This is a genomic window from Sulfurimonas gotlandica GD1, assembly GCF_000242915.1.
In the GTDB taxonomy this organism is placed as follows: domain Bacteria; phylum Campylobacterota; class Campylobacteria; order Campylobacterales; family Sulfurimonadaceae; genus Sulfurimonas; species Sulfurimonas gotlandica.
On the sequence record NZ_AFRZ01000001.1, the window covers coordinates 1,210,421 to 1,268,091 of the forward strand.

54 protein-coding genes, 1 tRNA gene and 3 rRNA genes (2 of these 58 running past the window's edge) are annotated in these 57,671 nt (G+C 35.0%); 29 read left to right on the forward strand and 29 right to left on the reverse strand.

Annotation, left to right across the window (positions count from 1 at the left end):
- The 4 genes in view from SMGD1_RS05985 to glmM are tightly spaced (at most 40 nt apart) and all read right to left on the reverse strand, a layout consistent with a single transcriptional unit that may run on beyond the window.
- A protein-coding gene (locus SMGD1_RS05985) for a CHAT domain-containing protein (RefSeq protein WP_008335384.1) crosses the window boundary here: on the reverse strand, positions 1 to 706 show its beginning. The gene continues 1,682 nt to the left of window position 1, outside the view; the window shows 706 of its 2,388 coding nt (coding positions 1–706); its start codon is at positions 704 to 706; the stop codon falls past the left edge of the window.
- The gene (locus tag SMGD1_RS05990) at positions 703 to 1,191 is read right to left on the reverse strand and encodes a hypothetical protein (protein WP_008340906.1); all 489 of its coding nucleotides are present in this window, start codon (positions 1,189 to 1,191) and stop codon (positions 703 to 705) included. The genes SMGD1_RS05985 and SMGD1_RS05990 overlap by 4 nt, the downstream gene beginning before the upstream one ends.
- A gap of 40 nt (positions 1,192 to 1,231) precedes the next feature.
- Positions 1,232 to 1,687 (reverse strand): signal peptidase II, encoded by a 456-nt coding sequence (gene lspA, locus SMGD1_RS05995; protein WP_008335301.1) that lies wholly within the window; start codon positions 1,685 to 1,687, stop codon positions 1,232 to 1,234.
- Complete coding sequence (glmM, locus tag SMGD1_RS06000) at positions 1,680 to 3,020, reverse strand: phosphoglucosamine mutase (protein WP_008335569.1); 1,341 nt, start codon at positions 3,018 to 3,020, stop codon at positions 1,680 to 1,682. The genes lspA and glmM overlap by 8 nt, the downstream gene beginning before the upstream one ends.
- A 135-nt stretch (positions 3,021 to 3,155) precedes the next feature.
- Between glmM and rpsT the strand changes: the two genes are divergently transcribed.
- A complete protein-coding gene (gene rpsT, locus SMGD1_RS06005) occupies positions 3,156 to 3,416 on the forward strand; it encodes a 30S ribosomal protein S20 (RefSeq protein ID WP_008336517.1) in 261 nt (86 codons plus the stop codon).
- Positions 3,417 to 3,431: 15 nt separating this feature from the next.
- Complete coding sequence (gene prfA / locus SMGD1_RS06010) at positions 3,432 to 4,499, forward strand: peptide chain release factor 1 (RefSeq protein ID WP_008335690.1); 1,068 nt, start codon at positions 3,432 to 3,434, stop codon at positions 4,497 to 4,499.
- On the opposite strand, the gene dapF is transcribed toward prfA, so the two are convergent.
- Genes dapF through SMGD1_RS06025 form a run of 3 tightly spaced genes read right to left on the reverse strand, consistent with a single transcriptional unit; the run spans position 4,494 to position 6,388 of the window.
- Positions 4,494 to 5,237, reverse strand: coding sequence for a diaminopimelate epimerase (gene dapF / locus SMGD1_RS06015; RefSeq protein WP_008340910.1), 744 nt, complete (start codon positions 5,235 to 5,237; stop codon positions 4,494 to 4,496). The two genes, prfA and dapF, sit on opposite strands and share 6 nt — an antisense overlap.
- Positions 5,234 to 5,827, reverse strand: a complete 594-nt coding sequence (gene coaE, locus SMGD1_RS06020; RefSeq protein ID WP_008335780.1) for a dephospho-CoA kinase — start codon at positions 5,825 to 5,827, stop codon at positions 5,234 to 5,236. Before coaE ends, dapF begins: the two co-directional genes overlap by 4 nt.
- Before the next feature lie 15 nt (positions 5,828 to 5,842).
- Positions 5,843 to 6,388, reverse strand: coding sequence for a spermine/spermidine synthase domain-containing protein (locus tag SMGD1_RS06025; protein ID WP_008335607.1), 546 nt, complete (start codon positions 6,386 to 6,388; stop codon positions 5,843 to 5,845).
- Between the two features lie 94 nt (positions 6,389 to 6,482).
- Here SMGD1_RS06025 and SMGD1_RS06030 point away from each other — a divergent pair, with 94 nt between their 5' ends.
- Both SMGD1_RS06030 and purM read left to right on the forward strand, forming a co-directional pair.
- Positions 6,483 to 6,680, forward strand: a complete 198-nt coding sequence (locus SMGD1_RS06030; protein WP_008340913.1) for a YgaP family membrane protein — start codon at positions 6,483 to 6,485, stop codon at positions 6,678 to 6,680.
- Positions 6,681 to 7,676, forward strand: coding sequence for a phosphoribosylformylglycinamidine cyclo-ligase (gene purM / locus SMGD1_RS06035; protein ID WP_008336346.1), 996 nt, complete (start codon positions 6,681 to 6,683; stop codon positions 7,674 to 7,676).
- A gap of 31 nt (positions 7,677 to 7,707) precedes the next feature.
- Here purM and SMGD1_RS06040 read toward each other — a convergent pair whose 3' ends face one another.
- From SMGD1_RS06040 to SMGD1_RS06075, 8 genes are all read right to left on the reverse strand, one after another.
- The gene (locus SMGD1_RS06040) at positions 7,708 to 8,526 is read right to left on the reverse strand and encodes a hypothetical protein (RefSeq protein WP_008335140.1); all 819 of its coding nucleotides are present in this window, start codon (positions 8,524 to 8,526) and stop codon (positions 7,708 to 7,710) included.
- Between the two features lie 17 nt (positions 8,527 to 8,543).
- Positions 8,544 to 9,392, reverse strand: a complete 849-nt coding sequence (locus SMGD1_RS06045; protein WP_008336889.1) for a hypothetical protein — start codon at positions 9,390 to 9,392, stop codon at positions 8,544 to 8,546.
- Complete coding sequence (locus SMGD1_RS06050; protein WP_008340917.1) at positions 9,389 to 10,390, reverse strand: DUF302 domain-containing protein; 1,002 nt, start codon at positions 10,388 to 10,390, stop codon at positions 9,389 to 9,391. Before SMGD1_RS06050 ends, SMGD1_RS06045 begins: the two co-directional genes overlap by 4 nt.
- A gap of 197 nt (positions 10,391 to 10,587) precedes the next feature.
- Positions 10,588 to 11,766, reverse strand: a complete 1,179-nt coding sequence (locus SMGD1_RS06055) for an OmpP1/FadL family transporter (RefSeq protein ID WP_008335421.1) — start codon at positions 11,764 to 11,766, stop codon at positions 10,588 to 10,590.
- A gap of 504 nt (positions 11,767 to 12,270) precedes the next feature.
- Positions 12,271 to 12,386 (reverse strand): 5S ribosomal RNA (gene rrf, locus SMGD1_RS06060).
- A 193-nt stretch (positions 12,387 to 12,579) separates the two neighbouring features.
- Positions 12,580 to 15,475 (reverse strand): 23S ribosomal RNA (locus SMGD1_RS06065).
- Positions 15,476 to 15,693: 218 nt separating this feature from the next.
- Positions 15,694 to 15,770, reverse strand: a tRNA-Ile gene (locus SMGD1_RS06070).
- Between the two features lie 125 nt (positions 15,771 to 15,895).
- Positions 15,896 to 17,411 (reverse strand): 16S ribosomal RNA (locus tag SMGD1_RS06075).
- The 16S, 23S and 5S rRNA genes sit together here with 1 tRNA gene alongside, the layout of an rRNA operon.
- A 535-nt stretch (positions 17,412 to 17,946) precedes the next feature.
- Here SMGD1_RS06075 and SMGD1_RS06080 point away from each other — a divergent pair.
- Complete coding sequence (locus tag SMGD1_RS06080) at positions 17,947 to 18,645, forward strand: Bax inhibitor-1/YccA family protein (protein ID WP_008335626.1); 699 nt, start codon at positions 17,947 to 17,949, stop codon at positions 18,643 to 18,645.
- The gene (locus tag SMGD1_RS06085) at positions 18,635 to 19,051 is read left to right on the forward strand and encodes a thiamine-phosphate pyrophosphorylase (protein ID WP_171801004.1); all 417 of its coding nucleotides are present in this window, start codon (positions 18,635 to 18,637) and stop codon (positions 19,049 to 19,051) included. The genes SMGD1_RS06080 and SMGD1_RS06085 overlap by 11 nt, the downstream gene beginning before the upstream one ends.
- Here SMGD1_RS06085 and SMGD1_RS06090 read toward each other — a convergent pair.
- From SMGD1_RS06090 to SMGD1_RS06105, 4 genes are read right to left on the reverse strand one after another with little or no spacing between them, the layout of a single operon-like run.
- A complete protein-coding gene (locus SMGD1_RS06090; protein WP_008335252.1) occupies positions 19,035 to 19,721 on the reverse strand; it encodes a methyltransferase domain-containing protein in 687 nt (228 codons plus the stop codon). The genes SMGD1_RS06085 and SMGD1_RS06090 overlap by 17 nt on opposite strands.
- Positions 19,718 to 20,515 (reverse strand): metal ABC transporter permease, encoded by a 798-nt coding sequence (locus tag SMGD1_RS06095; RefSeq protein WP_008335075.1) that lies wholly within the window; start codon positions 20,513 to 20,515, stop codon positions 19,718 to 19,720. The genes SMGD1_RS06090 and SMGD1_RS06095 overlap by 4 nt, the downstream gene beginning before the upstream one ends.
- Before the next feature lie 8 nt (positions 20,516 to 20,523).
- Positions 20,524 to 21,288 (reverse strand): metal ABC transporter ATP-binding protein, encoded by a 765-nt coding sequence (locus SMGD1_RS06100; RefSeq protein WP_008336766.1) that lies wholly within the window; start codon positions 21,286 to 21,288, stop codon positions 20,524 to 20,526.
- A complete protein-coding gene (locus SMGD1_RS06105) occupies positions 21,285 to 22,217 on the reverse strand; it encodes a metal ABC transporter substrate-binding protein (RefSeq protein ID WP_008335619.1) in 933 nt (310 codons plus the stop codon). The genes SMGD1_RS06100 and SMGD1_RS06105 overlap by 4 nt, the downstream gene beginning before the upstream one ends.
- A gap of 92 nt (positions 22,218 to 22,309) precedes the next feature.
- Here SMGD1_RS06105 and secG point away from each other — a divergent pair, with 92 nt between their 5' ends.
- The 3 genes from secG to pyrE all read left to right on the forward strand — a co-directional run bounded on the left by secG (position 22,310) and on the right by pyrE (position 23,946).
- A complete protein-coding gene (gene secG / locus SMGD1_RS06110) occupies positions 22,310 to 22,648 on the forward strand; it encodes a preprotein translocase subunit SecG (protein ID WP_008336154.1) in 339 nt (112 codons plus the stop codon).
- A gap of 119 nt (positions 22,649 to 22,767) precedes the next feature.
- Positions 22,768 to 23,325, forward strand: a complete 558-nt coding sequence (gene frr, locus SMGD1_RS06115) for a ribosome recycling factor (protein ID WP_008336567.1) — start codon at positions 22,768 to 22,770, stop codon at positions 23,323 to 23,325.
- Positions 23,326 to 23,337: 12 nt separating this feature from the next.
- Positions 23,338 to 23,946 carry an orotate phosphoribosyltransferase gene (gene pyrE / locus SMGD1_RS06120; protein ID WP_008335468.1) on the forward strand — a complete coding sequence of 203 codons (609 nt, stop codon included), beginning with the start codon at positions 23,338 to 23,340 and terminating at the stop codon, positions 23,944 to 23,946.
- Between the two features lie 22 nt (positions 23,947 to 23,968).
- Here the strand turns inward: pyrE and SMGD1_RS06125 are convergent, their stop codons facing one another.
- Positions 23,969 to 25,591, reverse strand: a complete 1,623-nt coding sequence (locus SMGD1_RS06125) for a cation:proton antiporter domain-containing protein (RefSeq protein ID WP_008336073.1) — start codon at positions 25,589 to 25,591, stop codon at positions 23,969 to 23,971.
- A 122-nt stretch (positions 25,592 to 25,713) separates the two neighbouring features.
- On the opposite strand from SMGD1_RS06125, the gene pyrG reads away from it, so the two are divergent.
- The 6 genes from pyrG (at position 25,714) to SMGD1_RS06155 (ending at position 34,959) form a co-directional block, all read left to right on the forward strand.
- Entirely contained in the window at positions 25,714 to 27,333 is a 1,620-nt protein-coding gene (gene pyrG, locus SMGD1_RS06130; RefSeq protein WP_008336931.1) for a CTP synthase, read from the forward strand.
- A complete protein-coding gene (gene recJ / locus SMGD1_RS06135; RefSeq protein WP_008335660.1) occupies positions 27,323 to 28,912 on the forward strand; it encodes a single-stranded-DNA-specific exonuclease RecJ in 1,590 nt (529 codons plus the stop codon). Before pyrG ends, recJ begins: the two co-directional genes overlap by 11 nt.
- Before the next feature lie 87 nt (positions 28,913 to 28,999).
- Positions 29,000 to 30,481: a DUF3373 family protein gene (locus SMGD1_RS06140; RefSeq protein ID WP_008336898.1), complete on the forward strand. Its 1,482-nt coding sequence runs from the start codon at positions 29,000 to 29,002 to the stop codon at positions 30,479 to 30,481.
- A gap of 294 nt (positions 30,482 to 30,775) precedes the next feature.
- Positions 30,776 to 32,266 carry an NAD(P)/FAD-dependent oxidoreductase gene (locus tag SMGD1_RS06145; RefSeq protein WP_008336692.1) on the forward strand — a complete coding sequence of 497 codons (1,491 nt, stop codon included), beginning with the start codon at positions 30,776 to 30,778 and terminating at the stop codon, positions 32,264 to 32,266.
- 166 nt (positions 32,267 to 32,432) lie between these two features.
- Positions 32,433 to 32,756: a hypothetical protein gene (locus tag SMGD1_RS06150; RefSeq protein ID WP_008335647.1), complete on the forward strand. Its 324-nt coding sequence runs from the start codon at positions 32,433 to 32,435 to the stop codon at positions 32,754 to 32,756.
- 79 nt (positions 32,757 to 32,835) lie between these two features.
- Positions 32,836 to 34,959 carry a WD40 repeat domain-containing protein gene (locus tag SMGD1_RS06155; RefSeq protein WP_008337012.1) on the forward strand — a complete coding sequence of 708 codons (2,124 nt, stop codon included), beginning with the start codon at positions 32,836 to 32,838 and terminating at the stop codon, positions 34,957 to 34,959.
- Here the strand turns inward: SMGD1_RS06155 and fliI are convergent.
- The 5 genes from fliI to SMGD1_RS06180 all read right to left on the reverse strand — a co-directional run bounded on the left by fliI (position 34,946) and on the right by SMGD1_RS06180 (position 40,161).
- On the reverse strand, positions 34,946 to 36,262 hold the full coding sequence (fliI, locus tag SMGD1_RS06160; RefSeq protein ID WP_008336592.1) for a flagellar protein export ATPase FliI: 1,317 nt from the start codon (positions 36,260 to 36,262) through the stop codon (positions 34,946 to 34,948). The genes SMGD1_RS06155 and fliI overlap by 14 nt on opposite strands.
- A 6-nt stretch (positions 36,263 to 36,268) precedes the next feature.
- On the reverse strand, positions 36,269 to 36,853 hold the full coding sequence (gene folE, locus SMGD1_RS06165) for a GTP cyclohydrolase I FolE (RefSeq protein WP_008335682.1): 585 nt from the start codon (positions 36,851 to 36,853) through the stop codon (positions 36,269 to 36,271).
- A 23-nt stretch (positions 36,854 to 36,876) separates the two neighbouring features.
- Positions 36,877 to 38,829, reverse strand: a complete 1,953-nt coding sequence (locus tag SMGD1_RS06170) for a ribonuclease J (protein ID WP_008336714.1) — start codon at positions 38,827 to 38,829, stop codon at positions 36,877 to 36,879.
- A gap of 15 nt (positions 38,830 to 38,844) precedes the next feature.
- Positions 38,845 to 39,621, reverse strand: a complete 777-nt coding sequence (rsmA, locus tag SMGD1_RS06175; RefSeq protein ID WP_008335132.1) for a 16S rRNA (adenine(1518)-N(6)/adenine(1519)-N(6))-dimethyltransferase RsmA — start codon at positions 39,619 to 39,621, stop codon at positions 38,845 to 38,847.
- 75 nt (positions 39,622 to 39,696) lie between these two features.
- Positions 39,697 to 40,161 (reverse strand): CZB domain-containing protein, encoded by a 465-nt coding sequence (locus SMGD1_RS06180; protein ID WP_008336836.1) that lies wholly within the window; start codon positions 40,159 to 40,161, stop codon positions 39,697 to 39,699.
- A gap of 220 nt (positions 40,162 to 40,381) precedes the next feature.
- Here SMGD1_RS06180 and hisF point away from each other — a divergent pair, with 220 nt between their 5' ends.
- The 4 genes from hisF to SMGD1_RS06200 all read left to right on the forward strand — a co-directional run bounded on the left by hisF (position 40,382) and on the right by SMGD1_RS06200 (position 43,331).
- Positions 40,382 to 41,140 (forward strand): imidazole glycerol phosphate synthase subunit HisF, encoded by a 759-nt coding sequence (gene hisF, locus SMGD1_RS06185; RefSeq protein WP_008335387.1) that lies wholly within the window; start codon positions 40,382 to 40,384, stop codon positions 41,138 to 41,140.
- A gap of 13 nt (positions 41,141 to 41,153) precedes the next feature.
- A complete protein-coding gene (locus SMGD1_RS06190) occupies positions 41,154 to 41,696 on the forward strand; it encodes a phosphorylase family protein (protein ID WP_008335321.1) in 543 nt (180 codons plus the stop codon).
- Positions 41,696 to 42,775, forward strand: a complete 1,080-nt coding sequence (gene rlmN / locus SMGD1_RS06195) for a dual-specificity RNA methyltransferase RlmN (protein ID WP_008335825.1) — start codon at positions 41,696 to 41,698, stop codon at positions 42,773 to 42,775. Before SMGD1_RS06190 ends, rlmN begins: the two co-directional genes overlap by 1 nt.
- 316 nt (positions 42,776 to 43,091) lie before the next feature.
- On the forward strand, positions 43,092 to 43,331 hold the full coding sequence (locus SMGD1_RS06200; protein ID WP_008336856.1) for a hypothetical protein: 240 nt from the start codon (positions 43,092 to 43,094) through the stop codon (positions 43,329 to 43,331).
- 448 nt (positions 43,332 to 43,779) lie between these two features.
- Here SMGD1_RS06200 and SMGD1_RS06205 read toward each other — a convergent pair whose 3' ends face one another.
- Positions 43,780 to 44,706 (reverse strand): RluA family pseudouridine synthase, encoded by a 927-nt coding sequence (locus SMGD1_RS06205; RefSeq protein WP_008336953.1) that lies wholly within the window; start codon positions 44,704 to 44,706, stop codon positions 43,780 to 43,782.
- 168 nt (positions 44,707 to 44,874) lie between these two features.
- On the opposite strand from SMGD1_RS06205, the gene purB reads away from it, so the two are divergent.
- The 7 genes from purB to SMGD1_RS06240 all read left to right on the forward strand — a co-directional run bounded on the left by purB (position 44,875) and on the right by SMGD1_RS06240 (position 52,779).
- Positions 44,875 to 46,206, forward strand: a complete 1,332-nt coding sequence (gene purB / locus SMGD1_RS06210; protein WP_008335835.1) for an adenylosuccinate lyase — start codon at positions 44,875 to 44,877, stop codon at positions 46,204 to 46,206.
- A gap of 218 nt (positions 46,207 to 46,424) precedes the next feature.
- Positions 46,425 to 48,791 carry a ribonucleoside-diphosphate reductase subunit alpha gene (locus tag SMGD1_RS06215; RefSeq protein ID WP_008336738.1) on the forward strand — a complete coding sequence of 789 codons (2,367 nt, stop codon included), beginning with the start codon at positions 46,425 to 46,427 and terminating at the stop codon, positions 48,789 to 48,791.
- Between the two features lie 34 nt (positions 48,792 to 48,825).
- A complete protein-coding gene (locus SMGD1_RS06220) occupies positions 48,826 to 49,191 on the forward strand; it encodes a hypothetical protein (protein ID WP_008335559.1) in 366 nt (121 codons plus the stop codon).
- Positions 49,192 to 49,201: 10 nt separating this feature from the next.
- On the forward strand, positions 49,202 to 49,588 hold the full coding sequence (fliW, locus tag SMGD1_RS06225; RefSeq protein WP_008337031.1) for a flagellar assembly protein FliW: 387 nt from the start codon (positions 49,202 to 49,204) through the stop codon (positions 49,586 to 49,588).
- Between the two features lie 83 nt (positions 49,589 to 49,671).
- Positions 49,672 to 51,027 (forward strand): trypsin-like peptidase domain-containing protein, encoded by a 1,356-nt coding sequence (locus SMGD1_RS06230; RefSeq protein ID WP_241761448.1) that lies wholly within the window; start codon positions 49,672 to 49,674, stop codon positions 51,025 to 51,027.
- Positions 51,028 to 51,040: 13 nt separating this feature from the next.
- The gene (gene trxC / locus SMGD1_RS06235; RefSeq protein WP_008335909.1) at positions 51,041 to 51,463 is read left to right on the forward strand and encodes a thioredoxin TrxC; all 423 of its coding nucleotides are present in this window, start codon (positions 51,041 to 51,043) and stop codon (positions 51,461 to 51,463) included.
- 35 nt (positions 51,464 to 51,498) lie between these two features.
- Entirely contained in the window at positions 51,499 to 52,779 is a 1,281-nt protein-coding gene (locus tag SMGD1_RS06240) for a citrate synthase (protein ID WP_008336970.1), read from the forward strand.
- A 30-nt stretch (positions 52,780 to 52,809) separates the two neighbouring features.
- Here SMGD1_RS06240 and ppnP read toward each other — a convergent pair whose 3' ends face one another.
- From ppnP to ruvC, 3 genes are all read right to left on the reverse strand, one after another.
- Complete coding sequence (ppnP, locus tag SMGD1_RS06245) at positions 52,810 to 53,124, reverse strand: pyrimidine/purine nucleoside phosphorylase (protein ID WP_008336162.1); 315 nt, start codon at positions 53,122 to 53,124, stop codon at positions 52,810 to 52,812.
- A 45-nt stretch (positions 53,125 to 53,169) separates the two neighbouring features.
- Positions 53,170 to 54,126, reverse strand: a complete 957-nt coding sequence (locus SMGD1_RS06250) for a DUF438 domain-containing protein (protein ID WP_008335270.1) — start codon at positions 54,124 to 54,126, stop codon at positions 53,170 to 53,172.
- Between the two features lie 119 nt (positions 54,127 to 54,245).
- Positions 54,246 to 54,722, reverse strand: a complete 477-nt coding sequence (gene ruvC, locus SMGD1_RS06255; RefSeq protein ID WP_008335394.1) for a crossover junction endodeoxyribonuclease RuvC — start codon at positions 54,720 to 54,722, stop codon at positions 54,246 to 54,248.
- Between the two features lie 168 nt (positions 54,723 to 54,890).
- On the opposite strand from ruvC, the gene dnaA reads away from it, so the two are divergent.
- The 3 genes from dnaA to gyrB form a co-directional block, all read left to right on the forward strand.
- A complete protein-coding gene (gene dnaA, locus SMGD1_RS06260; protein ID WP_008336544.1) occupies positions 54,891 to 56,198 on the forward strand; it encodes a chromosomal replication initiator protein DnaA in 1,308 nt (435 codons plus the stop codon).
- Positions 56,199 to 56,376: 178 nt separating this feature from the next.
- Entirely contained in the window at positions 56,377 to 57,444 is a 1,068-nt protein-coding gene (gene dnaN / locus SMGD1_RS06265; protein WP_008335002.1) for a DNA polymerase III subunit beta, read from the forward strand.
- Positions 57,445 to 57,585: 141 nt separating this feature from the next.
- Positions 57,586 to 57,671, forward strand: the 5' portion of a protein-coding gene (gyrB, locus tag SMGD1_RS06270) for a DNA topoisomerase (ATP-hydrolyzing) subunit B (protein WP_008336979.1). It continues 2,224 nt past the right edge of the window; 86 of the gene's 2,310 nt are visible here — the first part of the coding sequence; it begins with the start codon at positions 57,586 to 57,588; its stop codon lies off the right edge, out of view.

The following is a 57,671-nucleotide window of genomic DNA, read 5'->3' on the forward strand; positions in this document are numbered from 1 at the left end:
CGTAATCTTTTAATGCCATATACATTGATGATTGCATCCATATGTAATTGGACATAAGCATGCGACTGCCCATGCCTCTTTTTTTCATTGCTGCTTTATCAGATGCCTGATTTTTCATGACTACTTCTAGAAGCTCTCTTGCTTTAGCCTCTTGATTATTATGTGCATAAGCAATTACTAAAGGGGCATCTGCTGGATTATCTTTTAAGAAATTAGAAGCTGCTGGTAGTTTAAACTCATTTCTCGCTCTCTTAAGCTCTAATATTGCTTTATCAAATGATGACAACTCTAGGTATGCTTGTGAACGTATATATGAAATCAGAAAAGCGCCATCCATAACTACAATAGTTGTATCACCACTATCATATTTTGTTTGCATCTTATCGACACAGGAAAATGTTTTATTATAATTTTTTACTTTTAAATAAGACTGGCAAAGATTACTAAGTTCAGTTAAATTAATTTGATTAGTAGGCTTCTTATTACTTTCATAATGGTTGATTATTTCATAATATTTACTTTCGTTGTAAAGTTTTGTAATATGCTGAGGAGCTATAGACATTTTTCTAATGCTAGGAGTATAATCAGGTCTATCAGGCACTGTATAATTTGCAAACGCTGGCTTTCTTGTGCCTTGGCAAGCAGTTAAAAAAATCAAACTGCTAAAAAGAGTCAAAAAAAGCATCATTGATTTTAATATTTTCATCTTCTAATAGCTTTAAATAATGGCTTAGAATCTATTATTTTACATCCTTCTCCATCTTTATAATTACCAGAGAGATAGTCTACATGATTCCCTAGACCATGAGGTCTAGAAGAGGTCATTAGATGATACTCTGAAGCAAAACTACCATCTGGTCTTATTAAAATATAATACCACTCAGCAGGCTCTACTATACCCATAAGTAAACCTATTGTATCTTTTTGTAGTGTGGTACCTGATTTAAAACCAGATCCATCAGTTTTTAAATTAGAAAAATCTTTAGGGAGTAGTCTTTGCCCCTTACGCAGAGTAAATATTCTTTTTTCAATGTCAACTTGAAGTGAGCATTCAGTGTCATACTCTACTTCATATAAAAGTGAATGTGCCTGATAATGACGAGGATTAACAACCTTAGCTTCTCTTTTCATTGTACAGCCAGACACTAAAAGAGCCAATACACCAATTGATATAACTACCCAATATTTCATAACCTTTTCCACCTTTATAGTTTTAAAAGATTATAGCATATTACTTTTTGCAGAGCTTCGGCTTAAAATTCAAAACCAAAAACCATACAACCGCCACATCTATCATCACATCAGCGAAGTTAAACACTGCAAAGTCAAATCCACAGTGCCAGTAAACCATATCTACTACTCCACCATGAACAAATCTGTCATACACATTTGAGAAAGCTCCGCCAAGCATCAAGCCTGCAGGAAAAGCGAAACATATCTTCTTTAGATTTATAATGTAGCCCAAAATGCCTATAACAAGCACTAACTGAATGTACTTTAACCACTCATCTAAAAAAGCCAGCATAGAAAATGCCACGCCTTTGTTATAAACCAAGATCAGATCGATACAATCAGTGTAGTAGCGAAAACCATCTACAAAGAGCATCTTTATATTTTGGTCAATTATAAAAATCCCTGCCAATGTAAAAAAAAGTATGGCACTAAGTTTTAATGTAGTGTTAGGCATTTAAAGCTTTTTGAAAAAATTCTACCATGTCATCCATATTTGAGTTCATCTCTTTTGCATCTTTACACTCAAGCAGAACCCGAAGTTTATTTTCTGTTCCAGAATATCTTATGAGGTGGCGAATATTTTTTGCATCTAATTCTTTAAGTTTTGCATCTAATCCATCAATCTTATTTAATGGCATTTTAGTCTTAATGTTAATATTTACAAGCTTTTGAGGGTACAAACTAAATGGTCGGAGAGCTTCAGATGCTTTGCTCTTTGTGTTTATAAGTAATGCAAGAGTTTGAAGAGCACTTACAAGCCCATCGCCAGTTTTTGCAAAATCATTTACAATTACATGCCCACTCTGCTCGCCACCAAAGTTAATGCCCTCTTTTTTCATAATCTCTAAAACATTTTTGTCACCTACATCTGAGCGAAATAGTTTCAGTCCTTTAGAGCCCATAAAATCTTCTAGAGCTTTATTGCTCATTACAGTAGAAACAATTCCGCCGCCTTTTAATACACCTCTATCGTTCATGTAAGAACCAAGTGCACCTAAAAGCTGATCTCCATCTATAATCTCTCCATTCTCATCCACCACAACAAGTCTGTCAGCATCTCCATCAAGTGCTATTCCCAAATCAGCCCTAAACTTGACAACACTCTCACACAAATCTTTTGTATGCAGTGCTCCACAGTTTTCATTGATATTAAATCCATCAGGTTTATTGTGCAGTACAACTACATCAGCGCCAAGCTCTTCCAATACAGTTGGTCCTACTATATAACCAGCTCCATTTGCAGCGTCAAGAACTATTCTCATACCACTTAAAGAGAGTTCTCTTGGAAAAGAATTTTTAAGAGCAACTATATATCGCCCTATTACATCATCTATTCTTTTTGCTTTACCAATATTTTTTGCAGTAACTTGAGCTTCTTGTATTCTCTCATCATCACCGTAGATAGCTTCAATCTCTGCTTCGACTTCATGAGATAGTTTATCTCCATGTCTATCAAAAAATTTAATTCCATTATCTTCATATGAATTGTGAGATGCACTAATCATAATACCAGCATCACATCTCATATTTTCTGTAATAAAAGCGATAGCCGGGGTAGGCATTGGCCCTATTTCAATAACATCGTAACCAATTGCTGTTAAACCGCTAACAATTGCATTCTCTATCATATATCCACTTCTACGAGTGTCTTTACCAATTAAAATTCTGTTTGTCGTTGAGTGGGCTTTAAAGTATATCCCTGCTGCCATTGCAATTCTCATCGCTAAAGTAGCACTTAAAAAAGAGCCAGCTTCACCTCTTACTCCATCTGTTCCGAATAATTTCATAGTAATTCCCAGTTTTAAAGTTTCATATTTTAGCGCAAATAGCTTAATTATTGCAATTTACCTTGTCTTTAACTTAATTTTAATTATCTTTAAGCTAGAATTGCGCACTAAAAAATTAATGAGAAGGACTCATGCATGGCAAATCACAAGTCATCAATTAAGAGAATTCGCCAGACTATCGTTCGTACAGAGCGTAATCGTTTCTATAGAACTCGTCTTAAAAACATCGTAAAAGGTGTGAATTCTGCGGTTGAAGCAGGAAATAAAGAAGAAGCAGCTGCGGCACTTAAAGTAGCTAACAAACAAATTCACAAATTTGTAAGTAAAGGTATCTTAAAAAAAGAAACTGCAGCTAGAAAAGTTAGTCGTCTACACAAATCTGTAAACGCTATATAATAAGAGCATAAAATAATGCTCTCAGATAAACTTAATCCGTTTATCAACCGTTATAACGAACTTAGTGAACTACTAAGTTCGCCTGACATAACTTCTGACATCAAGAGGATGACAGCTCTCTCAAAAGAACAATCTTCACTTTTACCAATTGTTGAAAAAGCAAAAGAATACAAATCTATAATTAAGCAAATTGCTGAAACTAAAGAGATGTTGGGTGATCCTGAAATGATTGACATGGCGAAAGAAGAACTTAAAGAGCTTGAGCCTCAGATTCCACTTATAGAAGAAAGTATCAAACTTCTACTTCTACCAAAAGATCAAAATGATGATAGAAATATTATTGTTGAGCTTCGTGCTGGAGCTGGTGGAGATGAAGCTGCTATCTTTGTAGGTGATCTTTTTGATGCTTATACTCGCTATGCTGAAGTTAAGGGTTGGAAAGTTGAACTTTTAAGTACTTCTCCATCAGATGCTGGCGGATTTAAAGAAGTTATTGCCCTTATTAAGGGTGACCAGGTTTATAGCAGGTTGAAATATGAAGGTGGAATTCACCGTGTTCAAAGAGTTCCAGAAACAGAATCACAAGGGCGTGTACACACTTCAGCTATTACAGTTGCTGTTATGCCTGAGGTTGATGATGTTGAAGTCGTAATAAATGAAAATGATCTTAAAATCGATGTTATGCGCTCTTCTGGTTGTGGAGGTCAGTCTGTAAATACTACTGACTCTGCTGTTAGGATTACTCACTTGCCAACAGGTTTAGTGGTAACCAACCAAGATCAGAAATCTCAACATAAAAATAAAGAAAAAGCAATGAAAGTTCTCAAAGCTAGACTTTATGACTTAGAGATGCAAGAGGCTCAATCTAAAGATAGTGAGGCTCGCTTAGCACAAGTTGGATCTGGAGACAGAAGTGGAAGAATTCGTACTTACAATTATCCACAAAATCGTATGAGTGATCACAGAATCACGCTTACACTTTACAGACTTAATGAGATTATGAATGGTGGACTTCTAGATGAAGTTATTGAACCGCTTATTACTGATCATCAAGCAAAAATTGTTGAGGCTGCTGGGTTATAGAACCCAGTCGGTTTCAAAAGTCTTTTTAACTCTTCCTCTAAAAGTAATCGTTTTATCATTCATTCCAAGATATAGAGTATCACCACTTTTAGGGTAAACTTCAATATTATTAGTTACTTTTTCTTCTGTGTAAGCTCTATAAAAACATGCAGCCATTCCAGTTCCACAGGCTAAAGTTTCATCTTCAACCCCACGTTCATAAGTTCTGACTTTTAAGTTTTTACCATCTAAAGAGACAATATTAACATTTGCATTATATTTGTATCTTAACTCTCTAGCTTCCGCTATATCAAACTCTTCTATATTTTCAGTGAGATGAACCAAATGAGGAACACCAGTATCTATTAACCACCAAGATTTACCATTAATCTCTATATTTTTTTCCAATATCTTAGGTGGAGTAAGTTCACTTAAAACCATATCACCATCAACCTCGGCTTTTATAATGCCTGCACCTGTTAAAAAACTCATACTACTAGATGCCAAGTTATTCACATATGCATAGTGAGCACAAGCTCGAGAACCGTTTCCGCACATATCTGCATGACTACCATCAGAGTTGTAAAACTGCCATTCAAAATCATAATCACTATTTGGAACTATTACTATTAAACCGTCAGCACCGACTCCGTCTTGACGGTGACATAACTCTTTTGCCAACTCAGTTCTATCTTCTTTTACATCTGAATGAAAGACTACAAAATCATTTCCATTTGCACTATATTTTGAGCATCTCATAAGTATTTAGCCTTTATATTTTCTACAAAATCTTCAACTTCTTGCTGAAGATGTTTTAAGTTTTTAGAATTGTCTATAACCCAAGTAGCTCTATCTTTCTTATCATCTATTGGCATCTGAGAAGAAATCCTTTTTAAAGATTCTTCTTCCGAATAACCATTTCTTTTCATGAAACGTTCTAGCTGTATTTCTGCTGGAGTATATACTACAACACTCTCTTTAATATCATAAGAACCTTTTTCAAAAAACAGTGGGATATCTATAAGGTATGGGAATTTAAATGTATCTTGCTTGATGCTTCGTTTTTCTATTTCATCCCTAATTTTTGGATGCAAGAAATCTTCTAAAATCTTTTTTTGCTCATCATTTGAAAAAACCAAACTTCCAAGCTTAGCACGGTCGACTTTGGAACCATTGAGATAACTATCACCAAAAGTCTCTTTAACCCAAGATATGGAAGCATCTAATATTTCATGTGAGATGCTATCTGCATCTATAACCCTCATGCCGTTTAAGGCGAGCAGAGATGCCACAGTACTTTTTCCTGTAGCAATCCCGCCAGTTAATGCGATAGCGTACTCAAATGCCATTAAATGCCTTATATATTAATTTTTTATAATTCCTAAGTACTCTTTACGAATGTAGTTACCCATCGCAAACGAAGCTATATGAATGTCACAGTTATAAAACTGATTACCATCTAACATATCAGCACGGTGCAGATTTAGATCTGCTGTCGGGTGATACTCTTTAGAAGCTAAAAGTGCTGTTGAACCATTACCGATATTATACGGCATTATTACTTTAAAGTATTTTCCTAAAATATGCAAGATAGCTTTATTGGCTTCAACTTCATCTAAAGAAGGATGAGTAATTGAGAGTTGACCATCCTCTTTCAAAACACGATTGATGTGCGCTAAAAGTGCAGCATCTGAACTCATTTCACAGATGATTACATCAACACTTGAATCATCTAAATTACGAATAGCGTCAAGTGAACACTCTACTGCTCTTGTATTAATATCATTATGCTTAAGCATCTCTTTTGCAAGCAAATCAATATTATCGCTAACGATTAAAACTTCTTGTGGATTTTTACTAGTACATAATGGAACGTGTACCATCATTTCAGGGTATATAAATTCTTTCATTTTAATAATTCCTTGTTTAATTACTGCGATTTTAGCATATTAGGATTAATTTTACTTAATATAGATATAATTACAAAAAAATTAAGGGTATTAAATGGACTATAACAAAATAAGAAAGTTTTGTAGAGTTTTTCGTATTTTTATAGGTTTAGCATTAATCGCTACTGGCGTTATTACTGGAATCTACTGGTTCTATCTTGGAGTTATTCCTCTTATTGCAGGTATTGCTAACTTCTGTCCTCTTTGTATCATTAGTAAAAAGTGCGATATGCCAAATAATTCGGAGGACTAAATGAGTCAAATAAGTTATAAAGATGCCGGTGTTGATATAGATGCAGGTAATAGTTTTGTTGAAAATATTAAACCATTAGTAAAATCTACAAAAATTCCTGGTGTTATTGGTGGTATTGGATCTTTTGCAGGTGCATTTGAACTTCCAAAAGGATTTAAAGAACCTGTGATGCTTGCAGCAACTGATGGAGTTGGAACAAAGCTTAAACTTGCTATAGATAGCGGTATACACAACACAGTAGGAATTGACTTAGTTGCTATGTGCGTAAATGACCTTCTTTGTAACTTTGGGACTCCTTCTTTCTTCCTTGACTACTACGCTACAGGAAAGCTTGACGTTAATGTTGCTACAAGCGTAGTTGCAGGTATAGCTGAGGGTTGTATCAGAAGTGAATGTGCACTTATTGGTGGAGAGACTGCTGAGATGCCAGGAATGTACTCTGAAAATGATTACGATTTAGCTGGTTTTGCAGTTGGTGTAGCTGAGAAATCTGAGATGGATAGAGTTTCATTAGTACGTGCAGGTCACAAACTGATAGCTCTTCCAAGTTCTGGCCTTCACTCAAATGGTTTCTCTCTAGCACGTAAAGTACTATTTGACAAAATGGGTATGAAATTTGAAGATGACTTTAACGGCAAACCGCTTATTGAAACTCTTTTAGAGCCTACAAATATCTATGTTAAAACATTTAAAGCACTAAAAAATGAAATAGTAGCAATGGCGCATATTACTGGTGGCGGTATTATTGAAAACTTACCTCGTGTTCTTCCTGAGAATCTGATGGCAGAAGTTCAAAAAGATGCTATTAAAGTACTGCCTATATTTGAACTAATGTCAGCACATGTTGATCGTGATGAAATGTTTAGAGCATTTAATATGGGTGTTGGAATGATTTTAGTTGTTGAAGATGCTAATGTTGAAAAAGTTTTAGCTGAGACTGATGGTTATCTGATTGGTGAAATTAAAGAGGGTGCTAGAGAAGCATTGATGGTATAAGCCATCGCTTCTTGTGCTAAATGAAAGAACCTTATTCAAAAGGTTGTTTCAAATCATTTTCAATTTCTCCTGGAACACTTGAAATAGTCATAAACTCACCCATTGAAAGCAATGGATAAGATACTGCCAAATAATACTTAGCAGCTAAAGAAGTTGCTGCTCCATCTTCTATGGATATACAATATGGAAGAACTGAAGCATTTACACGACCTGTCTTTTCAATAAACTTCTTTGTATTATCTCCAAGTTCATACCCCAGAAGGGTACATTTATCTGAAAGTTTCAACTCGAAGATTAAAAGTTTACCTTCTTTATAATTCTTTGCCTTAGCAAGCAGTTCTTCATTTGAACCAGTTGCCAACTCATCAGGATCTTCATAATACGGCATCCCCATCATAAAATGAAAAGTAGCCAAATCATCAAAGTCTAAAGAATCTTTAGAGCCTTTTAAATTTGCGAATGCACTATTAATCTTTTCATACTGTGCGATAAATACATCTTCTTTATAGTAATCTTGCATAAATGCTCTTCCAAAATAAATTGGATTTGTGATGCTGATAGTTTTTTCTTTATCATCAATAAACATACGAAGAATAGCAACATGAGAACGCTTAGGTTTAGCTCCCTCTGCTTTAAGCGCATCATTTGTAAAGATAAGTGTAGTACCATTTTTTACTGGCTCATAAGAAGCAATAACTTCAAAACCGGCATCTTGAAGTTTAGTTTTTGCAACACTAACTTCAACTTGGCTACCTAATAAATAAGCACTTATCTTATCACTTGCTGACACAGAAGTAATTCCAAAAAACAAAAACATATAATATACTACAGCTACAATTATCTTTTTCATCTAATTATCCTTTTTGACTATTTAAAAGTTTTTTGTAAATCATTAACAACTGCACCTGGTACGGTCATAATTCCCATAAAACCACTCATATCTAAAAGTGGATAGCTAATAGCTATATGATATTTAGCACTCAATGCTGTTGCTTTGCCATCTTCAATAACTATAGTCCATGGAAGTAAACCAGCATTAGCTCTACCGATTTTACTAGTAAACTTGGACGTTCTACTTCCTAGCTCATAGCCTAATAGATAACTGTTATCTGAAAGTTTCATCTGAAATATTTTAAGTTTCCCTTTTTTGTAAGCATTTGCCTTTGCTAATAACTCTTCATTTGTACCTTCACCAAGTAAATCAGTATCCTCAAAGTAAGGCATACTTACCATAAAGTGATAAGTAGCTAAAGCATCAAAATCCCAAACATCAACGGAAGGTTTTAAATCAGGAAATGCAGCATTGATTTTCTCTAGTTGTGCATTAAACACTGCATGATTATACTCACCTTGCATATATGCTTTACCAAAATAAACTGGGTTATTAAAACTAATTGTTTTTTCTTTATCATCTATAAATAGACGTAAAATAGCAGCTTGAGCTCTCTTAGGTTTAGCAGCTTCAGCTTTTAGTTCACTGTTTGTAAATATAACTGTAGTACCACCTTTTACAGGAGTATACGTAGCAACTATTTCAAAACCAGCAGCTTCAAGCTTACTTTTGGCAGTATCAACATCTACATGTAGGCCCTGAAGGTAAGTATTTATTTTTTTTCCTTCATAGCCTGTCTTTGCAACTTCTGGGCCTGTACTACTTCCACAACCAGAAAAAATTAATACTGTCGCTGATAATAAAGCTGCTATTGTCTTTGTCATATCTCTTTTGCTCCTAAACCAATCATAATTTCGATAATCTCTTTATCTAAATCTTCAACTGATTTATTCATAACTTCATCTTTCATATTCAGTACAGCAGTCCAATTTGCAAGCTTTGGCATACCAATTATTAATTTATTTGAATCTTTCTCTATGTACATATACATTGAACAAGGAGCAAAGGCACCAGCATCTGGACGACCTTTATTAAAAATATTATACGAGTAAGTAAAGTGGCATAAAGAGTAAACAAAATATGCGTCATATTTACCGAAGTCTAATTCTAAGTCATTATAAGACTCTTTGAAATTTTTATAACCGGCAATGATATATTTCTTCTCTTCGAATGCAGCCTCAAAATTTCCTTGAAACTCATCAATATATTCAGTTAAATCAGCAGGTCTGTCGAATGTAATCTCAAAATTCATCATCGGAGTTGCTGGAAGAGTTGTATACTCAGTTGTCTCAACTTTTCCGCCTATCTCTTTTTGCACTAACTCATCAAGAGCAGGAAACATTGCTGCAAATTTTGTTCTAACAGCTGCATCTTTCACGCCAACAATATCTAGCATTACTGTTGGTGCCAAATGTCCAACATAAGTTTTATTTTCATTTTTCTTTTTGTATACATGAAGATTAAAAGGAGAAAAACCACCAAGTTCTGGATTTGTAATAAGAAGTTCTCTTAATTTAACATCATTGGCGATAGAGAAAAAACCAAGATTATCTAAAGTCTCTTCCCATGCTGAATCATAAGCATCGTTAGGCTTGCCATCATCTAAAGTTTTTGACCCATACTTCTTTTTATATGCATCATTAATTCTCTCGTGTGGATCAGAAAGTACAAAACCTACACTCCCAATTTTTTTATTAATCATACTGTTGTATTGCGCTTCTGCATTTCCATCAACTACATTAAATCTAGTTGCTTCTGCACCAAAAGCAATAGTCGCTATAGTTGATAACACTAGTGCTGTTTTAAGAAGTTTTTTTATCATTTGATTTCCTTAATTAAATTATTTGTGAAGCTTATCACAATATTATCACAAATTTCTGTAATTATTGTATCATAAAAAGTTATGATATATGCAAATTTTATATGTCAAATAATGATTATTTATAAAGGGTGTAAAAACAGGATGTCGCCAAAAAAGGCGACATTTAGAATGAAGAAGAATTTATGTTTTTCTAGTGATTAGAATGCGTAGTTTAAAGCTACAGTTAAAGCTGTCTGTGAATGTTTAACTGTAGTTTCTCTTGTTCCTGGACTAGGAGCATTTGATGCAGTTACAGTCTGACTAACTTCTGGAGAATAAACATAAGCTAAATCTATAGAAGTAGTTTTACTAGCATTGAATGTACCACCAATAGTAATATGAGACTCAACTATACCAGGAAAACCTAATAAATTCAACGTATTTATTGCTGTATTAGCAACACCTTGATCAGTAATTGGACTCTTAGCATAGTTATAACCAGCACGTGCTGCCCATCCACTTGTAGCATACTCGTAACCTAATACATATACACTCTGATCATCCCATTTAAAGTCTTTATAACCTTTTGCATCTGACCATTTAATTTGCTTATAATCGAAAGCAATAGTATGCTCTTTCATTTTATAACTAATACCAACGCCTATTTCGGCAGGTGTAGATAATTCATCACCAAGTGTTAAACCAAAAAGAGTACCTGCACCAGATAATACACCATTATAATTCATATCTATTTGTGATTTATAAGTAGCACCAATTGTTGCACCAGCAATTTCATAAGCTAATCCTAGGTTATAACCAAACTGTAAGTCTTGAGCTACACCTGTCCCAAATTTTCCAGCTGTTGTTCCGTTTGTATTATAATCAATATCTAATGCACCATATTGTAAAAGTGGTGTAAGAGCTACGCTGAAGTTATTCATAGTATATGCTAGTGGCACACCAAACTGCATTAATTGTAAGTTAGTAACCATTTTAAAATTAGCTTGTTCTGTTCTATAGTCAACACCCATACCAGCAGTTCCCCACATTCCAATACCCCAATAAAAGTTATCATTAACTTTACTTGCTATAGAAACAGAAGGAATAACATTCATGTCTGCCTTACTATCTTTTGAACCAGCTCCACCACCATTATCAAAAGAAACTTTTGGCATGAATATCGTACCACCAAAAGACATTTCAGTATTTTCTACAGAAGTAATTAAAGCAGCATTTGCTAAAGCAGATTCAGCACCATGAGCTACACCAATACCAGCTCCACCCATACCACGTGCTTTAGCACCAACACCAATTAGATTTGAACCATTTGTTGCGAATGCAGATGTTGCACCTAAAGCTAATGCAGCTACTAGAGCTAACTTAATTGTTTTTTTCATTTTCTCTCCTACGAGTAATATAAGTATTTAAAATAGATAAACTATTTCATCTGCAAGCATTATAGGAGAGTTAAATTTAACTAAGTCTTAAAAAAAAAATTAGTTATATAAAAAATTATTATAAAATTTATATGAAAATAGATTATAATAATACAATAATATGTAAAAGATAATATAAACATATTATTGTATAGTTTAATGATATTATTATAAGTTTTTTATATGATTTATTATTAAAAGTATAATATATATAAAATATAAAATTTGTGATAATTTTATGGCACTGTGTACAATTGTAACAATATTATCACAATTAAGTTACAAAACAGTAACAAAACTATCTGTAGTAACATTTATGTGATGGAAACGATCAAAAACATACAATAAAATAGGTTATTCAAAGTTATATAATGTATTAAAGTAAGTAAATGTAAAAGAAATGAATAAATCATGCTAAAGATAAATTGGATTGATTAAGTAAAGAAGAGAAAGTAAAATTGATCAACTAGGCAGCGACCTACGTTTCCAATCCTGCAAGGATCAGTATTATCAGCGATGAGAGGCTTAGCTTCTGGGTTCGGAATGGAGCCAGGCGTTTCCCTCTCTCTATAGCCACCTAGACAATCAAGTAAAAAGACACCTAGATGTTCTTTTACTTGACTGTATTGAGTCAATAAAGGGGTATTAATGATTTCTCATTAAGTTATGATTGTCGTGTGTCGTATGCCATTTCAAAGCATAGGACTAAAGTCAACATGTTTTTTCTAAATAACTATATGTATATTATGTAATACACTAAACAAGGTAGTGAACTAAAAAAAGACAAACGTACTATTAGTACTGGTCAGCTAAACAGATTACTCTGCGTACACACCCAGCCTATCAAGCTTGTAGTCTTCAAGCGTACTTCAGGGAACGTTCATCTTAAAGTTGGCTTCCCGCTTAGATGCTTTCAGCGGTTATCTCATCCATGCGTAGCTACCCAGCGATGCTCTTGGCAGAACAACTGGTGCACCAGTGGCATGTCCAACCCGGTCCTCTCGTACTAGGGTCAGCTCTCTTCAACGTTCCTACGCCCACGGAAGATAGGGACCGAACTGTCTCACGACGTTCTGAACCCAGCTCGCGTACCGCTTTAAATGGCGAACAGCCATACCCTTGGGACCTGCTCCAGCCCCAGGATGCGATGAGCCGACATCGAGGTGCCAAACCTCCCCGTCGATGTGAGCTCTTGGGGGAGATCAGCCTGTTATCCCCGGCGTACCTTTTATCCTTTGAGCGATGGCCCTTCCACACAGAACCACCGGATCACTATGACCGTCTTTCGACTCTGCTCGACTTGTATGTCTTACAGTCAGTCCGGCTTGTGCCATTATACTCTACGGTGGATTTCCAACCCACCTGAGCCGAACTTTGTAAGCCTCCGTTACTTTTTAGGAGGCGACCGCCCCAGTCAAACTACCCACCAGACATTGTCCTCGCACGAGATAATCGTACGGAGTTAGCTATCAGAATATTCAAGGGTGGTATCTCAAGGATGCCTCATCTACAACTGGCGTCGTAGAATCAATGGCTCCCACCTATCCTGCACATGAATATCCCAATAGCAGTGTCAAGCTATAGTAAAGGTGCACGGGGTCTTTCCGTCTTTCCGCGGGTAGGAGGAATTTTCACCTCCACTACAATTTCACTGGATCCCTGGTTGAGACAGCTCCCATCTCGTTACGCCATTCATGCAGGTCGGTATTTAACCGACAAGGAATTTCGCTACCTTAGGACCGTTATAGTTACGGCCGCCGTTTACTTGTGCTTCATTTCATGCCTTCGCAAAGCTAAGCAATCCATTTAACATTCAAGCACCGGGCAGGCGTCACACCCTATACATCCTCTTACGAGTTAGCAGAGTGCTGTGTTTTTGGTAAACAGTCGGGAGGGACACTTTGCTGCGACCCTTATTCGCTTTGGAGAGTAAATCTCCTAACAAACAGGGCACACCTTATACCGAAGATACGGTGCTAGTTTGCAGAGTTCCTTAACCAGGGTTCATCCACGCGCCTTAGAATACTCATCTCACCCACCTGTGTTGGTTTACGGTACGGGCAACGGTTGTTCTCGTTTAGAGGCTTTTCTCGGCACGACAGTATCATCGATTCCAAGCGCTATCCGAAGATATTGCTCGGCCTGTAAGATCTCGGTCTCATGAGAAGCGGATTTGCCTACTTCTCGACCTACGTCCTTCGACCCGCTATTCCATCAGCGAGCTCGATTAACTCTATGCGTCCCCCCATCACTCAAACGAACAACCGTCGGTATCGGAATATTAACCGATTTGCCATCGTCTACCCCTTTCGGACTCGACTTAGGTCCCGACTAACCCTACGATGACGAGCATCGCGTAGGAAACCTTGGGTTTACGGCGAAGGGAATTCTCATCCCTTTTCTCGCTACTCATGCCTGCATGCTCACTTCCATCCGCTCCAGCACTCCTTACCGGTGTACCTTCAACGCTGAATGGAACGCTCTCCTACCACTTGAGATAAATCTCAAATCTAGAGCTTCGGTGCTTGTCTTAGCCCCGTTATATTTTCGGCGCAGAATCGCTAGACCAGTGAGCTGTTACGCTTTCTTTAAAGGATGGCTGCTTCTAAGCCAACCTCCTGGTTGTCACAGCAACTCCACATCCTTTTCCACTTAGACAAGACTTTGGGACCTTAGCTGCTAGTCTGGGTTGTTCCCCTCTCGACGATGGATTTTATCACCCACCGCCTGACTCCCGAGGTTACACATGAAGTATTCGGAGTTTGATAGGGTTTGGTACCGCGGTAAGCAGCCCTAGCCCTGTCAGTGCTCTACCCCTTCATGCTAATGCTCGAGGCTATACCTAAATATATTTCGGAGAGAACCAGCTATCACTAAGTTTGATTGGCCTTTCACCCCTATCCACAAGTCATCGGAAAAGTTTTCAACCTTTACCCGTTCGGTCCTCCACTGGCTCTTACACCAGCTTCAACCTGCTCATGGATAGATCACTTAGTTTCGGGTCTGCAGCATCTGACTAATTCGCCCTATTAAGACTCGCTTTCGCTACGGCTTCTCGTTCGATTAACCTTGCCAGATACCACAACTCGCAGGCTCATTATGCAAAAGGCAGTCCGTCACACTTGTCTTACGACAATAGTGCTCCGAATGATTGTAAGCCATAGGTTTCAGGTTCTATTTCACTCCGCTCACCGCGGTCCTTTTCACCTTTCCCTCACGGTACTTGTTCGCTATCGGTCTAGTAGTAGTATTTAGGGTTGGAGGGTGGTCCCCCCATATTCAGTCAAGATAACACGTGTCCCGACCTACTCGTTCGTTAATCTAGTACCATATAAATGTTTTCGGTTACAGGAGTATCACCCTCTATGCTCACTCTTTCCAAAGTGTTCACCTAACAAATATATTATCACTAACAGCCCTAATCCCATTTCGCTCGCCGCTACTTTGGGAATCTCGTTTGATTTCTTTTCCTTCAGGTACTGAGATGTTTCACTTCCCTGAGTTCGCCCCCTCGAAAGGGTAACATGATTCGCACCATGCTGGGTTGCCCCATTCAGAAATCCCCGGATCAAAGCTCTTTGGCAGCTCCCCGAGGCTTATCGCAGCCTGATACGTCTTTCATCGCCTCTACTAGCCAAGGCATCCACCTATGGCCCTTAATATCTTTTTTTCTAATTTGCGTTCACTACCTTGTTTAATGTACTTATACATCATCCAAGACAGATCCTGTTGATTTTGTAGTTATTTAGTAATATAATTAATAATTGAATAAATTCTTTTATCTCTTATATATGTTGACTTTAACAATTATAATTTAATGAACTTTTTGGTTTTAAAACCAAATATAAACTCTTATATTTAAGAACTTATATTTGATTTTATCAAAAATGGTGGGCCTACCAGGACTTGAACCTGGGACCTCACCCTTATCAGGGGTGCACTCTAACCAGCTGAGCTATAGGCCCGAATGTACTTTTAATTCAAATGAACTCTGATCACTGAAAACTAAGCAAGTAATAAACTAATAACTAACATCTCTGTGAGATTTTCTTTGTAAGATGATCAAACGAATGATCTCTCTTTACTCTAGAAAGGAGGTGATCCAACCGCAGGTTCTCCTACGGTTACCTTGTTACGACTTCACCCCAGTCGCTAATTCCACCGTAAGTGGTAGCCTCCCGAAGGTTAGCTTCCCAATTTCGGGTGAAATCAACTCCCATGGTGTGACGGGCGGTGAGTACAAGACCCGGGAACGTATTCACCGTAGCATTGCTGATCTACGATTACTAGTGATTCCAGCTTCATGGAGTCGAGTTGCAGACTCCAATCCGAACTGAGAGACGCTTTAAGTGATTGGCTCCACCTCGCGGTATCGCAACACTCTGTACGCCCCATTGTAGCACGTGTGTAGCCCTAGCCATAAGGGCCATGATGACTTGACGTCGTCCTCACCTTCCTCCTCCTTGCGAAGGCAGTCTCCCTAGAGTGCCCAGCTTAACCTGCTGGCAACTAAGGACGAGGGTTGCGCTCGTTGCGGGACTTAACCCAACATCTCACGACACGAGCTGACGACAGCCGTGCAGCACCTGTTTTCAAGCTCCCCGAAGGGCACTCTCTCATCTCTGAAAGATTCTATCAATGTCAAGGCTAGGTAAGGTTCTTCGCGTATCTTCGAATTAAACCACATGCTCCACCACTTGTGCGGGTCCCCGTCTATTCCTTTGAGTTTTAATCTTGCGACCGTACTCCCCAGGCGGAACACTTAATCTGTTAAGTGCATCACCGAGATGACAAGCATCCCGACGACTAGTGTTCATCGTTTAGGGCGTGGACTACCGGGGTATCTAATCCCGTTTGCTCCCCACGCTTTCACGCCTTAGCGTCAGTAATGTTCCAGGAGATCGCCTTCGCTTTCGGTATTCCTAGTGATATCTACGGATTTTACCCCTACACCACTAATTCCATCTCCCCCTCCCATACTCTAGACTCGTAGTTTCAAATGCAGTTCAATGGTTGAGCCATTGGATTTCACATCTGACTTACAAGCCCGCCTACGCGTCCTTTACGCCCAGTGATTCCGAGTAACGCTTGCACCCTCCGTATTACCGCGGCTGCTGGCACGGAGTTAGCCGGTGCTTATTCATGAGCTACCGTCATTTTCTTGACTCATAAAAGGAGTTTACACACCGAAATGCGTCATCCTCCACGCGGCGTTGCTGCATCAGGGTTTCCCCCATTGTGCAATATTCCTCACTGCTGCCTCCCGTAGGAGTCTGGTCCGTGTCTCAGTACCAGTGTGGCGGATCATCCTCTCAAACCCGCTACCCGTCATTGCCTTGGTGAGCCATTACCTCACCAACAAACTGATGGGATATAGACTGATCTCGAAGCGAAAAAACGTTTCCCGACTAAACTTGAGTTTAGAAGGAGTATCCAGTATTAATCATCGTTTCCAATGGCTATCCCGGTCTTCGAGGTACATTAACTATATATTACTCACCCGTGCGCCACTAATCATAAGAGCAAGCTCTTAATCATCGTTCGACTTGCATGTGTTAAGCACGCCGCCAGCGTTCACTCTGAGCCAGGATCAAACTCTCCATAATTGAATTATGTAAAGATCACATTGCTGTGAAATTACTGATCTTTGCCCAAGATTTAAAAATCATTGGCTTTGTTGCCACAAACCGCGTGAACAGTCTGTGGACTTTGTATGTATCTATACTATTGGGATCCATTGCTGGATTCAAATAGAATAGACGGTTGTTGTTAATTAGTTATTTCTAAGTAAACTTATTAATGCCTAATCGCTAACTTGTTTCGTTAGTTATTAAGTCTATTTACTTGCTTAGTTTTCAATGATCTCAAACAATCTCAAAAGCTTCAACTCGAAGTCTCTCTAGGCCTTTTTGACAAGGTCTCTTTGTTTGTGGATGGGAATTATAGGGGGTTGTTGCTTAGAAGAATCTTAATCGGTTGGGAAGTTTCGGAGAAGTTTAAAAGTTGTTTATCTTTTACAATACTTTTTAACATTAGTTATTATTTCCTTACATAAGTATAAAGAAATTAAAAGTATTGTTGCTATGCATTAACTCTTTATATATAGAATTCTTACAAACAATATTATTATGAGGAAAAAATATGGGACTTTATGATCGTGATTATGCAAGAGGTAACTCTTTTGCTTATGAAAGTGCGTCTAAAAGTGACACACAAATCATCTCTTTTGTTAAAGAGACATACAAACTGTTTGCTGCCTCAATGATGGCTGGCGCAGTTGGCGCTTACGTTGGTGTTCCTTTTGCAGGAACTATTGCAGCTTGGTTTATACCACTGTTTATTTTAGAGATTGGTCTTCTTATAGGACTACACTTTGTAAAGCATAAGCCTGGGATTAATCTTATGGTTATGTTTGGCTTTGTATTTATGACAGGATTAATGCTTGCTCCATTACTTGCAAAAACTCTTGGTATGAGCGGTGGTGGTACTATTATTGGTAATGCATTTGCAATGACATCTATAGTATTTGGTGCAATGAGCTTTTATGCTATTAAAACTACAAAAGATTTTACGAGTTATGGTAAACCCTTAATGATTGCTCTAGTTGTAATTATTGGTTTCTCAATTGTAAATATCTTTTTAGGCAATCCAATGCTTAGTGTTCTGATCTCTGGTGCTGTAGTATTTTTATTTAGCATCTTAGTTGTGTATGACACTCAAAACATTATGAAAGGCGCATATGAAACTCCTATTGATGGAGCGATTGCACTTTATTTAGATTTTTTAAATATCTTCACTTCACTACTTCACCTATTCGGCATTTTTGGTAATGACGACTAGCAAACAACTATCACCTGAACTTTTTCGGGTGATAGATGCTAACCTCAACCGCTTAAAAGAAGGCATACGCGTTGTTGAAGATATTATGCGATATCGAGATAATAACAAAGACTTCTCATCTAAACTCAAACAACTTAGACATAAATCTCGCATTGAAGAGATAAATCAACTGCTTACACATAGAGACAGTATTAATGATGTACTTCGTCCAACCACAAAAAGTGAACTTAATCGCACAGACATTAAAAGCATTATTATTGCGAACTTTAAAAGAGCACAAGAGTCTTCTAGAGTTTTAGAAGAGCTTTTCAAGCTTCATAATGCAACTTATAGTGAGAATTTTAAATATATAAGATATGAGTTATATAACTTAGAAAAAGAGATAGTACTTAACGAGAGTGAATAAATACTACTTCGAACTCTAGGTAATTTAGAGGATAGTCCTGCATTAATTTCTTAGTTTGTTTATAATCTAATACTTTTCTTGAACCACTTACTCCACTATTTTTTATGTACTTAAACATATTTCTAGTAGATTCAAACTCTAATTTATATTCTACAATTTCTAACTCAGCATCAAAATACTTCTTTTGAAGTTCATCTATCATTTGTGCACTTCTCAATAGTGGGGTTAGACCTGCTGTTTCATTTAGGGTCTTAAAAGTATTTGCACTGAAGATAGCGAGGGATATAGGAGCATTTAAACTCTTAATATTTTTAAAAACCATATCAAGATTATCTGCCCACTGAAGAGCAGATGCTGAAAATATATAATCATATCTATATGTTAATAGATTTTCAAAAAGAGTAGTATCATTAAAATCACCATAAATACACTCACAGTTTTTTGCCTTTGGATGCAACTCTAGCATTCCAGGAGCAAAGTCGACACCTGTAAAGTGCTTATACTTCCATTTAATACTATTATGCAGTGCTCCACTGCCGCAACCTAAATCTAAAATATTCTTAGGTTTATGTTTGACTTTTTTCAATAGTCTATCTATAACTTTATTTTGAATAACATTATAAGAACCATAATGTTGTGCGTGTTTAGAAAATTCTGAACTTACTCTCATCGCTTGTTAACAATTAATGAAATTATAAAAACTACTAAAACTGATAAGACAATAGTGGCACCAGATGGAAGAGAAAAATAAAAAGAGAGCGTCATTCCAGATGCCACACTAAATAACGCAAAGAATAAAGATATAAGAAGTGTTCTAACAAAGCCTTGTCTGTACTGAAGGGCTGAGACCGTAGGGATAACCATTAAAGCACCAATTAGTAAGCTGCCAACTACTCTAATAGAAAGAGCAATAATAACTGCTACGATGCTGACAAGTAAAAAATTCAACAGCTTTACTTTTATACCACTAGTCTTTGCCACTTCTTCATCATAAGCGATAAAGTAAAACTCTTTTGCAAAAAGCAATAAGATACCTAAACACAAAAATCCAAACACTAAAATAGTAATAACGTCCGCACCGCTAACAGAGAGAATAGAACCAAAGAGATAAGAAAATAGAGAGTTGTTAAAAGCCCCGCCCAAGGAGACTATAATCACAGCTATAGCTAGTGAGCCTGATAATAATATCGCTAAGACAGCATCTGAGTAAAGTGAAAAATGTGCACGAAGATACTCTATAAGCCAAGCTGATAATATTGAAACAATTACAGCCATCCATAAAGGATTTAAACCAGCTACAAGACCTACCGCCACACCAACCAAAGCAGAGTGAGCGAGTGTCTCACTAATCATAGAGTAGCGGCGAAGAACAATAAATGTGCCGCTAACAGATGCAAGCACTGCGATGATCATACCTGCTAAAAAGGCTCTTTGCATAAAATCATATTCAAACATTTCCAACATCACAACCCCTAATGCTCATGCTTATGGTTATGAAGAAGGTGTGCTTCTATACCATATAGGGCACTCATCTCTTCACAACTAAGAGCTTCTTTTGGGTTGTTACAAATAATCGCTTTTTGATTAATAGTAAAAAGTCTTGCTATATCATCAGCTATAACACCTATATCGTGCGTTATAAAAACAATAGTGATTTTTTCTTCTTTATTTAACTGCTTTAAAAGAGCATAGAACTTTTTCTGAGAAGTCATATCTACACCGGTATTTGGTTCATCAAGGATCAATATTTCTGGCTTTGAGGCCAAAGCCCTTGCTATCATAACCCTTTGCCTCTGTCCGCCTGAAAGAGTCCCTATCATCTTATCTTTTAAGTCGTAAACATCCATCTTATGCATTGCATCTTTCACGCAAGCTTTATCTTCTTTACTCATTCTTGAAAACAGTTTTCTCTGAGAAGTCCTGCCCATATTTACAACATCTTCTACGCTTCCTGGGAAGTTAGCATCTACGTGTGTTGCTCGTTGTGGAACATAACCTATCTTATGCCACTCTTTAAAATCTTTTATAGATTTTCCAAAAATTTTGGCTTCACCTCTTGTCGGTTTTTCAAGACCAAGAAGAACTCTTATTAGCGTTGTTTTTCCACCACCATTCGGACCAATAATTGCAATATATTCAGCACCGAAAATTTCTAAAGAGATATGTGAAAGTATCTCTTGATCTCCAATGCTAAAGCATAAGTTTTTTACATCAAAGATTGGTAGTGTAAATTTCATTCGCAGGCCAGAGCTTTAGATATTTTAACTAAGTTATCAAGCATAATATCTTCATAGCTTAGATTCTTTTTAGCTTCATCTGCTGTAATATTTCCAAGAGGTTGAAGCACATCAACACTAACTTGTGCTTCTTGTGCAATACTTTTCATCGCTTTATCACTAACAAAACTTTCAAAGAAAACAATTTTAACATCATGCTCTTTTACGTGTTCTATCAGTCTTACCATATTCTTAGCACTCGGCTGTGCATCTGGAGATAATCCACTTAATGCTTCTATATGAAAGCCATAGTTGTTGCTTAAATATGAAAAAGCATTGTGATTTACGATGATTGTCTCTTTTTTACAATTTGAAAGTGATTTTTTGTATTTAGCATCTATAGATTCTAACTTTACTATATACTTTTGAGTATTTACTTTATACAGCTCTTCATTCTCTGGAGATAATTTTATAAACTCTACACTCATAAGCTTTGTGGCACTAATCATATTTTGTATATCCAACCAGTAGTGTGGGTCTACTGCGTCATGTCCATGGTCATGATGAGCATGTTCTTCATGTTCATCTTTAGGCTCTAGCAGTTTAACCGATTTGCTCATATCAATAGTTTTTGATTTAAAATCAAAAGATGCAGTCCATGGTTCAAGCCCTGCTCCGCTATATACGACAAGATCACTTCCCATTATTTTTGCCATAAGCTTTGGTGTCGGCTCAAAACTGTGAGCATCTACACCAAAAGGAAGAATCATTACTAAGTCTAAAGTGTTTTGCGAAATATTTTTAGCTATGTCATAGAGCGCAAATGTACTGAGCGCAACTGCTGGTTTTTTATTTTTAATTTCAACTTTTGCATCTTGCTCTGAAACATACATCTGTAAAAGAAAAATAGCAACTACTAAAACAAATATTATATTTCTAAAATCTTTCATAATTGTCCAATTTTTTTTGAAATTATATCCTATTTTGTAATAATTAGTTTTTTTAGATATAATTCGCCACTTTTCAAACTTAGGATATATAAATGACAACTAGTTTTTTACTTATTGTTCAGATAATTTTAGTTGTAATACTAGTAATAGCTGTACTTTTACAAAAGAGCTCAAGCATCGGTCTTGGTGCATATAGTGGCTCAAATGAGTCTGTGTTTGGTGCAAAAGGACCAAATAGTTTTTTAGCAAAAACTACATTTCTTATAGGTTTTTTATTTGTTTCAAATACAATCGCTCTAGGTTACTTATACTCTAGCACTGCTCAAACTTCTGTAGTTGACAACATGGTCGAGACTACAAATGTAGTAGCTCCTGTTGCAACTACACCAGTAGTAGCACCAGCTAAAGACGAAACTCCAGCTACAAAATAGTTGCTTTATTGCAACTATTTTAAGCTCTTCAAACTCCCATTTTTTAACCACTTTTATATCATTTAAAAAAATTCTCGCTACAATATCGTAATTATTTTTCAAACAATAGAGGAAAACAAATGCTAAACGAAATATATGACGCATGTGAAAAAAAGATGAAATCAAGCATAGAACATATGCAAAGAGATTTTAAAACACTTAGAACAGGTAAAATTACAACATCTGTTTTAGACAATGTAAGAATTGATTATTATGGAACAATGACTTCTCTTGATCAAGTTGGCTCAATTATAGCAACTGATGCGACTACGATTGTTGTGAATCCTTGGGAAAAAAATCTTTTGCCTGCTATTGAATCAGCTATATCAAAAGCAAATGTTGGGGCTAATCCAAATAATGATGGTGACCAGATCAAACTATTTTTTCCAGCTATGACAGTTGAGCAAAGAAAAGAATCAGTTAAACAAATGAAAGGCATGGGTGAAAATGCAAAAGTTTCTCTTAGAAATGATAGAAAAAATGCAAATGACCAAATCAAAAAACTTGAAAAAGACAAAGAAATAACAGCTGATGAATCAAAATCTGCTCAAGATAATATTCAAAAAATCACTGATAAATTTTCAGCAAATACTGAACAAATATTAAAAGATAAAGAAGCAGAAATACTTAAAGTATAAGGACACAATTAGATGGATGTTAAAAAAATATATATGGATGCAGATGCTCTTTTAGAAGGGCACTTTAAATTAAGTAGTGGAAATCACTCACAGTTTTATCTACAATCTGCAAAAGTTTTAGAAGATCCAAAAACAGCTAAACTACTTGCTGATGAGTTAGCTATACAAATCAAGGCCAGTGGACTTGAAATAGATACAGTTTGTGCTCCGGCACTTGGTGGTCTAATCGCAGGTTTTGCTTTAGCTCAAGCGCTTGATGTTCGTTTTATTTTTGCTGAAAGAGTTGACGGTGTTATGAACATCCGTAGAGGCTTTCAAGTAGGTAAAGGTGAAAAAGTTTTAATGTGTGAAGATATCATTACAACTGGCGGATCTGCAATGGAAGCAGCAGCTGTTGTTAAAGAACTTGACGGGGAGATTGTTGGTGTAGCAGCACTTGCAAACCGTGGTTTTTGTAAACGTGTAAATAGTGATGTAGAGACTAAACCAAACTGTAAACTTCCACAAGATATTCCATTTTTTGCATTAGCAGACTTTACATTTGAAATGTATTCTCCAGATGCATGTCCTTTATGTAAAGACGGTAGCGAAGCAATCAAGCCAGGAAGTAGGGGAAATTAATATACAAGTTAAAGTACAGAATTTATCTGTATTTTAACTGACAAGTCATCATTCGCTCTACGAGTATTCGCCCTACTTCTAATTTTGAATCCACAACAACCGTAATATCTAAACCACTAAGAGCCTCTTTATCTTCTAAAGTAGCAACTTTCACAATCAGATTAATGTCTTTTGTATGTTTTAATACTGCTTCACATATAGCTTTCTTTTTATCTATATTATCAAGGGTGACAATAACAGCAGCTGAACTCTCAGCATGAAGAGCTTCCAGCATTGACAACTTAGACATATCTCCAAGATAAGCTTCTTTGCCTTCTAATAAAGCCTCTTGAACATGCTTTGGGTTATTATCTATCACAACATAAGGAGCATCAATAGCATCTAGATGTTTGGCAGCAAATTTGCCTACAATACTGTATCCACAAAGGATTACATGATTTTCCCTTGAAACAAAAGCAGAAGTATCTAAACCTAAATATTCATGGTGGGTAATACTACTGACTAATCTATTTATCCTAGATATAAAAAATGGGGTTACCATCATAGAAAAGATAACCACAAGAGTTAGAAGAGATTCTAGTTCTTTATCTAAAAGGCCTCCCATACTTGCTACAGCAAAGATTACGAAAGAAAATTCTCCAACTTGTGATAATGCGAGACCTGTTTTTAGAGATAAGACATGCGAAGAAGTAATACGAAGCAACAAGTACATAATAATACTTTTTAAAATCAATACAAGAATAAAAATACCTATAATTACAGCAATATTATTTATAAAATAGAAAACATCTATCTTCATTCCGACAACTATAAAAAATGTACCAAGTAGGATATCTTTAAATGGAGCAATATCTAGCTCAACCTTGTGATGATATTTAGTCTCTGCAATAATCATACCCGCTACGAAAGCACCAAGAGAATATGTAAAACCCATAAATGACGCTAAAAGTGAGGCACTTACAACAATAAACAAGACAGAGCCCATGAAGAGTTCATCCACTTCGCTAGATGCAGAAAAATGAAGAAGCCAAGTCATGACTCTTCTACCCACAACAAACATTAATACCATAACAACTATAGCACTAATTATTGTATCTTTTAAAATCACCGCAACTGACTGATCGCCTTCACTTGTTAAAAACCCGAGCAGGATCAAAATAGGGATAACTGCAATATCCTGAAAAATAAGTATACCGGTTGCACGTTGACCATAAGGGTTATATATCTCTTTTGAGCTTTTTAAATAACTGAGAACTACCGCTGTAGATGACAGAGCAAAAGCCAATGAAACAATAAGTGCAGAAATCGCATCTAGTGAAAATATATAATGTGCTATTAAATAAACAACTAAGGCAGTAAACCCTACCTGCATGGAACCATTTAAGAATATCTCTATTTTCATACTATTCATTTTTCTCAAAGAGATCTCAAGTCCAATAGTAAACATTAAGAAGACTATACCAAATTCAGCTATATGTTCTAGAGTGCTTGAGTTATCCATATCTCTTAAGTCAAAAGCGTAGACTAATATCGTACCAGTAAGGATATATCCTATGATTTGTGAGACACCAAGGCGCTTCAAAAACAGGTTTAAAACCGTAGAAACGCCTAAGGCCATCACGATATAAAGTAGTGCGGTATCCATTTAAACCCTTGTTGATTAATTTATAGCCATTATATACTATATAAACTAAATACAGCTATACAGATTTTAAGAGATTCTATACTATAATTCGCGATTATTAAAATATTTTTTGGAGTTTTTGCATGACTAAATACATTTTTGTTACCGGTGGGGTTTTGAGTTCTCTTGGAAAAGGGATTACAGCTGCTAGTGTTGGTACTTTACTTAAACACTCCGGTAAAAAAGTGGGCATGCTAAAAATCGATCCATATATCAACGTTGATCCTGGTACTATGAGCCCTCTTGAACACGGTGAAGTATTCGTTACAAAAGATGGAGCAGAAACTGACTTAGACATCGGAAACTATGAGAGATTTCTTGACAGTTCTTATCTAAAGTCAAGCAACTTTACTACGGGGCAAGTATACTCAAGTGTAATCGAGCGTGAGCGCGCAGGTGGTTATCTTGGTCAAACAATTCAGGTTATTCCTCACATAGTTGGGGAAATTGTAAACCGCATCAAGCTCGCTGGTCAAGGTCATGAGATACTTATTGTTGAACTTGGTGGAACTGTCGGTGATATAGAAGGGCTTCCGTTCATGGAAGCAATTCGCCAAATGAAACATGATGATGATGTTGCTGGAACTTTCTTTATTCATGTAACACTAATCCCTTATATCAAAGCAGCAGGCGAGATGAAGTCTAAACCTACTCAGCACTCAGTTCAAGAACTTCGTCGTATTGGTATAACTCCGCAGATGATTATTGCTAGAAGTGAATATCCTCTTCCTAAAACTTTTAAGAAAAAACTTGCAATGAGCTGTGATGTCCCAAATGATAGTGTAATTGAAGCGTTGGATGCTGCAACAATTTATGATATTCCTGTTACATTTTTAAGACAAAATATCTTAAAACCAATTTCAAAAGAACTTGACCTTGGTGAGTTAGATCCTGATATGGAAGAGTGGGATTCTTTAGTTAAAAAAATAGTTCAGCCTAAAAATCGTGTAGTAATCGGTTTTGTTGGAAAATATCTTGAACTAAAAGAAGCTTATAAATCTTTAACTGAATCACTTATTCACTGTGGTGCACATCTTGATACAAGAGTTGATATTTGCTGGGTTGACTCTGAAGAGATCGAAGAAAGAGGTGCTGAGGCACTTCTTGGTGACTGCGACTCTGTTTTAGTTGCCGGAGGCTTTGGAAGTCGTGGGGTTGAGGGTAAAATTCAAGCTATCGAGTACGCTCGTGTAAACAAAGTTCCATACCTTGGAATCTGCCTTGGAATGCAACTAACACTTGTTGAGTATGCTAGAAATGTACTTGGTCTTGAAAATGCCAACTCAATAGAATTTGATGAAAACACACCGCATCCAATGGTTTATCTAATAGATAACTTTTTAGACCAAAGCGGAGGTATGCAGTTAAGAACGCATACTTCACCAATGGGTGGAACTCTAAGACTTGGGGAGTACCCTTGTGATACAAAAGAAGGCTCAATCCTTAGAGAAGCTTACAACGGTGAAAAAACTATTTTTGAGAGACACCGCCACCGTTATGAAGCTAATCCTGCTTACCGTGAACAGTTAGAAAAAGCTGGAATGATTGTTACAGGTGAGTCAAATGGTCTTATTGAAACTGTTGAGATAGAGGGTCACCCTTGGTTCTTAGGTGTTCAATTTCACCCTGAATTTACTTCAAGACTTCAAACTCCAAACCCTGCTATACTTGCGTTTGTTAAAGCAAGTTTGAGTGCTGAATAGTATAACAAACTTAGATAAGTCATCTCTTTTTGAGCTGCTATCTAATCGTTTTGAGAGTGAAGACAAGAAACTCTCACAAATCCCAAATCCTTCCCTGCTTCAAGATGCTGATAAATCTGCTAAAAAAATAGCAGATGCTATAAGAAATAATAAAAAAATAACTCTTGTAGGTGATTATGATGTAGATGGGGTCAGTTCCACAGCCATAATGGTGGACTTTTTTAGACAGATACCATACCCACTAGATGCTATTATCCCAAACCGTTTTACAGATGGCTATGGTGTCAGTCCCACAGTTTTAGAGAGAGTAGATGCTGACTTAGTCATAACAGTAGACAATGGCATCTCCGCTCTTGAAGCCGCTCGTATTTGTAAAGAGCGCCATATTGACCTAATAATAACAGATCATCATACACCAGATGATTCTCTTCCAGATGCATACGCTATAGTTGACCCAAAACTCTCATCTTGCGAGTACCCGTTTAAAGAGATATGCGGAGCACAAGTAGCTTGGTTACTCTTAGCCCTTGTAAAAAAAGAGTTAAGTTTATCTATAGACATGAGACAATTTTTGGACATATTAGCCATTGCAATCATAGCTGATATTATGCCTCTGATAGATATAAACAGAACACTGGTTAAAGAGGGTCTAAAAGTTCTAATGAACTCAAATAGACCTGCTTCTATAGTCATCAGAGATTTTTTAAACAAGTCCACAATAACTTCTGAAGATATAGCATTTCAGATAGCTCCACGAATTAACTCTGCTGGAAGACTCGAGGATGCTTCTATAGCTCTAGAGTTCTTTTGTGCAAAAGACACTCATACAGCATATAAACAGTTTGAACTTCTAGGAAAGCTTAATGATCTTAGAAAAGAGACAGAAGCTGAAGCTACTAAAGAAGCCATAGCAGATGCAAATCCAGATGCTGATGTGATTGTTGTAGCTAAAGAGAACTGGCATGAGGGAGTTGTTGGAATAGTAGCAGCGAGACTTGTAGATAAATTTGGCAGACCTGCGATAGTGCTAAGCATCGAAAACGGTGTGGCAAAAGGAAGTGCCAGAAGTATTGGGGAGATAAGCATCTACGAGCTTATAAAGGCAAATGAACGCTTGTTAACTAAGTTTGGTGGACATAAGATGGCAGCCGGCTTAGGGCTTCAAGAAGAAAATATAGAAGCTTTTAGAGATGCCATAAATTTCACTGCTTCTACGCTTAACCCTGAAGATTTCATTCCAAAAGAAAAAGTAACTGGAATACTTTCAAGTGAAGATATAGATTTTGAACTACTAAATTTACTACAGAGTTTTGAGCCATATGGAGAAGCTAATCATCGTCCATCATTCTTACTTAGAGATGCAGAAATAGTAAGTATTAAGACTATGGGAAAAGAAAAATCACACTGTAAAATCACTCTAAAACAACACCCTCACGACAGAAAAACTTTAGAACTTATTTTGTTTAGACAAGTTCTAGAGATGCCTACTGATAGAAAAATATCTTGCAGTTATACAGTTGCAAAAAACGAATTTAATGGAAGAATATCTTTGCAACTTCTAGTAACAAAAGTCTATTAAAGCCCTATAATAAAAACTTATAACATAGAGTTATAATTATAATTATGTTACAATGCTCGATAACTTTATAATAAAAAAAGGAAATACATGAAAAAAATTATCGCACTTTCAACGGTTGCTTTTTTAAGTACAGCTCTTTATGCAAATGCAGATATGCAGTCACAAATTGATGAGCTAACTAAAAAAGTTCAAACCTTAGAGAAAAAACAAACTAAAAATACAGAAAAAATAAGTAGTGTTAATGCACTTGCGGCTAAAGATAACTTAAAGTTTGATGTTGACTTTAGAACTTCGTACGATAACATACAATATGAAACTGTCGGCAAAAAGAAATACAGCAATGACGCTCTATACTCAAATCGTTTATGGTTAGGTATGGGCTATGCTCCAGTTGACACTATGATTTTTAAGGGTCAACTTTCTTTTAACAAAGCTTTCGGTGCTAGTTACGCGCAAAGAGGAACTGGTCATGGTTTTGATACATTTGACTGGGTTATCAATGAAAACCTAACAGATGATACTTTAAAAGTAAGAGAAGCATACTGGTTATGGACTCCTACTGTTGGTGGTTTCCCAACAACTCTAAGTGTTGGTCGTCGTCCTGCAACTAATGGCTACCTAATCAACCTTAGAGATGATGATAAAGCGAAATCTCCAATGGGCCACGTAATCAATATGGAATTTGATGGTGCAAGCGCTAGCGTTCAACTAGATAAGTATGTATCTGGTATGTATGTTAAACTTTGTCTTGGTCGCGGACTTACAAATGCTGCTTCATGGGCTTCTAGTGCAACATATTATGCAGGTGGTGGGGGCGCAGTATCTCCGAACTATGCAGAAGTAAGCGGTGCTTTAGATAATGTAGATATGCTAGGAGTAATTTTTAAGCCATATGATAACGGTCAATATTCTCTTATGACTAAGTATTATCGTGGATTCAATGTACCAGGAATGGTAAATAATCCATCTTATGTACCGCCTGCTGCTCCTACAGCAGCTGTTCCGGCTATGCTGATGAAAAGTCTTGGGGAAATGGATGGAGCGGCTATCTCTGGTAAAATAGATGGTATAGGTAATGAAATCAATGATTTCTTGGACAGTACTGTTATATTTGCTTCATTTGCTTGGTCTCAAACAAGACCAGATAGCACAAATGCTGCGGACGCCATGCTTGGCTCAACTGAACAAAAATCTGGTACATCATACTGGATCGGTACTCAGATGCCAAATATGACTGGTGGTAAATTTGGTTTAGAGTATAACCATGGTTCAAAATACTGGAGACCATTTACTTATGGTGAAGATACTATGGTTGGTTCTAAAATGGCTACTCGTGGTAGTGCTTATGAAGCTTATTGGACTCAACCTATTATAGATGATGTATTCTCTATGCAAATTAGATATACATATTTAGATTATGATTATAGTGGCTCAAATGGTTTCTTCGGAAATGGCGGTGCACCAATTGACTTATCAAGTTCAACAGAAGTTGCAGCAGCGGCACTACAAGGTTCAGACCCTGTTAAAACTGCACAAGATATCCGTGTTTATTTTAGATACAGATATTAAATAATGTTAAGGGGCTCAAAAAGAGCTCCTTATCAAAAATAAATAGTAAGTTTATATAAACTTATAATAATTATAATAAAAAAGTCTACAGACCCCTTGATTACGCTATTTTACTACTTTTTTCAATCTACATTTTTTGATAGTTTTATATACAAAAATATGCTAAAACTAAACATCCTATCACACAACAGTGATATAATCAGCTAAAGTTATAAACTTCTCCTATATTTAAAAAAAAATTAAGCCTCTAACATGTACAATCATCTTACTTTATCAAAATACAGGGGAAGAAGTATGAAAAAAAACGCAATCTTAGAAGAAATTCTAAATGAAGTAGATAAGCACCCGGAGATTATGTCTCGTCGTGAGGCTATGAAATATTTAACAGTATCTCCATTAGCTGCATCAATTTTAGCAAGTGCTACAGTAGGTGCTGCTTCAGCTTCTGCTTCAAGTGCAAAAGGTAAAATTGTTATCGTAGGTGGTGGTTTAGCTGGTATGAGTACTGCGGCAAGACTTAACAACACTTTATCAAATGCTGATATAACTGTAATTGAACCAGATCCAATTTCTGTATCTTACCAACCAGGTCAAACTCTAGTAGGTGCTGGTCTTTGGGATCTTTCAGATATCACATATAAAAGAGATGATTTTTTACCAAGTGGTGTTAAACTAATCAAAGGCAGTGTTACTGCTTTTAATCCAGAGAACAACTCTGTTACTGTTGATGGTTCAAAAGAAGTTTCTTATGACCAAATGATTATTGCTACTGGTCTTATGCTTAACTACGGGGCTGTAAAAGGTCTTGATGGTGTTATTACTTCATCTGGCAAAGATAATGCTGCTGTTAAAAATAGTGGTATAGGTAAAGACGGTCTTCACTCAATATATTTCCAAGATGGTGCATCTGCAACATGGAAAGGTATTGAAGAGTTAGTAGCTAAAGCTAAAGCTCACAAAGGTCCTGAAAAACTACAAGCTGTGTTTACTCACCCAAATACACCAATTAAATGTGGTGGTGCACCGAAGAAAATTATGTATCTTACAAATGCTCGCTTAGAAGAAGCTGGTGTTAGAGATAAAGTTGAATTAACTTTCTATCCAAATGGTGGCGGAATGTTCGGTATCAAAGATTACCATACTGCAATCGTTCAACAGTTCAAAGATAGAGGTTTCAAATGGCACTACAAGCATAATCTAGTAGAAGTAGATCAAGCTAGTAAAATTGCTGTATTTGATCACCACTGGGAAGAAAAAGGTGCATTCGATGATGACCTAGGCGAATATAAAATGGTTGTTAAGCACGAACGTGTAGAAGTTCCTTATGATTTTATGCATGTTACTCCTCCAATGAAAGCTCCAGATGTTGTTGGTTCATCAGCAGTTGGCTCTGGTAAAGGTTGGGTACCGGTAAATAAAGAAACTTTACAACATGTTAAATTTCAAAATGTTTGGTGCTTAGGTGATGTTGCTGCTGTTCCTATGGGTAAAACTGGTGGATCTGCTCGTAAACAATACAAAGTTGTTGTTGACAATCTAATAGCTACAATGGAAGGTAAATCATTACCAAGTAAATATGACGGTTACACAGTATGTCCACTTATCACAAGTATTGGTACTGTTATGTTAGCTGAGTTTAACTGGGCTTCTAAGAAACCAGGCAGTGGCGTAAATGCTGCTTCATTCCCACTTGATCCAACTAAAGAAAGATGGATATGGTGGTTATTAAAAGTTTATGCACTTAAACCTATGACTATCCATGGTATGCTTGCTGGTAGAGCGTAACCATTTTTAAAGTGAAGCAAGAGCTTCACTTTAATCCTCTTTCAAAAAAATCTAAAAATTCTTTCTATTATGTTACATAAATATCAAATATTATATTTTACTTTTATAATATATATAATTTTTATAATATATTAGCTAGAATGTACAAACAAAATAAGGAGAAAAAATGAATAAAATTGCAAAAATCGCACTTGCTGCTATGTTAATGCTGGGTATGAGTTCTGTTACACTAAATGCAGATGTTGCTAAAGGTCAAAAACTTTATCTTAAAAAACTTAAAGGTTCTTGTAACATGAATGGTGCCAAAATGGCTACTCAACACTCTCAAGGTGAGTGGGAAACTTTTAAAGAAGAAGGTAAGCTTGCAGATGAACTTAAAAAAATCTGTCCAAAAGCTTCAGATAAAGCTTTAGACAGCAAATATCTTGATCACTACTATGATTTCTTTCATGAGTATGCTAATGACAGTGGTAACGTTCCATCTTGTTAATTAACTCTTGAGTCACTCTTTGTGACTCAGCCCTCTCTCACTTAAGCCTCAAAACTACTTTTTTTCCATATAATTTTATATGCCTATAATCAATGATTGCCAACAAGCTCGTTCAGAAGTAACAGCCTTTACAAAATTTAATGCTAACTCCTTTGCTTTTTCAACAAAGTATCATGGTGCGAAAGTTATTAATACGCAAGATTGTGGTGTTGAACTAAGCTTTAAAAATGAACATCTTAACTTCAACGCAACAGCCGTATGCTTCTCTCCAGATGCTAAGCTTATAGCCTATTCCACAAACACACACCTTCATATTGCTGATATGGCGGATAAACAAGTCATAAAAAGTATTTATCTTGATAATGAGTGCTTGACTATTTTATCTTTTGATCTATCTTCTAAATACATTATCGCTGGAAACAGTGAAGGCAGAGTTCTTTTGTTTAAATACAATTCAAACTCTCAGCTATCAAGACTCTGCTCTTTTCCTTACCAAAGACCAAAAACAAGAATACAGAAAAACTTTGTAAGTGCCATTACATTTCACAAAAATCTTTTAGCTGTAAGCGGTTATGGTGGTGCTATTTTTATTATTGATATATATTCAGGTTCAAATAAAAATGTACTTCTTCACGGAACATCACGTAAAAATGCTTTATGTTTTTTAAATGAAAACACCATTATCAGTGGTGACAATGATGGTAATTTACAGCTTATATCTATACCAAATAATAGTGTTATAAAAAGTATAAGCTTGCCATTTAGAAAAACTAATCAAATCATCTCTATTCCTAATACAAAATATTTAATAGTACATTCTAATACAAACACTATGCTTATTATTGATTCAAAAGATTATAAAATAGTTCATAAAAACTATATTGAGTTTCCTGATGATATCCAATGTGTTGAAGCCTTAGATTCTAAAACATTAATTATCTCTCTTAAAAATCAAAAGATATTGTATGTTGAACTTCCAAGCCGTGAAAGATTAAGTTCTCTCATTCTTCATAACTCACTAGACGCTGCTTATGAGCTTATCGCGAGAGAACCTATGCTGCAAGATACATTAGAACATAGATCTTTGGAAAAAATGTATGATAAAGCATATTTAGGTGCTGCTAAGGCTCTTATAAATCAAAATAAAGAATTAGCAAATCAACTAATGCAGATATACAGAGATGTAGATTCCAAACAAGAATCAATAAGATTATTATTTCAATCCTTTGCAAACTACAACAGATTTAAAACTCTTTATATGGAAAAAAAATATGCTCTTGCTTATGCAATGAGCAGTAAATTTCCCGCACTAAAGATTACCACACAATACGAGAGCATGGAGAGTAGATGGAAAGAGACATTTACAAATGCACAAAGACATATACTACTTGGCAAGCCAGACTATGCTAAAGCACTACTAAAAGAGTACATAACCGTTACTGCAAAGAGACCTATTATACAGCTTATACTAAAACATAATGATCTGTTTATAGAATTTTTAAGAGCATTGGATAAAAAAGATTTTAAAAGAGTAAATGAAATATCACGTCAAAATAGTCTCTTTACTCAGATGCCAATATATGAAACACTTGAAAGTGATATTCAAAAGTCTGTCAATCGAATCGAAGCCTATATAAAAAAGAATAAAATAGATCTAGCTAAAAAGAGTTTAGCAAAGTTAGAAGGAACGCCTGGCTTTGCTCAAAGGGTAAAACAACTCCATTCTATGTGTGATGAGATGCTCAAACTTCAAGAGTTGTATGAAAAAGATGACTTTTACTCTTGTTATGAGCTAATAGATCTGTTCCCACATCTAAGTTTTAGCGAACTTGGGGAACTTTTACAAAAACACTGGCTAAAACTCATGGATGAATGTGAGCAGTATGCACTAAAGGGAAATATTCAAAGTATTAAAGCTGCACTTGGAGAGTTAATAACCCTTGATGGCCGAAAAGACAGAATTGGTGATCTGCTAAGAGTTAGTTTTCAAGTTCAGATTAAATATTTTCTCTCTAAAAAGAAATTTAAGAGTGCACAGAGCGTTATTTACTCTTACATAGATATCTTTACTAAAGATAGTGAGATAAGCTCTTTAATGGCCAAATATGAGACTATAACACGTCAAAAGTTAGCTATCACTCTTCCTAATGATGAAAATTCATCTAGAGACAGCTGGATAAATTCAAAACTTATAATTGATTAGAAGACATAAGAGCGGTAAGTTCATCTAAAGTATCTTGATAATTTGTCTGCATATTAGCATCCTGAGACATGAACTTTTCCATACCTTCTTTTTTATTCATTGCTTCATCAAGTTCTGAATCTGTGCCCTTAACATAAGCGCCAATACGAATCAGCATCTCATTCTCTTTTAAAAGTGTATATAGCCTTCTGAACTTCATAACCATTTGCAGATGTTCTTTTGAAATGATGTCATTCATAACTCTAGATGCTGAGTTTAAAATATGAATAGGCGGATATATACCAAAATCTGTAAGTTCACGAGAAAGCACAATATGCCCATCTAAAATAGAACGAGATTGATCAGCAATAGGGTCACTCATATCATCACCTTCGATTAAAACTGTAAAGAAAGCGGTAATTGAGCCTTTGCCATCCTCTTTTCCTGCACGCTCCATTAACTGAGGAAGGAGAGTTAAAGATGATGGTGGATAACCCTTTGAAGTCGGTGGTTCACCAAGAGCCAGACCAATCTCTCTTTGAGCCATAGCAAATCTTGTAACAGAATCCATGATAAAGAGAACATCTAAGCCTTGGTCTTTAAAGTACTCCGCGACACTCATCGCTGCAAAAGCACCATACTTTCTCATAAGTGGAGAATCATCAGAAGTTGCCACAATAATTACAGTATTCTCCAAATCACCGCCAAGATTCTTCTCTATAAACTCAGGGACTTCCCTTCCACGCTCTCCAATAAGGGCTACAACTTTAATAGGAGCAGTAGAACCTTTAACGATCATACCCATCAGAGTTGATTTACCGACACCACTTCCTGCAAAGATACCAAGTTTTTGGCCTTTTCCACATGTCAAAAGTCCATCTATACTTTTTACACCAACACTAAAAATCTCATCAATCATTCCTCTTTTCATAGCAGCTATAGGAGCTTTAATGATTGGTGACATTTTTATGCTGCTTATAGTACCTTTTTCATCTATAGGACGCATAAAAGGGTCAACTACTCTTCCAAGAAGAGCTTGTCCAACTGGGATATTCATACCGGTTTGATCCAAAAACACTCTGTCACCAGAACAAAAACCTTCTACAAAACTAAAGGGAGTAATAAAAAAAGTTGCACCATCAATCTCTGTAACCATACCCATAGTCTCTTGAGCAGTAGAATTTGATATGATTTTAACCATGTCACTTATGCTAACACTTAGACCTTTGGCCGTAATAATTGTAGCATTGATTTTTATAACCTCACCAAATGCTACTGAGTAGTTTTTAGATGAGATCTTATCTTTAAGTGATTTAAATGGCATAAGGGGTTAGTATCTAGTACCTGTAGGTGAATTAATCAGAGAAAAAAACTCACTTCTTGTTTTTTCATCTTTTTTAAAAAGACCACGAAGTGCACTAGATGTAGTTGTAGAGTTGATCTTCTCAACACCACGCATTTCCATACACATATGGCGAGCTTGAATTACAACTGCTACACCTTTTGGTGCAATAGCTTCCATAATAGCATCTGCTATCTGCTCTGTCAATTGTTCTTGAATCTGCATGCGACGAGCAAAGACATTTACAACTCTTGGTATTTTAGATAGTCCTACTACTTTTCCATCTGGAATATAAGCAACATGCACACGACCTATGATAGGAAGTAGATGATGCTCACAAGTTGAGTAAAACTCTATATCTTTTAAAAGTACCATTTCATCGTTTGAGCTTGTAAAGAGTGCTTTTTCCAAAATCTCTTTTGGATTTTCTTTATATCCACCGTATATGAACTCATAAGCTTTTCTAACCCTACCAGGAGTCTCTAAGAGACCTTCTCTGGTTGGATCTTCATTAACATGAAGCATCATGGTTTTTACAGCATTTTCAAACTCTATATCTTCTTTTTTTTTCAAAGTTTAGCCTTTAAAGATATGTCCTACGATATAAGTACATGAGGAACTATCAGTGGATATTTCTTCATTTTTCTAAAGATATGTTTTCTTACAATTTGACGGAGATCATTCTCAAGTGCTCTTGGGTTCTCAATCTGTCCATCTTTAACATGTAATAAAAAGTTTTCTAGTATATCTTCCATCTCTTTAGCAAAAGCTTTGTCTTGCTTATCTGCAACTATACCAAATGTAGTAACTTTTGGTTTTGCTTGCATTTTGCAGTGTTTCCCATCAACTTGAGCAACAAGCATAACGATACCATCAGATGCTAGCTTTTGACGATCAAGAATAATATCATCTTCAATCTGATGATTATTTTGGTTGTCAATATATGTCTTACCAGTCTTAACTGTTTTAACTTTACGCATATATTTAGGAGCGACCTCTATCTGATCACCATCAGTCATAAGCATGATATTTCTCTCTGGAACACCACACATAATACCAGTCTCTTTATGCTTCATAACATGGTTATACTCACCATGAACCGGTAAAAAGAACTTAGGATTTACAAGACGCAGCATAAGCTTTTGCTCTTCCATAGAAGCATGACCTGAAACGTGAATATCTCTTTCAGATGCTACTTTTGCACCAGCACGCTGTAGGTGATTTAACATTCCTGAAATTGAGCCTTCATTACCAGGAATTGCACGAGAAGAAAGTACAATTAAATCCGTTGGCTTAATCTTAACATGTCTGTGCTCACCTATTGACATTCTAAATAGTGCTGAACTTGGTTCACCTTGAGAACCAGTTGTAACTATAAGAATTTCTTTGTCATTCATATTAGCAATCTGATCAGGCTCTACAAAGATACTTTTTGGCAGTTTGATGTAATCATACTGCATAGCAATTTCAATATTACGCTCCATTGAACGACCAATCACACAAACTTTACGACCATATTTAACACCATACTGAATTGCTTGGAAAACACGGTGAATATTTGAGCTAAAAGTTGAAAGTAAAACACGCCCTTCTGCCTTAGCAAACACACGATCAAGTGCTGGAGCAACACTTAACTCAGATGGAGTTGGTATTGTGTTATAAGAGTTTGTAGAATCACTTAAAAGACATAATACACCCTTCTCTCCATAGTGAGCAAGTCTATGTAAATCTGCTGTGTAACCATCTACTGGAGTATGGTCAATTTTAAAGTCACCTGTGTGAATAATTGTACCAGCTTCTGTAGTTATAGCTAGTGAAGATGAATCTAAAATAGAGTGAGTCATATGCATCCACTCAACTTTAAAGTCTTCACCGATATCATAAACTTCTCTTTTTACAACTGGATTAAAATATTTTCTACACTCTTTAATATGGTGTTCATCAAATTTATTACCTATCATTGCAAGAGGAAGTGGTGTAGCGTAAATAGGGAACTGCATCTCTTTATAAAGATATGGCATTGCACCAATATGATCTTCGTGAGCGTGAGTAATAATTACTGCTTTTATTTTATGTTTAATCTCACGAAGATAAGTAAAATCAGGTACTAAAATATCTACGCCATGCATATCTTCATCTGGGAAACTCATCCCAATATCAACTAGTATAGCCTCATTTTCAGTTTCAAATACTGTTATATTTCCACCAATTTCACCAAGACCACCAAGTGGAGTTATACGTATTTTGGCTTTAGAATTTAAATCTAGTTTATAATGCGGGTTTAGTCTCTGCTTGTGAGCTTCTTGATTTTTGCCTACAAATGTTTTTAAATTCTCATCGGTCGGGGTAGGTTGTCTACGATTACGACTACGATTTTTATTTTTATTTGCATTATTTGGGTTAGTACCTTTGTTAGCGGCATTTGCATTTGGCTTAGCATTACTGTTGTTATTTCTATTAGTATTGCTATTGGGTCTTCTATTGTTTTCATTTGGTTTGCTGTCTGATTGAGGGTTAGTTTCCTTATTCCCTTGATTCTCTTCTTCCATCCAAACTCCTTTTATTTATATTATTTTTTTATAGAGTTGGTGATAGTCTTGTGTAGATACTTGATGAGGACGAATCGTTAGTGCAAGCGAGAGCTCATTAAAAACTTCTTGAAGTATACTCTTCTCATAATTTGCCGATAGATTTTTCATAAGAGTTTTTCTGGGTTGCTTAAATGCAACTCTAAGCAAGCCCTCAAAATCCTCATCACTTCTATCAGCATTTTTTCGTATAAGAAAAACAGCAGAATCTATTTTTGGCGGAGGTTCAAAAGCAGTTGGTGGAACTTGCATAACAATATGCGCCTCTCCTACACTTTGAGTTATAACACTCAAAGATCCAAATACCTTTTCACCTTCATGCGCGCAAAATTTTTCTGCCACTTCAAGCTGTACCATTACAAGTATATTTTTACACATTGGATCTGCGAGTGCTTTCAATATGATGTTTGTTGCAATATAATATGGCAAATTCGCCACTAAATCATACGGCTCATCAATAAGGCTACTCTGCCAAGCTTGTAGAACATCCCCACAATTTATGTGGAGTCGCTTGGTAGCAATCTCTTCTTTAAATGTACTTTGTAATAGTTTACACAAATCGGTATCGACCTCAAAAGCTTCTACACTTTTGACATCTACTAAATATTTAGTTAAATCACCTAAGCCAGGGCCAATTTCTACGACTTTATTATCGCTTTTGGGCATCGCTTCGATTATTTTTCTTAATACTGCTTCATCTTTTAGGAAATTCTGTCCAAATTTCTTCTTAGCCACTACGCTATTTTTATTCATGGGCAAGAGTGTATAGTAATTTTACTTACAATAAGTTAATATTCTTGGTAAATTTAATAATTGTTTAAATAAGACCTAAACTAACTCTTTGATTCTCTCTTCTGGAACTGCTATTAATCTTCTCTCTAATCTATTGATTTCTTCTAGAAGTTCTTTTGATATTATTTCTAAATTTACATAATATTGTCTTGCCTTATCTGCCTCATAATCTTCAATACTATTTTTTTTACCAAAAAGTTTTGCAAAAAATCCATCTTTTGGTTTATTAAAATATATGTTAAATATATTCATATATACATCATGCAGATTAAAGTGTAATCTTTCAATCTTTACCATGCATTCCACAGGGTTATTTGATAGAGCATTTAATATCTGTCCTTCACTATAAAACCATTGACCAAATTTACACTCTGTAGAATCAACCGGAATGGAGTCTTCTTTAACGTCTATACCATTGATAAGAAGTTTTGCTTTTTGAACCCATTTTATATGGGCAGATTTTGCAGCTCGTAAATGCCCAAGAACATGTTCTTTATCCATAAGAATTTCCTATATATACTTTAGTTTAGTTTTTTGTCACTATTATAACGATTTTTAATAAAATGAATATTAATAATAAAATGAATATTAATAATCAAATTTATTAGATATTCATGAGACAATGTTTCACATGAAACATTTTGAGCTTATTTTAAAACTATATTTAAATATAAGTCTTAAATTGTATAATTGCAATATATTATACGAGGCTATTACTATTATGAACTATTTCGCTAAAAGAATCATCCCTTGTCTTGATGTTAAAGATGGACGTGTTGTAAAAGGAGTTAACTTTGTTGGACTTAGAGATGCAGGTGACCCTGTAGAAGTTGCAAAAAGATATAACGAAGAAGGTGCTGATGAAATCACTTTTTTAGACATTACAGCATCTAGCGATAATAGAGATACTATAGTAGATATTGTAGCCCAAGTAGCGCGTGAAGTTTTCATTCCTCTTACTGTTGGTGGTGGTATAAGAAGACTAGATGATATCTACAAACTTTTAAATGTTGGTTGTGATAAAGTTAGTGTAAACTCAGCAGCTATTAAAAGACCTGAACTTATAGATGAAGGCGCAAAACGTTTTGGTTCTCAATGTATTGTAACTGCTATAGATGTTAAAAGAACAGGCAATAAATATAATGTCTTTTTAAACGGTGGTAGAGTTGATACGGGTATAGATGCCGTAGAATGGGCGAAAGAAGTTGTGAATCGCGGAAGTGGAGAAATACTTCTGACATCTATGGATGCTGATGGTACTAAAGCCGGTTTTGAGCTAAACATCACAGAACAAATTAGCAGAGCGGTAAATGTACCAGTTATTGCTAGTGGTGGAGCTGGAACTATGCAGCATATTAAAGAAGCTTTTGAGCATGGCGCAGATGCAGCACTGGCTGCTAGTATATTTCACTACAAAGAAATAGATATAATGGATTTAAAACACTACCTTCATAATAATAACATTCCTGTTAGACTATAAGAGGTATATATAGATGATAATATGCGCTGGAAATAACGAAAACTTTGATTTTGCTCTTTCGACTGGAGTAGGCTTAATTGAAACTGCCATGAATCTAACAAGACTATGTTTGTTTGATAAACCAGAGTTTTTACTTTTTATTGGTTCGGCTGGGAGTTATGGAAACCATAATATATTTGATATTGTAGAATCTAAAACAGCTTCAAATATTGAACTTGCTTTTCTTAGCTCAGATGCTTACACTCCATTAGACAATGTAGTATCTACTAACATAGATAACACCATAAAAGATGTTATAGTAAATTCGTCTAACTATATATCTACAAATGCAGAACTTACGAAAAAGTTTTTAAGCTTTGGAGTGGGAATAGAAAACATGGAATTTTTTAGTGTTTTAAAAATAGCAGAGGAATTTAATATTCCTGCTGGAGGAGTATTTTGTATAACTAACTATACAAACCAAAATGCTCATGAAGACTTTTTAAAGAACCATGAAAAAGCTAAAGAACTGTTAAGTACACATGTAAAAAATAGAATCAAGGAACTAACTAAATAATGACTAACACAAAACCATCATTACTTGATTTTACAAAAAAAGAACTACAAACTTTAATCAAACCTGGCTTTAGAGTCAATCAAATCTTTGGTTGGCTTTACCATCAATATGCCGAAAGTTTTGATGACATGAAGAATGTACCAAAAGCATTGAGAGAAGAACTTGCAGAGAAATATGTAGTAAATCCTCTTACTATTGTAAATAAAGAAGTCTCAACTGACGGAACAATTAAGTATCTTCTTCAGATGCAAGATGGTAAAACGATGGAAGCTGTTTGGCTTAAAATGAAAGATACTCAACTTGATGAAAATGCTGAAGTAATTCAAGAAGCTAAATATACTATCTGTGTTTCAACTCAAGTTGGATGCAAAGTAGGGTGTTCTTTTTGTCTGACTGCAAAAGGTGGTTTTACGAGAGATCTTACAGCTGGAGAGATTGTAGCTCAGGTAGTAACTTTAAAGTGCGATAATGATCACAAACATAACAGAAAAATAAACATTGTCTACATGGGGATGGGTGAACCTCTGGATAACTTAGATAATCTAGCTAAGGCAATAGAAATATTTAAAGAAGATGATGGCTTATGTATCTCAGGTAAACGTCAAACAGTATCTACAAGTGGCCTTAGCAATAAGATAGATCAGCTTGGCAAGATGGATTTAGGTGTTCATATAGCTATATCACTTCACGCTGTTGATGATGAACTAAGAACAGAACTTATTCCTATGAACAAAGCTCACAATATTAACTCTATAATAGAAGCTGTTAAACGCTTTCCTATAGATACTAGAAAAAGGGTAATGTTTGAGTATTTAGTTATAAAAGGAAAAAATGATGATTTGGGCTCTGCAAAGAAGCTTGTTAAACTACTTCATGGTATAAAAGCAAAAGTAAACCTAATCTACTTTAATCCTTATCCAGGAACAGACTATGACAGACCCTCTAAAGAAGATATGGTAACATTTGCCGACTATTTAATCAAACATGGCTTATTATGTACTATAAGAGACTCTAAGGGCATAGATATCAGCGCTGCATGTGGTCAACTTAAAGAGAAGACTGAAGGGGAGATACAATGAGCTATATAGAAATATTTCAAATAGTTTTTTTAATAGCAGTTTTTGCAGTTGGTTTAATAGGATTCATAAAAGCTGCTACAAACGATGACGAAAAAGAAGACTAATAAACTACTTGTAATCTACTTATGATAAAATACCAGTATAGTAAGCAATCAGCCTCAATGAGGCTAACTTTTAGGAATGCTAACCAATAGCATTTCTCCACGATGAGTGGTCTTATAGACCAAAGCGAAGAAAAAGGGATTTTTGCTCCTTTCTCGGACAAATAAATGAAGGCTTGCTTTCATTTTATGAAATAACATTAAGGAAGATGATAATGGCTGAAAATAAAACAAATACAGACCGTATTAAAAGAATTTACGATCTTTGTGAACTGCACTTTGGTGATGTACGTTTTGTTGGTATTAAGTATCACAAAAAAATTGGTTGGATTGCAAAAGCACAATTCGATGATGGTTTTGAAAATTTAACTGCTGATGGTATAACTAGCGTTGAGGCATTGCGTAATTTAAAAAATCGTGTGAAAAAAATCATAAAGAGATATAACGCAGTATAAATACTAAACGACCAACACACCAGGGAGGTCGTTTATAAATGTAATAATACCCTACTTTTCTTATAGAAAAATAATCTTCCAAACTTACAAGACTCTCTAAAAATTAAGATGACTTTACAAGAGAATAAAAATTACTTATTTTACAACCGTAATGCTTTATAGTAATAGAATTTCAAAATTCTCTTAAAAAAGAATAATAAATAAAAGAAATTTCAAAATTTATCGATAATGTGCATTATTCACACATTGTTCTAAGTTGTGAATATCTTTTAGCATTATAGAAAATAAATTAGGAAATTCTTTATTTTTTTAAGAATTATTTTATATAAATCTATTCTGAATTCACAATGCTTTCACATAGCTTAAAGCCCTAAATATAGGGCTTTAATAAGCATTACAACAATAATGTGATTTTGTTATATGAATGTCTTTTAAAAATCTGAGAATGTTATTCACATTGTGAATTAGTAATCATAGATTCTAAACATATTTGCTCAAAATCCACTTTACTCTTTATATTATACACACTATCATAAAGTTCAAACTCCAGCTCATTTGCATGAAGCAGTAACCTTGAAGCACCGCTAAGTTCTATTCTTTTTTCAGCATCTAGCTCTTTATCTAAAAACTTAACTATATCTTCTTCGCTTTGTCCATATATTGGGTCTCCAACGATTGGATGTTTCACATGAAACAAATGAACTCTTATCTGATGTTGTCTTCCAGTATATGGTGAACACTCTACTAAAGTCATATCTGTCTCCGCAAAATACTTTAGAGGTCTTATATCAGTCTTAGAAGCTTTTCCTTCCTCATGAACCTTTACAACCATTCTAACTATTGCACTTTCATCTTCACGTCTTAGGAGTGGTTCTTCTATACATATACTTTCTTTTAACTCTCCGTGAACAAGTGCGAGATATTTCTTTTTCATATCTCTTTGTTCAAACATCATTTTAATATCTCTTTCACTTTCTTTATTTTTTGCACACAAAACAAGTCCGCTAGTCTCTTGATCTATTCTATGTGCTATGTTTGCATCTCTTCCGTATTGATATTTCAGTTCATCTATTAGAGAGTAGGGTGTCTTTCTATTTTGAGGATGAATAAGAACTCCACTTGGTTTATCAAATACAACAAACTCATCATAAACAGCTGTAGCCTCCAAACCTTTTGTGATTGGCTCAAAGTATATAAATTCAAATTCACCTTCTATTTCACCAGCTGTTCTAGTCATAGGCTCACCATTTATAAAGAGGCGACCTTTAGCTATTAATCTTTGTGCTTCTTTTTGTGTATAGTCCAATTCTTTTATAAGATATAGAAAAGCTTTTTGCTTTATTGGTGCATACATTTTCTTCATTACAAATGGCAAAATTTAATCCTCATTTAATCAATATTTTACAAACTTTTCTGTAGAATAAGTGACTTTATTATGTGCGAATTTTAGCATAAAAATAAGTGTACACATAAAAAGCTCATTTATAAACATTGAAAAAATTTAGATGTGCTCAAAACATAATAATCATAAGGAACCTATAGAATGGTAGAAAGATATGCAAGACCAGAGATGTCAGAAAAGTGGACACAACATGCAAGATATGCTGCATGGTTAGAAGTAGAAAAAGCTGCGGTTAAAGCTTGGGCAAAACTTGGAAAGATTCCTCAAGACGACGCAGATAAGATTGTAAAAAATGCAACATTCTCAGTTGAACGTATTGAAGAGATTGAAGCAGTTACTAAGCATGACCTTATTGCATTCAACACAAGTGTATCAGAGAGCTTAGGCGAAGAGTCAAGATGGTTCCACTATGGTATGACAAGTTCTGATGCAGTTGATACTGGTGTTGCACTTCAAATGAGAGACTCTTTAAATATTATTATTGATGATGTAAAGACGTTAATGGAATCAATCAAGAAGCGTGCCGAAGAACATAAGATGACTTTAATGGTTGGACGTTCTCATGGAATCCATGGTGAGCCTATCACTTTTGGTTTGACTTTAGCTGTTTGGTATGATGAAATGGCTCGTCACCTGACAAACCTTGAGCAGACTATGGAAGTTATCGCTGTAGGACAAATCTCTGGAGCTATGGGTAACTTTGCACATGCACCACTTGAACTAGAAGAGTATGCTATGGCAGAACTTGGACTAAAACCAGAGCCTTGCTCAAACCAAGTTGTGCATCGTGATCGTTATGCAAGACTTGCTACTACCTTAGCACTCATTGCTTCTTCGGTTGAAAAGTTTGCAGTTCAAGTAAGACACTTACAAAGAACAGAAGTATATGAGGCTGAAGAGTTTTTTGCGAAAGGTCAAAAAGGTTCTTCTGCAATGCCACATAAACGTAACCCTATTCTTACTGAAAATATCACAGGTCTTGCAAGAATGATCAGAGCATACGCAGCACCAGCTATGGAAAATGTTGCTTTATGGCATGAAAGAGATATTAGTCATTCTTCTACTGAGCGTTTCTGGTTACCAGATGCATTTATAACTATGGACTTTATGCTTCACCGTATGAACAACGTAATCGCTAACCTTACAGTATTCCCAGAAAATATGATGAGAAACCTAAACCTTACTGGTGGACTTGTATTTTCTCAGCGTGTACTTTTAGAACTTCCACTTCAAGGTGTATCTCGTGAAGATGCATATAGAATAGTTCAGCGTAATGCTATGAAAGTTTGGGAAGAGATTCAGCAAGGTAAAGCTACAACAAATGAAGATGGTGAATCTTTGTATCTAAATCACTTATTGGCTGATGAAGAGTTAAGAAACTCATTAAGTGAAAAAGAAATTCGTGAATGTTTTAACTATGACTACTATACGAAAAACGTAGATGGTATATTTAAAAGAGTCTTCAAAAAGTAAGCGAGAAATGGTTTAGTATAACTAGAATGGTTATACTAATCACCATCTACAATGATACATTGAAATTGCTCAAAATTTCTACAATATTACTTAATCAAATTCATCATTCTCAAAGTTAAGTATAGATAAAATCCTAGACAGTTTAAATGATTTTTTATCTAATTATTTTACTAATAATTACCTAAATGATTAAAAAGACAGACTTCAGGAAAACATTAATGATAACAATTATAAAAAGAAATGGCAGAACAGAGCCACTGGACATTACTAAGATTCAAAAATATACTTCTGCTGCAGTTAAAGACTTAAGCAATGTATCTCAAAGTGAACTCGAAGTAGATGCACAGATTCACTTTCGCGATGGTATTACATCTGCCGAGATACAAAAAACTTTAATTAAAACCGCTGTTGATAAGATAGATATAGATGCTCCTAACTGGACATTTGTTGCATCTAGACTCTTTATGTTTAATCTTTATCATCAAGTTAATGGCTTTACTGGTTATGGTTCTCTAAAAAAATACTTTGAAAAAGGCGAGAAAGAAGGCAGACTTCTTCAGGGCCTTGCAGATATGTATGACTTAGATAGACTTGAAAAACATATCAAGCCTGAGAGAGATATGTTATTTAACTATCTAGGTGTAAAAACGCTCTACGATAGATATCTAATCAAAGATAGAGCAAATAATCCTATAGAGCTTCCTCAGCACATGTTTATGGCTATAGCAATGTTCTTGGCTCAAAGAGAAGAAGAGAAGCATGAGTGGGCTATAAAGTTCTATGATATGGTGTCTCAATTTCAAGTTATGCTTGCAACACCAACTCTTTCAAATGCTAGAACAACTAGACACCAACTTTCATCGTGTTACATCGGCTCTACTCCTGACAATATTGAAGGAATCTTTGACTCATACGCTGAGATGGCTATGCTTTCCAAGTTTGGTGGAGGCATCGGTTGGGATTGGACTGGTATTCGTTCTATGGGCTCATATATTGATGGACATAAAAATGCAGCAGGAGGAACTGTTCCGTTTTTAAAGATAACGAATGACATAGCAATTGCAGTTGATCAGCTAGGAACTAGAAAAGGTGCTATCGCTGTTTATATGGAACCATGGCACATAGATATAAACGACTTTTTAGATTTAAAGAAAAACTCTGGTGAAGAGCGTCGTCGTGCTCATGATCTGTTTCCTGCGATGTGGCTGAATGATTTGTTTATGCAAAGAGTTCAAGAAGATGCTATTTGGACTCTTTTTGACCCTTATGATACTAAAGAGCTAGCTACACTTTATGGTGAAGAATTTAACAAACGTTATAAAGAGTTAGAAGAAGATGAGAGTATTGTAAAAGAGAAAGTAAAAGCTAAAAACCTTTGGAAAAAGATATTAACATCTTACTTTGAAACTGGTTCACCATTCCTTTGTTTTAAAGATAATGCAAACCGTGCAAATCCAAACAACCATGTTGGTGTTATTAGAAGCTCAAACCTTTGTACTGAGATTTTCCAAAACACTAACCCTAACCACTACAAGATAAAGTTCATTTTTGAAAATGGAGAAAGCATCTCTTATGAAGAAGATGAAATTGTAAAAGTAGATAGCGGTATGGAAAAACCAGCAAAGAAAGTTACTGCACTTGACTCTCTTGGTGGACTTCCTATCTACGTAGTTGAAAAAGAAAAAATAAACGGTGATACTGCTGTTTGTAACTTAGCATCTGTTAATCTTTCTCGCGTAAATACTAAAGAAGATATAGATAGAATCGTACCAATCGCTGTTCGTTGTTTAGATAACGTTATAGATTTGAACTTCTATCCAATTGAAAAAGTAAAACGTACTAACATGAAAAGTCGTTCTATCGGTCTTGGTGTTATGGGTGAGGCAGAGATGTTAGCTGAGCAAAGCATAACATGGGGAAGCCAAGAACACTTTGATAAGATAGATGAAATTATGGAAGCTGTTAGTTTTAATACTATCTCTGCATCTTCTGATTTAGCATTAGAAAAAGGAATTTATCCAGATTTTGAAGGCTCACAATGGAGCAAGGGTGTTATGCCTATGGACCATGCAAATGCTGAAGTTAGAAATCTTGTTGATCGTGGTGGACTCTTTGCATCTACATATGAGTGGGATGATTTAAGAGCTAAGGTTAAAAAACAGGGAATGAGAAATGGTTACTTAATGGCTATTGCACCTACAAGTTCTATATCTATTTTAACTGGTACTACTCAAGCTATCGAGCCAGTATTTAAAAGAAAATGGTTTGAAGAGAATCTCAGTGGTCTTATACCTGTGGTTGTTCCAAACCTCTCTCCTGAAACTTGGGCTTACTACACTCCTGCTTATGAGTTAAATCAAACTCTGCTAATTAAAGCTGCAGCAATTAGACAAAAATGGCTAGATCAAGGGCAGAGTCTAAATATATTTATTACACTAGACAAAGCAAGTGGTAGATACTTAAATGAGATATATATGCTTGCTTGGAAACTGGGTCTTAAATCTACTTACTATCTACGTTCACAATCTCCAGAGGTTGCTAACGATGTTGAAGATAGAAGTATGGAATGTGTAGGTTGTCAATAGAACGTGTGTTCGGTTCCATCAAAAGGAACTGGATGTGAAACCGTTACTTGCAAAAGACCTGCCAAATTTTACTTCAAGATTTGGTAACTTTGTAGATGCTGAGATTCGCTCGGTTGAAGTTATATCTGCAACTATTATCCAAGTAATTATAGCTTGTCAAGACAGTGCAAGAGGTTTTGATTGGTTAACTCTAAACTTTGAATTTTCCGCTGTATCTGATGCTAGACTACTTGATAATTCAAAATTAAATCTCGTTGATATGAGTGAAGGAATAAGCCTAATAAATGAAGACAACTACTTTGCTTTTGCAATAGGCGATTATCATAATTTATCTGGCATAAAAAATGCTACAAGTTACATAATATCTTCTTCTATCAAATATGAAGAAGGCCAATTCTAAGGAGAAACAGATGCAAAAGTATGACGTTAAGGGAAGTATTTTAGGTTTTGAAGATACTCTAAAAGTAGAGATAAGTGAAATTGATGAACTCTTTTCAACAATCAAAGATACAGATAATGAAGATATAGTTTTTACAATTATTAATCCCTATGCACTTAGAGAATACTCATTTGACTTACCATCTGATATAAAAGTAATTTTAGGTATCAATGAAAAATCTAACGTTAGCGTTTATAACGTTGTTGTTATTCAAAAACCTCTTGAAAACTCTACTATCAACTTTCTAGCTCCAATCGTTGTAAATAACGATAACAATAAAATAGCTCAAGCTGTTTTAGATGCTAAAAGGCATCCAGACTTTGGAATGACAGAGAGTATTAAATCTTTTAAAGAATAACTCTCGTCAACTCTTTATTTATTCTTCGTTAGCCCTTCGTAAACCAATAAGTTATAAACTTTGGTTATCACATGGAGGAAAAAATGAAAAAAACAATCTTAATATGTTTATTTGCACTAACTTTTGCTTATGCCAAAGATAGTGTAGAATTCAATTATGCTGATGAAAACACTCAGCGAAAAAATCCTACAGCTCAAAACTTTATTCTATCATATAACAATGTTCTGGAAAATGTTAGAACAAGCGTTGTAAATATATCAACCAGAAAAACAATAACAAGTGGCAGAGCGTATGGTAACCCATTTAACGACAGACAAGAAAGAATGCCTCAAGGCACATCAGGAAGTGGTGTAATAATTTCCAAAAATGGTTACATCGTTACTAACAATCATGTTGTTGCCGGAGCTGATGAAATAAAAGTAAGTATAGCCGGTGACAAAAAAGAGTATAAAGCAAAACTAATCGGTACAGATGCAAAAAGTGATGTTGCAATAATCAAAATTGAAGGCAAAGATTTAAATGCTGTTACATTTTTAAACTCAGATAAAGTAAAAGTCGGTGACGTTGTGTTTGCCCTTGGAAATCCATTTGGTGTTGGTGAGACTATTACCCAGGGCATAGTCTCTGCTACTGGTAGAAGCGGCATCGGTATTGTTGAATATGAAGACTTCATACAAACGGATGCATCTATAAATCCAGGTAATTCAGGTGGTGCTCTTATTAACTCAGCTGGACACTTAATTGGAATAAACTCAGCTATAATCTCAAGAACTGGTGGAAATGTAGGGATAGGTTTAGCGATTCCGTCAAATATGGTTACATCAATAGCCACTCAATTAATTGATAAGGGAAAATACACCCGTGCTTATTTAGGCGTAGGTATATCAGATGTGAATGAGGATATGAGCAGTTTTTACGACAATAACTATGGTGGACTCATAATTAGTATTGAGGATAACTCTCCGGCAGCTAAAGCAGGTTTAAAAAGAGGTGATTTAATTATCTCTATAAACGGGAAAGAGGTAGAGAGTGCAAGTGGGCTTAAAAATATAGTAGGCTCATTTCAACCATCAAGAGTCGTAAATATAAAATTTTTAAGAGATAAAAAAGTAGATATAGTAAACGTAAAACTTGGTTCATTGGACAATCAAGTAGCATCTGGAACGCTTAGTTATAAAGGTATGAATATAACAGCTCTTCCAGCAGAACTACAAAGACTACTAAGGATCAATGCTAACATTGGTGGAGGTGTTTTAGTTGATGACGTAGAGATAAACAGTGAAGCACATACTTCTGGAATCATGAAAGATGATATTGTAGTACAAATAGAAGATACTGAAATAAATAGTATAGACGATTTCAAATTAACTACATCAACTCAGCAGAAAAAAAGAGTATATATATTTAGAAGAGGCAATATTTTTGCCATAGTACTATAATTAAGGAGCACAAATGCGCGTAGTTTGTCCACATTGTAAAAGCGTTAATAACATTCCACTTTTAGAGTCTTATAAAAAGGCTAACTGCGGAAAGTGTAAAAATTCTCTTCTTGAGACAAAACCGATAGAACTAACAGACACTAACTTCGATGAAGTTATAGTAAATAGTGATATCCCTGTTATTATAGATTTTTGGGCACCTTGGTGTGGACCTTGTAAAATGATGGGACCAAACTTTGAAAAGAGTGCTGCAAAATTTCCGCTAAAAGCACTCTATACAAAAGTGAATACAGAGAATGAACAAAACCTCGGAGCCAGGTTTGGCATCAGAAGCATACCAACAATTATTGTATTTAAAAATGGCAAAGAAGTTCATAGAATTTCCGGTGCTTTAGATGAAGTTAATCTTAATAATTTGACTTCACAATTTATATGATATAATATTTCACAATAAAACTATAAAGGATTATTATGAGTAAAAATACTATGACGCTAACAGATAATAGAAACGGAAAAACATACGAACTTCCTATTTTAGACGGTACTGTGGGACCATCTGTTGTTGATATATCAACTTTTTACAAAGATACAGGGATGTTTACCTTCGACAGGGGATATACATCAACTGCATCTTGTCGTTCTAAAATTACTTATATTGATGGAGACAAAGGTCAACTGATGTATAGAGGGTATGATATATCATACCTTGCAAATGAAAAAACTTTTTTAGATGCAACTTATCTCTTGCTGCATAAAGAACTTCCTACAGAAAAGGAACTAATTGATTTTACAGATGAGATAAGAAAACGATCATTCATACACGAAGGAATGAAAAAACTTTTTGACTCTTTCCCAGACAAAGCACATCCTATGGCTATTCTCTCAGCAGGAGTATCTGCTTTATCAACATTTTATTTTGACCATCTAGACATTGATACTCCACAGGAATATATGGAAATGGCTCACCGCATCGTTGCTAAGATGCCTACACTTGCAGCTTTTTCATATAGATACTCAAATGGATTACCAATAATTTACCCAGATATAGAAAAAAGTTTTACAGAAAACTTTCTATATATGATGAGAGCTTATCCTCACAACTATGTTGATCTGCGCCCTATTGAAATAAAAGCATTGGACACAATTTTTACTCTACATGCAGATCATGAACAAAACGCTTCAACAACTTCTGTTCGTAATCTTGGCTCTACACATGCTCACCCTTATGCTGCTATCAGTGCAGGTATTGGTGCTCTGTGGGGTCGTGCTCATGGTGGTGCTAACGAATCTGTTATTCGTCAACTAGAGATGATAGGTACAGTTGATAGAGTAGATGAGTTTATTGCTCGTGCAAAAGATAAAGACGATCCATTTAAACTGATGGGATTTGGTCACCGCGTATATAAAAACTTTGACCCTCGCGCTAAAATACTAAAAGCTATTAGAAATGAACTGATTGAAGAACTTGGTATAAACAGTGAACTTATAGCTGTTGCAAACAAGATAGAGCAAATAGCGCTTAGCGATGATTATTTTATTAGTAGAAGCTTATACCCTAATATTGACTTCTATTCTGGTTTGATTCTTCAAGCTCTAAAAATTCCTAAAGATATGTTTGCTGTTATATTTGTTATAGGTAGAACACCTGGCTGGATTTCTCAGTGGATTGAGTTAAAAGAAGAGGATAGTATAAAGATTGCACGTCCGCGTCAACTATATATTGGACCAGAAGATAGAACTCCAGAGTATTAATACTCTGGATTGTTTTTTCTAAGTTGTTCTTTAGTCCTTAATGTATGAGCAGCAGTAATCAGTAACTGTTTTGATTTTTAAATCAAAAGAAGAGTTTGCAGGAACGTTAAAAGTCTCTGGTGTATTAAGAGTTTTCCACTCTTCACCTGGCAATTTGATTTCTAAATCACCACTTTGCATCTCCATAATCTCAGCTTCGTTAGTTCCAAATGTATAATTTCCTGGTAACATAATCCCTAAAGATACAATTGAACCATCTGCTAACTCAACTGTACGGCTAGTTACATTTCCATCATAATAAATATTTGCTGCTTTTACAACACTAACATTTTCAAGTTTTGACATATTAAATCCTTAATTTTGTCTAGTTTTTTTGAATTATAACTAAATTTATTCCCAATCAAGTAATCTTTGCTGACCTTCAAGCCCTCTAATATGAGTAACATCTTGACTAACTTCTATAACACCTTTATAAGTTCCCTCATCATCTCTGATTGCAAAATAACGAATGTGAATAAACTGACCTTTAAAAGTAATCCAGAACTCTGCCTCATCTCTTCTGCCTGCTTTAAACTCACGAAGAATCATCAATACCTGATCAACAGATTTTGGCGGGTGACAAAATTTAACTTCACGACCTATAATTCCAGCGCTTCTTGGAAATACTCTGTTGTCACCACGGTTGTAAAAAATAACAATATCATTTTCATCAACATAAGTAATATCAACAGGCATAAACTTTAGTAACCAGTTAATCTGCTCTGGCAGCATGTGACCTTGTTCTAAATCTATTCTACCTTCTAGTGAAAAAGGAAGTTTTCTTTTCTTAGTATCTTGTGAAGGGTGAATATATTCATCTTTTACATGTGCAGGATAAGCTGCAGGAGCTTCATCAAACATCCAACCTATCTCTTCATCACCATCACGCATCTCTTTCCAGTCGTCTTCTTGAAGCATTTCTAAAGCTCTTGGAAGTAATCTTCCCTCTTCAACTTGCATAATATGTTCTAAATTATGAAAAAGATTTTGTAAAACCATCATTAATGATTGTGTTTCACTTGTCTCTGCAAGGTTTCTAGCCTGTTTAACAATAGCACGGATATCATCGTGAAAAGCCCACATATTTTGTGAAGGTGATGTCCATCCATACTGCTCTAGGTATGGGAAAAGTTGATTTTCTTTTCTTGCAAAGTGTTTTTCTACTAAACAAAGTCTTGCAAATTTTTCTTTAAACTCTTCATTATTTTCTACTATATTGATACTATTAATACTTGCCATCAAACCGCGAATAAGTTGATTTTCTTCTAGGTATACTCTTACCGGATGACCTTCTGGTAAATTATTCATATTTTTTCCTTGACTAAGCAACATATATTATTGCTTATAATAATGCGAAAGTATACTCTCTTTACTTTTTTTATTTTTTGATATATCGCAAGAGTAATGTAAAGATTTGTGTAAGATAACTATTTGCGGATAGTAACTCTTTGTGAGTGTGTAATAGCAACTGCCATAGCATCTGAAATATCAAGCGGTTTAATCTCTTTTTTTATATTTAAAAGTATTTTTACCATATATGCCACTTGTTCTTTACCTGCCTTTGCCTTACCTGTAAGAGCTTTTTTTACCTGAAGTGCCGTGTATTCATAAAACTTTCCATGAACTTCTAAAAGTTTTAGCATTATAGCGCCACGAAATTGAGCTAGTTTAATAGTTGTTGCAGGATTATGTGCATAAAATATATCTTCCATTGCAACTTCATCTATATTGTGCCTTTTAAATATTGTATCTATGCCTTCTGCCATTTGAGGAATTTGAAACTGTAGTTCTTCAGCTTTCATCTTTATAAGACCTGCTTCAATAAGAGAAATTTTTCCTTTTTCTAAAGAAATAAGTGCATATCCCATATTTCTAGTTCCCGGATCTATTCCTAATATTATCATTATCTTTATACCAACTATAAATTTTTTAATATTATATACAAAAGCATTTAAATTTACTATTTTAAGAGTTATTCACTATTAAATTTTTTAGTTATTCACATTATTTTAACCGTATATTATGGATATTAGTGCTAATATTCACATATAAATAATTAAATAGGGTTTTATGTGAATATAGGTCAAGAAGTTTTAGAACTATTAAAAGAAGAGATAACAGAAGTACAATACAATAGATATATTAAGCAACTTATATACGATGCTAAAAAGTCTACAAGTGACTTAGCAATTTTTTATGCACCTAATGCTCTTGTTAATAACTGGATAAAGAGTAAATATAGTGAAAAGATAGCACATCTTTTTGAAGTTAAAAGTGGTTCTAAAGTAAGTGTTAAAATAACACTAAAAAACTCAACAGATAAAAGAATAAAACTACAAAAAACTGAACAAAAACTTCAACACTCTCTACTAAATCCATCTCATACTTTTGATAACTTTATGGTTGGTGGATCTAACCAGTTTGCATATGCCGCAGTAAAGAGTGTAAGTGAATCTCCTGGGGAAGTTTATAATCCTCTTTTTATATATGGTGGTGTTGGTTTAGGAAAAACTCACCTTATGCAATCTGCCGGAAATGTTTTCCAAAATCAGGGTAAAAGTGTTATTTATACATCAGTTGAGCAGTTTTTAAATGATTTTATTCGTCATGTAAGAAATAAAACTATGCCTTCATTTCAAGAAAAATATCGTAAATGTGATGTGTTACTTATAGATGATATACAATTTCTGAGTAATAAAGAGGGTATTCAAGAAGAATTTTTCCATACATTTGAAGCTCTAAAAGGTTCTGGAAAACAAATTATATTAACTGCTGATAAGCACCCAAAAAAAATAGGCGGTTTAGAGAAAAGATTACAAAGTAGGTTTGAATGGGGATTAGTAGCAGATATACAACCACCTGAACTTGAAACTAAAATAGCTATTATCAAGAAAAAATGTGAAATAAATAAAGTAAAACTATCCAACGACATTATTAATTACATTGCTACTGTCATAGAGAGTAATGTTAGAGAAATAGAAGGTATTCTTTCTAAGCTTCATGCTTATTCACAACTAATGCATATTGATATAGATTTAGCTTTTACAAAAAATGTTTTAAAAGATCAACTACAAGAAAATCGTGCTAATCTTACTCTAGATGTAATTACTAATAATGTTGCCAAAGATTTAAACATCAAACCAACAGAAATCCGTTCAAAAGGCAGAAGTAAAAATCTTGTTTATGCTAGAAGAATTTCTATCTATCTATGTCGTGAACTAACTCAAAATACTATGCCTCAACTGGCTCAATATTTTGGAATGAAAGACCACACTGCCATTAGTCATACACTTAAAAAAATAAATGAACTAATGAAAAATGATGAAGATTTTAAAGTTAAAATTGAAGAATTAACTAATAAAATAACTTCAGTCTCTTAAAAGTGACACATTTAATTAAAAAAAAAGATATAATCTTAAAAGTGAATAGATGTGAAAAGAGTTGATTTGGTTCATCACATCCAAAAGACTCTTAAAATAGGAAGGAATGAGTGATATTCACATAATCACACCCTCCTACTACTACATACTAAAATATTATATAATTATAGGAATTTATATGAAAATAATTGTTTCTAAATCAATCATAGAAAACATATTAGTTTATGCTCAACCTTTTTTAGAAAAAAAAGATACTTCACAAATAACTTCTCATGTTTATATCAATGTGAATGATTCTAAACTAACTGTAAAAGCTACTGATTATGAAATAGGTTTTGAAGTATCTACTGACAAGGTTAGTATTATTTCTACTGGTAGTATTACTGCAAATGGTAAAAAACTATTAGATATTATTAGAATTTTAAAAGATGGTGAAATAAATCTAGAAATAAAAAATGATATGTTACATATCTCTCAATCACATTCTAACTTTAAACTACCTACCTTTTCTTATAATGAGTTTCCAGAGTTTCCAAGCTATGAAGGGAAATCTCGTATTTCAATTGAATCTCACTCTCTAATTGAATCACTTAAAAAAATTACACCTGCAATTGACACTAACAATCCAAAGTTTGAATTAAATGGTGCTCTAATAGATATTAAGCAAGATAGTATAAATTTTGCATCTACAGATACAAGAAGATTAGCAATTGTTAATATTCCAAATCAAAGTGTTAGTGAATTATCAATTATACTTCCTAAAAAAGCTATTATTGAAATTCAAAAACTTTTTTTTGATAATATAGAACTTTATTATGATGATACAAATTTAATAATTCATTCAGATCAATATACATTTTTTACAAAACTAATAAATGGAAAATTTCCTGAATATTCTAGAATAGTTCCTAAGGAAGTTTCAAATACATTAATTTTACCAAAAGCAATAATGATTGATTCTATAAAACAAATTACTACTATATCATCAGATGTAAAAATAACTTTTTTAAATAATTATATAACATTTGAATCTCTAAGTGATGATAATATTGAAGCAAAAACAGAGATAAGTTATAACACAGGTTTTGAAGAACCTTTTGTAATAGCAATAAATTCAAAATATCTTTTAGACTTTTTAAACAGTATAAACTCTTCTGAATTTAGCATAGGATTAAATGAAGGTAATCTACCTTTTCTTTTAGTTGATGATAACTTTAAAACAGTAGTTATGCCTATTGTAATTTAACTCTTCTTGGATATAAAAAATACTTCACAAAAAGTGAAGTATTAACCTACTTTTTTATAAAAATTTACCATAAAACTTTATTTTAGTAAACATTAGATAAAATATCCTCAATTATGCCAAAATGGCTATATGGAGATGTTAATGGAAAATTACGGTGCTAGTAATATTAAAGTCCTTAAAGGGTTAGAGGCTGTTCGTAAAAGACCTGGTATGTATATTGGTGACAC

What these genes read in the sequence shown, in the direction of transcription:
- ruvC (WP_008335394.1), bottom strand. Translation starts at nt 54,722, where the DNA reads ATGATAATATTAGGAATAGATCCGGGAACTAGAAATATGGGATATGCA.
- pyrE (WP_008335468.1), top strand. Translation starts at nt 23,338, where the DNA reads ATGGATGTTAAAAAAATATATATGGATGCAGATGCTCTTTTAGAAGGG.
- SMGD1_RS06170 (WP_008336714.1), bottom strand. Translation starts at nt 38,829, where the DNA reads ATGGAAGAAGAGAATCAAGGGAATAAGGAAACTAACCCTCAATCAGAC.
- coaE (WP_008335780.1), bottom strand. Translation starts at nt 5,827, where the DNA reads ATGGCATTTGAGTACGCTATCGCATTAACTGGCGGGATTGCTACAGGA.
- glmM (WP_008335569.1), bottom strand. Translation starts at nt 3,020, where the DNA reads ATGAAATTATTCGGAACAGATGGAGTAAGAGGTGAAGCTGGCTCTTTT.
- SMGD1_RS06080 (WP_008335626.1), top strand. Translation starts at nt 17,947, where the DNA reads ATGGGACTTTATGATCGTGATTATGCAAGAGGTAACTCTTTTGCTTAT.
- SMGD1_RS06125 (WP_008336073.1), bottom strand. Translation starts at nt 25,591, where the DNA reads ATGGATACCGCACTACTTTATATCGTGATGGCCTTAGGCGTTTCTACG.
- fliW (WP_008337031.1), top strand. Translation starts at nt 49,202, where the DNA reads ATGCAAAAGTATGACGTTAAGGGAAGTATTTTAGGTTTTGAAGATACT.
- SMGD1_RS06040 (WP_008335140.1), bottom strand. Translation starts at nt 8,526, where the DNA reads ATGAAAAAGATAATTGTAGCTGTAGTATATTATATGTTTTTGTTTTTT.
- SMGD1_RS06145 (WP_008336692.1), top strand. Translation starts at nt 30,776, where the DNA reads ATGAAAAAAAACGCAATCTTAGAAGAAATTCTAAATGAAGTAGATAAG.
- SMGD1_RS06090 (WP_008335252.1), bottom strand. Translation starts at nt 19,721, where the DNA reads ATGAGAGTAAGTTCAGAATTTTCTAAACACGCACAACATTATGGTTCT.
- SMGD1_RS06180 (WP_008336836.1), bottom strand. Translation starts at nt 40,161, where the DNA reads ATGGATAAAGAACATGTTCTTGGGCATTTACGAGCTGCAAAATCTGCC.
- secG (WP_008336154.1), top strand. Translation starts at nt 22,310, where the DNA reads ATGACAACTAGTTTTTTACTTATTGTTCAGATAATTTTAGTTGTAATA.
- SMGD1_RS06140 (WP_008336898.1), top strand. Translation starts at nt 29,000, where the DNA reads ATGAAAAAAATTATCGCACTTTCAACGGTTGCTTTTTTAAGTACAGCT.
- purB (WP_008335835.1), top strand. Translation starts at nt 44,875, where the DNA reads ATGGTAGAAAGATATGCAAGACCAGAGATGTCAGAAAAGTGGACACAA.
- SMGD1_RS06050 (WP_008340917.1), bottom strand. Translation starts at nt 10,390, where the DNA reads ATGATAAAAAAACTTCTTAAAACAGCACTAGTGTTATCAACTATAGCG.
- dapF (WP_008340910.1), bottom strand. Translation starts at nt 5,237, where the DNA reads ATGAGATGCTCAAAATATAGTGCAAATGGAAATGATTTTGTAGTCTTT.
- SMGD1_RS05990 (WP_008340906.1), bottom strand. Translation starts at nt 1,191, where the DNA reads ATGAAATATTGGGTAGTTATATCAATTGGTGTATTGGCTCTTTTAGTG.
- SMGD1_RS06230 (WP_241761448.1), top strand. Translation starts at nt 49,672, where the DNA reads ATGAAAAAAACAATCTTAATATGTTTATTTGCACTAACTTTTGCTTAT.
- pyrG (WP_008336931.1), top strand. Translation starts at nt 25,714, where the DNA reads ATGACTAAATACATTTTTGTTACCGGTGGGGTTTTGAGTTCTCTTGGA.
- SMGD1_RS06155 (WP_008337012.1), top strand. Translation starts at nt 32,836, where the DNA reads ATGCCTATAATCAATGATTGCCAACAAGCTCGTTCAGAAGTAACAGCC.
- dnaN (WP_008335002.1), top strand. Translation starts at nt 56,377, where the DNA reads ATGAAAATAATTGTTTCTAAATCAATCATAGAAAACATATTAGTTTAT.
- ppnP (WP_008336162.1), bottom strand. Translation starts at nt 53,124, where the DNA reads ATGTCAAAACTTGAAAATGTTAGTGTTGTAAAAGCAGCAAATATTTAT.
- SMGD1_RS06030 (WP_008340913.1), top strand. Translation starts at nt 6,483, where the DNA reads ATGGACTATAACAAAATAAGAAAGTTTTGTAGAGTTTTTCGTATTTTT.
- SMGD1_RS06045 (WP_008336889.1), bottom strand. Translation starts at nt 9,392, where the DNA reads ATGACAAAGACAATAGCAGCTTTATTATCAGCGACAGTATTAATTTTT.
- SMGD1_RS06190 (WP_008335321.1), top strand. Translation starts at nt 41,154, where the DNA reads ATGATAATATGCGCTGGAAATAACGAAAACTTTGATTTTGCTCTTTCG.
- lspA (WP_008335301.1), bottom strand. Translation starts at nt 1,687, where the DNA reads ATGCCTAACACTACATTAAAACTTAGTGCCATACTTTTTTTTACATTG.
- hisF (WP_008335387.1), top strand. Translation starts at nt 40,382, where the DNA reads ATGAACTATTTCGCTAAAAGAATCATCCCTTGTCTTGATGTTAAAGAT.
- SMGD1_RS06250 (WP_008335270.1), bottom strand. Translation starts at nt 54,126, where the DNA reads ATGAATAATTTACCAGAAGGTCATCCGGTAAGAGTATACCTAGAAGAA.
- trxC (WP_008335909.1), top strand. Translation starts at nt 51,041, where the DNA reads ATGCGCGTAGTTTGTCCACATTGTAAAAGCGTTAATAACATTCCACTT.
- frr (WP_008336567.1), top strand. Translation starts at nt 22,768, where the DNA reads ATGCTAAACGAAATATATGACGCATGTGAAAAAAAGATGAAATCAAGC.
- fliI (WP_008336592.1), bottom strand. Translation starts at nt 36,262, where the DNA reads ATGCCATTTAAATCACTTAAAGATAAGATCTCATCTAAAAACTACTCA.
- SMGD1_RS06100 (WP_008336766.1), bottom strand. Translation starts at nt 21,288, where the DNA reads ATGAAATTTACACTACCAATCTTTGATGTAAAAAACTTATGCTTTAGC.
- SMGD1_RS06055 (WP_008335421.1), bottom strand. Translation starts at nt 11,766, where the DNA reads ATGAAAAAAACAATTAAGTTAGCTCTAGTAGCTGCATTAGCTTTAGGT.
- SMGD1_RS06240 (WP_008336970.1), top strand. Translation starts at nt 51,499, where the DNA reads ATGAGTAAAAATACTATGACGCTAACAGATAATAGAAACGGAAAAACA.
- rsmA (WP_008335132.1), bottom strand. Translation starts at nt 39,621, where the DNA reads ATGAATAAAAATAGCGTAGTGGCTAAGAAGAAATTTGGACAGAATTTC.
- SMGD1_RS06085 (WP_171801004.1), top strand. Translation starts at nt 18,635, where the DNA reads ATGACGACTAGCAAACAACTATCACCTGAACTTTTTCGGGTGATAGAT.
- SMGD1_RS06150 (WP_008335647.1), top strand. Translation starts at nt 32,433, where the DNA reads ATGAATAAAATTGCAAAAATCGCACTTGCTGCTATGTTAATGCTGGGT.
- SMGD1_RS06200 (WP_008336856.1), top strand. Translation starts at nt 43,092, where the DNA reads ATGGCTGAAAATAAAACAAATACAGACCGTATTAAAAGAATTTACGAT.
- rlmN (WP_008335825.1), top strand. Translation starts at nt 41,696, where the DNA reads ATGACTAACACAAAACCATCATTACTTGATTTTACAAAAAAAGAACTA.
- prfA (WP_008335690.1), top strand. Translation starts at nt 3,432, where the DNA reads ATGCTCTCAGATAAACTTAATCCGTTTATCAACCGTTATAACGAACTT.
- rpsT (WP_008336517.1), top strand. Translation starts at nt 3,156, where the DNA reads ATGGCAAATCACAAGTCATCAATTAAGAGAATTCGCCAGACTATCGTT.
- SMGD1_RS06095 (WP_008335075.1), bottom strand. Translation starts at nt 20,515, where the DNA reads ATGTTGGAAATGTTTGAATATGATTTTATGCAAAGAGCCTTTTTAGCA.
- SMGD1_RS06025 (WP_008335607.1), bottom strand. Translation starts at nt 6,388, where the DNA reads ATGAAAGAATTTATATACCCTGAAATGATGGTACACGTTCCATTATGT.
- SMGD1_RS06105 (WP_008335619.1), bottom strand. Translation starts at nt 22,217, where the DNA reads ATGAAAGATTTTAGAAATATAATATTTGTTTTAGTAGTTGCTATTTTT.
- SMGD1_RS06215 (WP_008336738.1), top strand. Translation starts at nt 46,425, where the DNA reads ATGATAACAATTATAAAAAGAAATGGCAGAACAGAGCCACTGGACATT.
- purM (WP_008336346.1), top strand. Translation starts at nt 6,681, where the DNA reads ATGAGTCAAATAAGTTATAAAGATGCCGGTGTTGATATAGATGCAGGT.